Genomic DNA, 52,849 nt, shown 5'->3' with positions numbered 1-52,849 from the left:
TTTCTCGGCGGACTCGGCGCGCTTGGCGGCTTTCTCCGCGTCGGTCTGCTGCTCGGCCTCGATCGCGTCGAGCTTCGCCGCCTTCGCCTTGTGGTCCTTGGCGGCCTTCTCGGCCTTGCTCAGCTTGGCCTGAGCCTGCTCGAACAGGGCCTTGTAATCCACTTCGGCGGCCTGACCGGTCTCGGCCGGTGTGCTGGCCTGCCCGGTGTCGGGCGGGGTGGTGCCGGGCGCGGTCGTGTTGGGCTCCGGCGGGGTCTGCGAGGTGGGGGCGTTGTCGCGGGGTACGCGGGAATCAGTCACTACCTGTCCTCATGGGGATGCACTGAGTGCCGTTAGAGGCACGTATGAAAAACTCGCGGGGTGAACGCCAAGCCGACACGGACCCAGGCCGCTGTGGCCGTCTTTGGCGCGTGCTCGGTCGGAGCTCAAGTCGTCGCCGGTGCCAACGGCGGGATCACCGCTTGGCAACTCACGTGGATGCTGGCCGCCATGATCACGTTCGCAGGCGGTGCGATCGCGACCGAAAGCCTTCAAAAAAGGCTATTACTTTACTTCGGCCAACTGCACGGTTCAAGTAACTAGTGGGCTTGCAAAGCGTCCGCCAAGATCCATTGCCGATGCGTCGTACCTCCCGATCCGGGGGTTCCGAGCATGAAGGTGACGAACCCGACCCAATGGCCGGTGGTCGTCGCAATCCAGGCGGTGAGCGTTCCCGGCACCAGGCCCGTGAGGTCCAGCCCATCGGGGACAGTCCCCTTGGGAGCCCCAACCGGGAAGACGCGGCGCAGGTCGACCCACACGGGCTGACCTGGGTCAACCGTGTGCAGGTACGGCACGCCTCCGCGATCGGACATGTGTTCGATTATGCAACGCCCTCCGGTGGCGGGCTATGCGGTCTGGAGCTGCGCTGACACGTCTAACGCTGGTATGTCTACGCTGGCCAACTAGCGTTAAGACGCGCTTGCCGGTTCGCGGAACTGCACCGCCAGCGCGGGCCGCAGCCGTGATCCGGCAAGCACGCTCGGCCGCTCCTGTTCCTGACGGTCTGGCAGGTCGTCGGGATCTCGGTCCTGCGTTGGGCTGTTCTCGGTCGAAGCGTCTCGGTCGCCGTGCTGGGTGTTGACCTCGCGGTCCTCGGTCTCCATGTCGCGGATCTGCGCGTCGGAGTATCCGAGTGCACGGCGGGCGGAGCGGCGCGGCAAGAGCTTGTCCGCCGAGTACAGCTTCACCACGCCGTCGGCCTGGGCAGCGAACGTCGGCGTAGCCGGATCGACCCACTGGGTTTCGACCCGTAGCGCCTCGTCGGGCACCTTGCCATCGCGCACGTGCAGGATGCGCTGCGCCACCCGGTTCCAGCCGCTGCCGAACGAGCGCTGCCGCCGCTCGGCTCGTTTGATGTGGCGAGACTCCGACGACCGGATCCCCTCGGCGCTGGCGGGGTTCTCTGTGCTGTAGCCGAGGAAGTGCGGCGGGAGCCCGGACAGGCTGGCGACGAGACGGGCCAGGGTGTTGAGCGTGTTGTGGAAGTTGGCCAGGTCGGCTTCGGGGAACTGCCCGACCGCCACTCCGTCATCCTTCGGCGATTTCGAGGACGCCCAGAGAACGCCGGCGACGGCCTCCCATGGGGTGAGCGGGTTTCCCTTGCTGTCCACGAAATCGTCTTTGTCGAACCCGAGCGCGTACCGTCGCGGCATCGCGTGGAACTCCGCGCTCACCATCATGTCGGTGGCGATCTTGCAAGCCGCGTCCGACAGCGGCAGGACGCTCGCCAGCTCCGAGCGACCAAGCCGCGGTGGCGCGCTGCGGCGCCGCCGCGTGCGGGGCCGGTTCACCAACGGGACGACGGGCACGACGCCCATGCCGTGCCCGTCGCGGTCGGTCTCTTCCCAGACTCCACCGCCGTTGTCGGAGGAGTACCAGATGGTTTCGTTCGGCAGGTACAGCGTGGCGTAAGCCTCGGACTGGTCCCCGTCGCCGTCCTCGGAGAACTGCCGCTTCAATGCGGCCCGGACTTCGCGGGTTCGCGGGTCGATGTCAACGTGGACGTCGAGCGGGGACTCCACCGTCACCAGCGGCATCGACGGCTGGGCCTCGTTCGTGCCGATGATCGCGAAGGACCGGCCGAGCACCAGGGCGTCGATGTGGGCCTGCTCGGAGTGCAGGCCCAGTTCGTTCGCTGCCCAGATGTTCCACAGCTCCCGGTCGGCGGCTTGCTCGCCGCCGAGCCGGAACCCGGTCACGTCCAGTCGCTCATCCAGCGAGTCCACGACCAGCTCGGGCCAGTTAATCACAACCTGTCGCACGCGGGTGTCCAGGCGGCGCAGCAGCTCCGGGTGCATGTACGACAGCGACTGTTCGCCCTCGTAGTAGGCATCGAGGATTTCCAGCCCAGGAATCTGCGCGTCGTGCTGCCGGGTGATGCGGGTGATCCACTGTTCAGACGTCAGCTCGGCGAGGTTCACAGCCACGGTGACCTCCGTCCGTCGCGTTCAGCCCATGACGACCATCCGGCCGGACTTCTTCGGCTTCTGACCGCGCAGCCGCCAGCCCGAAACCGCCATGGCGGCCGTGGGTACCGCGTCGATGCGCTTGCCGGTCTTCCCGCGTTGGGGTTTGTCGGGTCGGATGAGGTCGGGTTCTCCTGGTGGATGGCGCACCTCCACCGAGTCGAAGCAGAACGCCGCCACGGGGTTGCCGTGGTGCGACCAGGAGCGGGAGCGGGTGAGCGTCATGAGTTCGGTCATGCCGTGGGTCATTCCGCGGAACGTCTGCGGTACCGGGTACATGGGCACCCGTGTGACCCGTTCCAGGCGCTGGCGGACGGGTTCGCCGCTCCACTCGTCGTAGTTGATATCGGCGACCCGCAACGCGGCGCAGTCGGCGGCGACGTCGGCCTCGATTACCTCGTAGTCGATGACCTCGCCGGGAGTGGTGGTGATCCAGCCCTGGGCGACCCACTGAGACACGCGGTGGTCAGTGTGCTCATCCAGGAACTCCACTCCGGACTCCGGCAGCCAGAACCGCCATAACGCCGAGACGTGCCCGTCGATGCCGTCCGGCACGATCAGGCACCAGGCCGTCAGGTCCAGCTTGGACGCGAGGTCCAGCCCGCCCCAGGCTGGCCGGCGAGCAACCAGCTCCCGCAACCGCGCCGGTTCGGGGAACTCGGTTCCGGTGCACGCGGTGTAGAGGTGCATGGGCATCCACCGCGTGGACTGCGACACCCACTGATTCAGCCGGTACTGCCGGAAACTGTTCTCCCGTGCCGGATCGTTGCGCGCTTCGAGCGCCTCTTCCCGTAGGGCGGCCAGCGAGAGGAAGTCGCCCAAGGCAGGGTTGGCGTAGTACCAGTTCGCTTCGTCCCACGGGTCCGCATCTTGCGGGAGGTTACGCAGGTAGACGAACCGGTGCGGCGCGCGGGACGGGTCTTCGGCGATCTTCACGCACTCGTCGTGCTCGGACTTGGCGAAGCTGGTGGGGTCGTTGCCCGCCGTCGTGGCGGCTAGCAGCAGCGGCTGCACGCGGGTGCCCATGCCGGTCCGCAGCGCGGCCCACAGGTCGCCGTTCGGCTGGGTCAGGACCTCGTCGAAGATCACGCAGGACGGGTTCGAGCCGAGGTTACCCAGCGCGTCGGCCGCGACGACTTGGTAGACCGAGTTGGTTTTCTCGTCCACGATCCGGGCGGCGTGCTCGACCACCCGCAGCCGCTTGGACAGCACCGGCGACAGCGCGACCATGCGGGCGGCGACGTTGAACACCAGCCGCGCCTGGTCCTTGTCGCGGGCGGCGCCGTAGACCTCGGCGGACTCGACCCCGTCTCCGACGAGCATGTAGAGCGCGACGAAGGCCAGCAGCTCGGACTTGCCGTTCTTGCGGGCGAGCTCGATCCAGCCGGATCGGTAGCGGCGGACGTAGGTCTGCCACTCCGGATCCCACCGGACCTCGCCGAACAGCGGGCGGACGATGTCGTCGCGCTGCCAGTCGGCGAGGATGAACGGGGTCCGTGCCCACCGGTCTTTGGTGTGCACGCAGATCTCTTCGGCGAACGCCTGCGCATGGTCGGCGCGCTGGTGGCAGAGGTGGTCGCCGCGTTGGCGGCAGGCGCGTCCGTCGAAGGACCAGCCGCACACCGGCAGCCGCGGGGGCTTCGGCGTGCTGGTCTTGGAACTGGGTTTCCGCGTTTGGGAACGGGGCTTAGGAGAGGAGGCGGCCCGCGTCGCCCGAGGTCCCGCCATCGGCGCTCACCTCGGCCTTGATCGCCTGCCGGTCCGACGGAGTCAGCCCGAACCGCGCGGCGAACGTCAGGAACGTGCGCTCAGAATCGGCCTGCACCTTCAGCGCCGGATTCGGCACCAAGCCCCCGCCACCTGGAACCAGCAGTGCGGAGCCGTTCACCAGCGCGGTAGCCACTGTGTAGCGGGCCAGCGCCTCGCAGAGCACACCGAACGCGTCGACGTCCCACGCGGTCAAGATCTTTCGGGTGATCATGCTCGGCGCGAGCCGATCCCAGATCGCCCGGCCCTTCTCCGACAGCCATTCCGGCGGGATGATCTCTACCGCTGGTGGTACCGGCTCAGCGTCGTTGATCCGATCCTTGCGATCACCGTGCAGGATGCGCAATGAGGTTGGCTTCCCTGCGGGGCCTCGCTTTCCCATGACGACCACCGCCTAAATGTTCGCTGGAACATCTGAAATGTCCGCGCGGACAGCTCGGTGCGTCAACAAACTGGTTGACGTTTCCGTTGCAGGGCCCCGTATTTATGTACAACAGTCGAACAAGATACGCTCCACCCTGCTGTCGCTCAACGCCCGTATCGCCGCTCCCGATCCTCGGTACCGGGGTCGGGACCGACCTCGGTACCGAGGAAGGACACCGGGTGAGTGACAGCAAGATAGGTGATGATGTCGGCGACGTCTCCGGGGACGATCCTCCGGAGCGTGACCCCGGCCGGGGAACGAAACCCGACCGGCGCCACGTCCTTACTGAGGTAATCCAGCTCCTGACGGCGCTGGCTGCCGCGATCCAGGAAGTTTCCAGGCTACTGGGCCGCTAGGCAGGAGGAGGCGGCGTCCGGCATCCGTGCTGGGCGTCGCCTCACTCTTTTGGTTGGCATCTAGACGCCAGATTTTCTGGCTGCAAGACCAACCGCTCGGAGCGTACCCCATGGCTCAGTAACGCTTACACAGTAACGTTACTGAGGCCGCGTTACTGGACTCTGGTTCTAGCTGGATCCGCTGGACGCCTTGCCGCGTCCCTTCGCTTTGGGGGCGGTGGTGGCCTTCTTGCGGGCGGCGCCGCGTCGCTTGGCTGCGGCGGCGGTCTGTCGCTTGCGTGGAGGCATTCAGTTCACCCCCTCTCGGTGTCGTTGGGTTCGGGCATGGTGACGCCGAGCAGTTCCGCGGTGGCGTAGCCGTCGAGGTACTTGTCCCCGATGACGACGAGACCGGCGGCGGCGAGGAAGGCGTCTTTGTCGTCCTGGCTCTTGAAGCAGACGCAGAACCAGTATTCGCTTTCGGTCGCGAGCTGCATCCGTTCCAGCTCGCGGGCGGTGCGTTCGCGGAAGCCGCGGTGCAGCGCGTCGAGCTCGGCGCGCGCGTCGTCCTCTTCGTCGCCCGTGTACTCAACGCCGGCGAGCGGGTCGGGGTCCGGCTCGGCCGTGAGCAAGGCCAGCACGTCGTCATTGGACTTCATGCCGGACACGGACGACGACATTTTGAGCTGCGCGAGCAGCGCGGCATTGGGGTCGTCAGCGGGTGAGGTCATGGCGCAGCAACTCCAGCTCGGCGAGGGGGAACCAGTCCAGGACTCGGGCGTAGTCCTCGGGTGCGTGACGGCTCAGCGGTTCGATGAACCGGTAGTCCAGGCCGTCGAACGAGCGGCCGTACCACTCGTAGTCGATCGGCAGCGGACATGCGTGCCGGGTGATCGCGGCCCGGACGTCCGCGATCTGCCAATCCCAGATGGCCGAGACCTTGCGCGTGTCCTGGCGGATCGGGCCATGGGTGGACATGGCCATGCGCCGCATCGGGCTATCGGTGGCTCGGACGCCGTCGACGTTCCACGCATCGGCGGGAAGTCCGACGTCCTGACGCAGCGTCGCGGCCACGTCCTCGTAGGTGAACTCCGTCAGCCCAGCCGCGTCGATGATCCGCCACCGCTCGGGCGGGCAGAACACGTAGTTGACCAGCCACCGGTAGAGGCTGGGGTGCGGCAGATCGTAGATCTTCTGCCCGAAGAAGTCCTCATACATCTTCAGGCTATCGGCGACGAACTGCAGGCCGGGCACGCTGTACAGGTGGTACGGCACCACGGGGATGCCGCGTTCGCGCAACGCCAGCCACGCGCTGAGCGAGTCCTTGCCTCGGGAGAATGCGAGCAGTACCGGTTTTCCCTCGGCCTCCATCTCGCCGAGGATCTGTTCCGACGACGGTAAGCCGTCGATGGTGATCACGGGCACCTCCGTAGCTCGTGGTGGGCACCGAGTGCACGAATGTGCACCAGGGCAACGGTTTCTCCGGTCTCAGCCGTCCCGGTCGCGGCGGACGATCTTGCCGACGCCGGACGCAGAGAGCCGCGCGGGCACGGCGGTGTCGCGGTAGGACTCGCCCGCCGCTACCAGCTCGATGACCAGGCGGTTTCGTTCCGCGTGCCACGCGTCCGCCTGCTCCGCGGCGCGCTCCAGCTCGTGCGCGAGGTCGGCGCGCCGCTGCTCGGCGCGAGCGATCGGGTCGGACGTAGGGGAAGGGGCGCTCAAAACCTGGCACCACCCCTCCGGGGTTCAGGGGCTTGTGCGCCGAGACCTCATCCAGGGGACCTCCCCCTGGGGTCGCAAGTGGACGGTACGCGCCCTGCCCGAGACGCGGCCGTCGATATCGCGAAACGTTCAGCGCTGGTTCCAGCCGCCGCGCGTCGTGCCGGTGAGTGCAGTGACTCGGCTGTGGCAGCGGGAACACAACCCTCTCCCATGCACCGGGTTGTCAGGGTCAAGGCCAGCAACCACAAGCTCTCTGCGGATCAGTGGCCAATGATCGGCCACTGTGGACGGTTCAGTGCATTCAGTCTCGGCATGGTGCGGACAGGTTGTGCTGTCACATCGGCAGACAGGGTCACGAGCGAGGACGCCGGGCCTGAACCGGGATCTATGAGCGCCGGAGTACCCCCGCTGCGCAGAGGTGCCGAAGGCCGCTCGGGCTCTCGATTTGCAATCGGGGCAACGGCCGCCGGTCCGGGTTGAATTTGAGCAGCCGACACCGGTACAGGGACGCCGTGGGCGATCAGGCAAGCCACGCCCCTTTTGGAACTGCCGACGAGACCATTGTCAATACCTCTAATTAGTCCAATCGGGTGAACTTTTCCGGAATTCTTGATTTAGTGTCAGATTGCCTGACACTCTCAATTTTGTTCGGCAGGGGTTCAGCAAAACCCCGAAATCGAAAGGTGGACCAATGAACGACGAAAAGCCAACACGTGAGTATGGAAGCAGATACAACGCGACCGCCAGTCTCGTAGATCTGCCCGTCTTGGCGGAAAGAATCCTCGCAGACCTGGGCGAGGAGATCTGGGCTTTGCGGCGCGAGGCGGCCGCTTCGCTGTGGGCGCGCTCCAATGGCGCCGCTTGCCGAATCGAATCGAGCCTTCACGTCGAGGAAGGTGAATTGCTGCGCCTTTACATCGCGGGCATCCCGGACTCAAAGATCTTCGCGAGCATCGGCACTGACAGGTATAGCGATTGGGCGAACTCGCTGATCTACCAGCTGTCCGAGATGCTGGAGCTGTACAACTGGCGCAACCTGCAAGACCTGTCAGATCGACGCTTCAGGGCGAGCATCGTCCTCGTCAGCGAAGACGATCACCGCGATCCCGCGTGGACAACTGGGGTTGTCCGGAAATTCTGAGTTATTCGATCTCCCGATTTGGTGCAGCAACACCGAATCGGGACCAGTGAAAGGTGAACCGTGTCTTCTCTTCTTTTGCCCAATCATGCCGAGTGGGTGCAAGCTAGGTCGTTTGGCGACCGAGTGTTCGCCACTGGCAACATTCGCCGCTTGTCAAAGTTGGCGCGCTGCATCGTGGATGACATGCAGGACGAGTATGCGGAGGCGTTTCCGCTCGTTTCTCGGCAGCGTTTCGGTGTGAATGCCTGGGTGTACGACGGCCGCTTCGTGGACTTCGAGGTGTCCGGCTTTCGTGACGCGGAGCTGGCGGAACCCGAATTCGTGATGGCCGCCCGCGAGGATTTCGCGGCTTTCGTGTCTCGTTACAACTGGACCCGCGAGGGTGTCGAGGATGACCGCCGGTTCTTCGGCGCCGAGGTCTTCCTGTGCAACGAGGCCGAGCAGGACTTCCGTCGAAAGCGCGGGAAGGTCTGGATTTACCGGTCGTGGCGGCGTCTGCTCAGTCCGCGGTTTCAGCCGTTCCTGCCCCTCGCGACCGCCTGACTCGACCACGTAACCCATCCTGATGTGACCGTGCCCCCGGTCAAACGGTGCAGCAACACCTTCCGGGGGCACGGCGCGGAACCCAGAAAGGCAAACCGAAAATGAGTTCCGACGCTCAGTATCGTAACGCAGAACGCCTACTCCAGGGCGTCACACTGATCCGGGCCGCCCGCCAGTCGTTGGCCAGAGAGACAGCAGCGGCGGTTCGCGAGGACCCGGAGCTGCGCGAGGCCCTGTACGAGTGGTTCAACAGGGACTGGCAGATGGTGCGCATCCTGTATCTGATCGCCGTGGGCTACTCCGGCACGCCCACCTTCTACCGGGCAACCACATCCACCGATCAGCGTGAAGCCAGCTTGTTCGGCATGATCGAGTTCCACTCCGGCTCAAGGGTGTACGTCCTGACCCCGCAAGGGCGCACGGCTCTCGACCGGTGGACCGAGCTCATGGAATGGCTCAAGGAACACCCGCGTTTTGCGGACCTCTGGGCGCGGGTGACCGTGATCTAAGACGCGAAGGCTGAGGCCGGCGACGGGAAGGGCAAGAAGGGTTCTGGCGCCCTCCCGTCGTCGGCCTTTCGCGTGTTCGGCGCATCGACCCATCGACGGGAGATGATGAGGGAGGATGGAACCATGAACGCGCCGTCGCAGGGCCTGACCGCCCAGGAACGCAAGGCCCGCCGGGAACGTCAGTTCGCCCGCGTCGACGGGCTCCGCCGCCAGCTCGCGGACGCGGAAGACGAACTGCGGGCCATCGTGGTCGATGATCGCCGCGCCGGAGTGCTCACGAAGGATTTGATCGCGGACACCGGCTGGTCGCACGACACGATCGCGACCATCCTCAAACGCGCCGGAGTGGTGGGCGGCAAGAACGCGCCCCGCAAGCCTCCCGCTGGCTCGTAGCCCCTGACCTGCGGGTTTCACCCATTTGGCCTAGTTACTAGTATCAGGTGGCCTGAGACTATGGAGGGGTTGGATTCACGGGTCTGGCTGGTGCAGCAACACCGGTCAGACCCCGGAGGAAAGGCAACCTGTTCATGTCTAGTGCGGTGAAGGCTGCCCCGGAGGCAGCTAGCAAGGCTTCTGAGGCCCCTGTAGCGGCTCCTGTCCTGCCCAAGGTGAAAGATGCCTGGTCGGCCCTGGCAACGGCGGTCAATGGTTCCAGGACCCCTCTGGAGCTTCTGGGCAAGGCTGGCCTGAAAGGCTGGGATGTTCGGCCGGAGCCGGTGTTTGCCTGGGTGCCCACCGGCACGTGCAGCGAGTGCGGGAAGCAGGTGGGGACGAAACACGCGGCGAAGTGTTTCCTTGGCGGGGTCGAGCCCGGCGAGGAGAGTGACGGCCTGGTGGACGCCGACGACACCACGGAGTCAGTGGAGGTCCCCGGCTGGTATGCGCTCGTGCGGAACAACCCTGAGACCGGGGGTATCGAGTCGATCGGCGCGGTGGCGCGTGAGTTCACGCCGGAGTCGTTCGAGCGCCGCGCGGGCGTCCTCGCGGAGATCGCGAAGGAGCTCAAGGCGAAGTGTTCAGCCGCAGGTCCGTTGTGGAACAACACCGGGGCATTCATGTCACTGCGGATGCCCGAGCCGATCAAGATCGGCAAGGTTGACCAATTGGAGCTGAGGATTGTATGTCTCGCCTCGCTGACTCCCGGTCGCCAGTCGGTGATCAAGTTCTCTGTTGTGCGCTCGGCCTCGAACACGGTGCAGCCCATTACGTTGCCCGAATCCCAGATGGGTGCCGCCTTCTCCGTGGGTATGGACGGCTCCCACGTCAAGGCGATCACGGGTTGGGCAGAATCCGCTCCGCAGCAGATCGCCGAGGTGGCCAACAAGCTCAAGGCCAAGCGCATGACGCTGGCCGAGTTCGAGGCTGTGTGCGAGAAGCTGTGGACGTCTCCGGCAGAGACGGCGAACACGTGGCTCAAAGAGCAGCATGAGCGCCGGAAGGCCATGCTGCGGGTGATCTTCAACGGCGATTTGGACATGTTCGCGGGCATCGGCAAGACCCGCTGGGGCGCGCTTCAAGCCATCCTCACGGTTGCACAGCACTTGCCGCACGTCGAGCTCAAGAACGACGACGACCCCGCCGAGACCGCGCGGGCACGCGCGGAGTCGACCTTGTTCGGACCGGCCGCCAAGCTGTGCGCCTCGGCGTTCGAGAAGCTGGCGGTCTGACATGCCTGAACTCGACCCGCAGACCGTGAAGCTTCCCAGGATCCCTCGTCAGTACGTCGACTCCTACGACGGGCACGACTGGCGCGAGAAGGCGACGGAGTTCGGCTGGTACGTCCCCGGCTCGTGGGGGCGTGGCGGCTGGAACCTCGGGAAGTGGCCGTATATGCAGATCGCGTTGTGGGACAGCTTCGAGACCATGGTCTACGCCTTCGTGGTGTACATCGAAGGTGATCTGGAAGTCCACGCCTACAACACGCCGATTGGGCGCGATGGGGCGGTGACCGAGATCGCGGCCCGGTGGTGGCGGGCGGGCTGGGCGGACGGGCCGGATGATGTGCCCGAGTCGGGGTACCTGCCTCACCACTACGGCCCTTATCGGCCCTAGCTGCACTGAACGGCAACAGCCCCAGGGGGCCGGATTCCCGGCCCCCTGGGGCTTTCCCGGCTCTCCAGGGCCTCTAGGCGGCCCGGAACAGCCGGAGGATTGAGGGGTTGTGCGGACAGCGGCTCACCGCGTGCGGCCTGCTCAGTGAGGGATGCCGGGGCCAGCGTCCGGTGGCCGCTGTCCGCACATGAAGAAGGCCCCGCGCCGGAGGGGGAGGGAGCGCGGGGCCTTCAAGAAAGCTGACTGCTTGATGGGTATAGCTCCGCCAAGCCCTGTCAGTATCGCCGGTTCGTGATCATCGTGTCAAGGCTATTCACAGTCCAGGGCAAGGGTTTCCGCCCGCTGGCTGGCCAGCACCTGGCCGAGATGTGCCCAATGTTCCAGTCCCCAACGCGAATCGCAGGCCGCGCACACCGTCTCCACTCGGTCAGTGTCCACAGAGAGCGCGGGGCGGCGCAGCCATTCCTGTTCGGTGTCGGACCACACGAGAACCGTTGTGTGTTGGCAGGTCGGGCACGCGTGCCCGCGCAGCCGATACGCCGGAGCGGGATTGAGCACCGACCTGCCAGCGGCCACCCACCGCTCTGCCTCCTGGGCCGCGTAGGCGAGGTAATCGACGTCCTCCAGCTGCCAGGCCCCCGCGTGCGAGGCCCACAACCTCAGCTGTCCGGTGAGGGACGGTCGCGCGCCGGTTCCGAAGAGGTCGTGTCCCAGAGCCGCCAGCGCACCCCGGAGGGTCTGGCTGATCTCGGCTACCAACGCGAGCGCGTTCAAGGAGGCGGGTGGCCGTGATCCTCGTGCAGAACCGCCCGTGCGTTCGGTGCCCGGCTGGGTCGCGGTCACCAGCTGATCGATCAGGCACGGTGCGAGAGCGCGTTCCACGGCTCCGGAGTCGCGGAGCAGGGTGTGCATGTTCGGCTGGATGAGTTGATCGATAGCGGCGTCGAAGGCCAGCCGCGCGGCCAGCGGGTTGGCTTGATGCTCCTCGGCCGTGTGAGGGGTGAGGGTGCTGGTCATCGGGTGGTCTCCTGTTCGGGGGTGCCGTTGGCGCGCTCGAGTTCGGCTTGGGCGCGGCGGAGGCGGGAGGGGTGCATCCGGTGCACGGGGTCGCGCATCTCCCGGACACCCGCACGGTTGCGCGAGAGCGGCCCGCACACCGCCCAGGCCCGTGCCTTGCAGAACGGGCAGGCCACGGATCGAGCGAGGTCGTGATCCGGGTTGCGTTTCCAGCCCATCGCCGCGTACACCGCTCGGATTCCGAGCATTCCGGCTTGCCGGTAGTAGTCGCGGCTGGTCGCGCGTGGTGAAGCCGCGGACTGAACCGGCGCGGGTTCGCCCATAGCGCGGTCGCGGGCCGCGTCGCACCGACCGGCGATCTCGGACGGTGTCGCCCGCCGCGCGGCTGGGCCGAGCGCGGCGAAGGCACGATGGCATTCGGCGAGGCTGTAGCCGGCGAGGCCGGACTCCCAAGCGGAGACGACGTCCTCCGGCGCGTGTGCGCCGGTGTGCCGGATCAGCAGGCCGCGCACGTCGCTGCGGCTCATCACCGCGTGCAGCGTGCTCACGCGATCGCCTGATCGAGTGCGGCGTCGAGGATCGCGGTCAGCTGGTCGGCGTCCGCGTGCTGCGGCTGAGCCTGCCGCACGAGCAGGCCGACCCCGTGTTGTTCGTCCTCGGCGATCGCGGCTGAGCGCAGGCTCTCGAACCGGTCCACCATCTCCGCGTCCCAAGCACGCTTTTTCGGATCGGTCGCGATACGGGCCGCACGCATCTGCTCCCCGACGAGCATCGGCAGGAAGGTCGGCGGCAGCGCCTTGCCTGACCAGGCCGCCAGGCCCGAGCCGATCACGTTGCTGCCGATGCCTTCTCGAATCAGCGGGATCACCTGCGCCACGAGCTGGGCTCGGACAGGTGCGGGCACCGACGAGCCGTAGAAGTCCACCAGCCGCTCGGCCTCGGCCCGTCGACGCCGACGCATCGAGCCCGGCGGGGCAGTGCCCGCGGAATCGCCGGGGCTGTCCTCTTGCACCGCCGGGGTCTCGGCTGCTATCCGCGTCGCGCGGGCGCCGTGCGCGTCACGCGCGGGTAACCCCACTTTCTCACTACGAGAAGCGAAAGAAGGTTCTCCAGTCTCCCGCTCCCTACTCCCTTCTCCCAGGTCCTTCACCGAAGGGTTCCCGGAAGGGTTCGCCGAACCCCGTGAGCTGGGCGTGGACCGGTCGATGTCAGGTGTGACCTCCCCGCCGGAGTCCGGTTCGGACGCTCCGTCCTGGCGCGGGGGCCGACCCGCCGGCGAGGGGCGGCCGGACGGGCGGACCGTCATGGCGGCCTTAACGACCGGTGGTAGCTCAGGCGCTCCGGCCTCCAGCTCGTTCGCCGCGATCGCCGGGGCCGGGCCGGTCACGTGCGCGGGCAACCGCCGCAGTTCGTCGGCGAGCGCGGCCCGCAGAATCGGGGACTCAATGTCGAACGCGACACGCAGCGCGCCGCGCAGCATGTTCGGCTGCTTGTACAGCTCGTCACTGCGGATAAACGACCTGACGAGGAGTTCCTCGGTGTCCTGGTCGATCACCACGAACCTGGCGGCGTCCAGCTCCGAGAGTGCCGCCCGCATCTCCGTCAGGTCCAGGTCCGCGTGCGGCCGGTTCCAGCGCTTCACCGCCAGGTCGAGAACCCCGGCGTAAGAGAGCTTCCGCTGTGAGAAAAGCTGGATATACAAGAGTTTCGCTTCGCGCGAGAGCGCGCGGAAGTCGTCCTTGTCCCAGATGTTCAGATCGAGGCGTGCGTGATCACGCGCCATGAAGAAATCCCCCTACAGGACAAAATGGGCACGGTGAACACCGCCGCGCGTCCGCGTGGCGGTGTGAAGCGGGTTGATCAGGACGCGGTGGCCTGCGCCTGTGGCTCGTGGTCGCGCAGGGCTTCGGCGTCGAAGGCGTAGACGGCTTGGAGTTTGCCGACGTTGCGGCCTGTCGAGTCGGTCGAGCGCACGTAGCGGCCGGTGTGGACCAGCAGCCCGGCGGCGCGAAGACGGTTCACGGTCGAGCCGATCAGTTGCGGCTGTACCCAGCTCGGCAGCAGCGACCGCCAGCGATTGGCGGTCGTCTCCCGGAACGGATCGGCAAGGCTGTCGCGGACGATGACGGTCACGATCGCGAGGACCTGGGCCTCATTCCGCGGTTCGGCCGTGAGCAGGGCGGCCACGGTCGCGGCCGTCTCGCCGTCGTCGGGCACACCGGCCGGGCTGGTCGCGCGGGCCTGGGCCACCATCGCCCCGGCCAGCGCGACCAAGTCACCGAACGGAACTGTCATACGCCGAGCAGGCGGAACGTGGCGACCTCCGAAATGTCGGCACATTCCTTCGCGATCTCCGGGTAGCGCTCCTTGAGCAGGTTCTGATCCAGCGCGATGCGCAGAGCATGGGTGAAGCTCACGACCGGGACGCCGTTGACCGTGCCGACCTCGGCCCCGGCCGCCACCAAGGCGGCCTTGATTACGGCCTCGTGCTCTTTACGTTCCTGAGACAGTTTCGCCTGCTTGCGCTTGATCCGGCGAAGCGAGGCGATCAGGTGAGCGAAGGCGTCGACCGGCCTTGTGGGCTGGTCGACGTGCTCGTTAGTGCAAGTGGGTGTGTCATGCTTCACGTACAGCGGTCCCCTCAAACTCGTTAACGCAGGGCGTAACACCTGCGATCAACTAAGACACGGCTTGATCAACAAAAGGTGTGTGAGTACCGGCGGGCGTTCGTAGGGGAACGAGCGCCGGAAAACTAAAGAATGTTTATGGGCGTAAACACTTTCGAGTCTTGCGTGTGTGCTGGCGAGCAGCGCGGTAACCCGACCATAGCCGGGTGAGGTGCAAGTTTGTCAACGCGATTCGCGAGATCGCCGGAAAGTGTTGACACCCGTAAACAAAAAGAGGATGCGATGACGCTTGAGGGGGTCGTCTCGATCCAGGAAGCCCTGAGTTTCCTGTACGAGAACCGACGAAGAGAAGACGGAAAACCGCACAGTGACCGGGACGTTGCTGACGCGTTGACGACTGCGGGCGTCGACGTGTCGTACTCGTCGCTGTGGCAGGTGCGAACGGGGAAGCAGCCACACCCGCGTACCAACATCGTCGTAGGGCTGGCGAGGTTTTTCGATGTGCCAGCGGGGTTCTTTCTCGATCGCGACGTCTACGACGACTGGCGGCGCAAGTTGTCCGGCGAACCCGAGATGCCGCGCCAGCGCGTGGGCTCGGGGGCGACGACGATGCTGCGCAGCTTTGCCATATCGGACCGCAGCGCGAGCCTGATCCAGGAGCTGACCGAGCACGTGCGCGGACTCGAAGCGCGGGACGGTGGGCACAGCACATGACCTGGCCCGCCATTGGGCGGGTTCTGCTGAACTGGACACGACGGGGACAGCGACGAAGTGAACGCGTCGTGACCGGCAGCGCGCCGGTCACGCAGCTCGATGACGTCCGGATGCTGGTAGGCGCTCTCGACCTGCCCGCCACCGCCACGCCTGACGAGCTCGCCGCCCGTCTGTCCACAGTGCGCCGCCGCCCCATCCAGATCCAGCCCTACCCGCCGAACGTCGTGGCCGAGGCTCGCCGGACCGGCGAGCCTTTGCCTTACGGTGTCTGGGTTTCTGGTGCCGCTACCGACTTCATCTTCTTCCGGGAAGACACCACGCACAGCCATCGGCGGCACATCATCCTGCACGAAGTCGGGCACATCGTCTGCCGTCACGTCGGGGACGACGCCGGCGAGGCTGACACCGGCGAGCCCGATCACGCCACGATCACCCGCGCGGTGAAGCGCGCCGGGGGCTTCGCTGCGGACCAGGAGCAAGCCGCCGAAACTTTCGCCTACCTGATCGAGCGCCACACCAGGCCCAACCTTTCCGCGACCGGCGAAACGCCCGCCGCGCGCTACCGCCTCCTGGAGGACTGAATGCCCATCCCCGTCGCCCAGGTCCAGCAACTCTTGACCTGGCTGGCCGTGACCGCCGCACTGCTCTACTGGATCAGATCCTGGCGGCGCTCCCGCACCCCTGGCCTGCTGGCCATGGTCAAGGCGCTCGCCGCGCTCGACGTCGCGTTGATCCTCGGCACCGACTGGGGCGTCCACGACTGGCTGTTCGGCATCCCCACACTGCCGAACTACATCGTGCATGTACTCACCTTGTCCTCGGCCTACTGGCTCCAGGTCTTCGTGCTCTACCTCGCTCACCCCGTCGACACCATCCCGGCCAAGGTCCGGATCCGGACACGCATCCTCATCGGGGCTCAGCTCGCGCTGGGCGTCCTGTACCTGCTCGGGCCGTTGCCGGGCAACCTGCCCGCCATCACCGCCGAGGCAGGCAACCACACCTTCGTCGTCGCTTACCTCGCCGTGTTCGAGCTGTACCTCGGACTGGCCATGTTCGACGTCGTCTACGTCGGCCGCCACGCGAAGGACCTTCCCCGCGGCTACCTGCGCACCGGCCTCCGCCTGCTGCGCTGGGGCGGCATCTGCGGCCTCGCGTTCGTCGCCCACAAAGCCCTGTACTCCCTCGCGGTCCACTTCAACCTCAACCCGCCGTGGGCCGAACTCGGCAACATCGGCGCCAGCCGCGTCCTCACCACCGCCGGAATCCTGCTGCTCATGGCCGGGGTCACCGTGCCCGCCGTCGTCCCGCGCCGACAGCTCCGCCGTCACTACCGCGCACTCGAACCGCTGTGGCGCGACTTGACCACCTTCGCCCCCGAGCTGCGGTACGACGCACCACCAACCCGGAGAGTGTTCGGACGGCCCGACGTCACCGATCTGGTCCGCACCCGACTGACCGAGATCAACGACGTACTGGTCGGACCGTTGCAGCCGTACCTGGACCCGGCGGTCTACTCCGCCGCGCTCCAGCCGACCGAGGTGCCCTCCAGTGGAAGCCGGGCACACGCGCAGGCCGTGACCATCGCCACGGCCCTTGTGACCGCGGAGCACGGCGCACCGGTGCACGCCGAGCACCCGGTAGCGTTCACACCGGGCGAGGCCACCGACGACTACCGCGAGGAAGCCGCGTGGCTCGCGACGGTCGCCACCGCTTACAGCACGTCCACCGCCGTCGCCAAGATCCTGAAGGAGACCAGCAGTCATGCCGCCGACCCTGTCCACTGAGACCGCCACCAGCGAGACCCGGCGGCGCGCGGCACGCATCGCCACCGAAGTCCTCGCCCCATGGGTGTGGGTCCTCGGGCTCCCACTCGCCGTCGCTTGGCAGGTCACCGGACACCGCCTCGGCGAAGCGCTGATGTGGGGACTTATCGTCGGCATCACCGGTTCACTCATCCCGATGGCCGTCATCGTGCGCGGGGCGAAACAGGGCAAGTGGGACAGCCACCACGTCACCAACCGCGCCGGACGGCTTATTCCGTTCGCCGCGTGCATCGGCTCGCTAGCGCTCGGGTTCGTCGTCCTGATCGTCGGCAGCGCGCCGCATGAGATGATCGCGCTCGCAGCCGCCGAGCTCGCGTGCCTCCTAGTCGCGCTCGCGGTCACCTTCGGCTTCAAGTTCAAGATCTCGATGCACGCCATCGTCGCGGCAGGGGCCACTGTGATGCTCATGCGCGTGTACGGCCCCTGGCTTGCCCTGCTGTTCCTCGGTGTCGCCTGGGTCTGCTGGTCCCGGGTCGAGCTAAAGGATCACAGCGTGGCCGAGGTGTCCGTCGGCACGCTCGTTGGCCTCATCGTGGGCGGTGGCGCCTTCATCACGCTCGCCTCTGCCCTGGGGTAGCACGGAGGGACGCGCTTTAGCGCCCCTCCGTCCATTCGTGACTGAGAATCGAGTAGAGGACCGAGTCACGCCACGCTCCGTTGGTGAAGACGTGGTCGCGGAGGATGCCTTCCTGCTTGAACCCGAGACGGCTCACAACCGTCTGGGAGGCATGGTTGTCCGGGCCAATCGCTGCGGTGATCCTGTGCAGATCCAAAGTCGTGAAGCCGAAGCCCAGCATCGTGGAGACGGCGTCTGATGCGAAGCCCAAGCCCCAGTGTTCCGCGGCGACGGCGTACCCGAGTTTCGCCGCTTGCACCCCAGAGAGAGCAAGACGGCAGAACCCGATCAGCCCGTCGTCGTCCGCGCGTGTCATCGCAAGGTAGTACTCGTTACGAGGTTCAGATCGCGCACGCTGGACCGCTCCGTCGACCATCGCTTGCGCAGCTTCCATGTCGCGGCTGTCGAACGAGAGGAAATGTGTCACGCGGTCGTCACCGACAATCCGATAGGCGGCGGGTCCATCGGCCTCACGGAACTCGCGAAGCCGTGTCCTTGTGCCGAGCAGTTCAACGCCCGTCCACGCCTTCTCGGCACTCTCGGTGGTCACTGGGGCAGCGCCAGTCGCTGGGAGGAAAACGCTCGCATGGAATCACCTAACTCGTTGAGGGTGCGGCCTTCGGCTTCGACGGTAGCGAGACGGCGCTGGACGTACCCGACCGCAGTAACCACGCCGTGCGTTCGCTGGCCGATAGGCAGCTCCAGAACAGCTGACATGGCGTCAGCAGCGCCCTCGAACTCGTTTCCGGTGATCCTCGCGATGGCGAGAGCGCAACGTGTTCCCGCTTCATCGCCGAACGCCCGATCGCCGGCGGGCGCGGCTTCGTAGGCGGCGATAGCTTCGAGGGCGAATCGTTCGGTCGCCTCAGCTGCTTCCTTCCCAGCCCAGGCCAGTGCTTCGGCGGCGTAGTAGAGCTGGCGGGGTCGGCTGAACGTACAGAAGCCGCCCAGCTCGTCCAGGTCGTCCCGGCGAACCAATTCGCGTGCCTCGGTGGCTCTGTCGACGGCCTGTCGGGCCTCCTCAAACTGACCCAGTGCGGCTAGCGACCTAGCTTCTCCGGACGCGAGCCACACGGCCGACGTATTCCGGCTTCGCTGAGCGAACTCGCTGCCCTGGCGCGCGTACTTGATGGAGTCGGAGTACCGACCGGCCCAATAAGCGATCAACGACTGCAAGCCCTTGACCCATGCTTTCAAACCGTCGTGCCCGGCATTGTCTGCTGCCGCAAACGCCGCCCGCGCCTGGACCATTGCGTCGTCTGACGAGCCGATATCGTGTGAAGCACGCGCCATCAGGCCGGAAGCAACACCAGCAAGAAGGTAGAGATCCCGACTTTGCTTCGGCCGCTGCTGACCTTCAAGCAGGCCAAACAGCTTGCTCTGCGTCTCGCTCATGTCACCGAGCAAGGTCTCCAGCGGCTCCTGCTGGTAGGCCACTGTTAACCGGCGAACGTCGTCGGTCAGTTGGTCCAGGGTTTCTGTTCCCACGTTCGTAACCTCCGTCCTGCTCAGGAACTCGCGCGCCCGCTTGGCGCTCATCGCGATTTCCCGTCGTTGCCAGTCGTACCGCTCGTGATCCGGCGGTAGACCGATTGGTTCTATCGGGCTTGTCTGCAGGACTAGTCCGCTACCTATCGGCGGACCAAGCAACCGAGAAGCTGTCTCGCCAAACACCTGTTCGAGCGCGACCTGCGCGTGCGCGTAGGGGTGGCGCTTGAGGTCGCCGTTGACCCACCGGTATGCCTGGCGCTCCGACATCTCGGTCCCCGTGATCTCCCTGTACCGGTCCATCAGGTCCCTGAGCGTCATGCGCTTCTGCTTCATCAGCTGATCAAGACGAGTACGTGGCAGCTCACCGCCGACCATCACACCTCCTCCGTCCCAGACGTCCCCAGGTTAGGACGAGCGCACTGTTTTGAGCGAGTTCGGCAGGTAGAAGGCAGAAGAAGTCAGAAGAAGTCAGACAACACGACATTCCGAAGTCAGAGTCCTGCCCACCAATCTGGAAGGCGTCCAACACGCTGCGTTACCAGCGGCGACAGGCGAACCGACCAGGAGCAGCACATGTCTCAGCAGCTGGATCAGACACTCAGCACCACCGAGGTTCACGCCGCTGCCGACGACGTCGCTGGTGGCCTGCGTGACCACAGACTGCACGCCGCAGGTCCGGGGCCGGAGGTCGAGCCTCCCGGGTCTGCGGCTCGGTCAGACTCGGCGAAGGCGGCTTAGGGGTGCTGACACCAATGGCTGAGGAACAGATGGAGTCGAGCGCGCCATTGGACCGGCTGCGCGACACGTGGACTCAGGCTTACAAGGAGTATCGGGAAGCGCGCCTCGTCGCGATGAATGCCCCGGAGATCGCTGACTTCGCCCTGCAGACCTCGTATACGGCCCGCCGTGTGGCGCGGGCATGGCATGAGTTGTCGCTGGTTCCGACTCTGGAGTGGTGGTGTGTGGCCGCACTTGCAGCGGCCGCAGAGGGCATGAGCGAGGTAGCCGCCCAGTGGGCCGAAAAGGCCCGCACGTTGGCCGAGGCGTCTTCCCCTGGACTAGGAGCGGCGTCGCCGTCACCTCCAGGTCGGGTAATGCGCCAGCCGTCGCCGATACGCCGGCCGCGACCTGGACGACAGGGCTCGTAAGCGCCTGAGTCGCAAAGGTGCGCCACCTACGACTAGTTCAACTATTTGATTCTTCAGGTTCTATGGAGTGGCCGGGCATGGCGGACCTAAACTGTGAAGCATGGAAGTTGGTCGACCGCGGAACTTTCCGTGCGACGTATCAATCGGTTGCGTGGTATCTGAGTGCAACGCCTAATCAGAAATACCCCTGGCTTCTTCATCGCGATACGGACACGCCGCGACTTGGAACATTCCCGGTAGAGCAGGAGATCGGCTCCGCCGACTCGGCTGGCGCCAAGCGGCAGGCGAGCATGTGGCTAGATATCACATTCAACTATCCCGCTGCGCCACTTGCATGCAAGGACGGTTGAGGGCCAGGACTTCCCGGCCACTGTCGGGAAAAGGGCCTGCATTCGAGCCTCCTTATTTGAATGCAGGGCGGAGGTTAGGTAGCGGGCTGCGCACAATCCTCGTGCGCAGCCCGCGAACCCTAAAGCTGCCAGCTTCGTTCGGGCAACCGAAGCTGGCGAGGTGCCGGAGCGCGGCCAGGTGCGTGGCACGCAGCACACGGCGCCACCCCTCGCCGCGTCGCACCCTAATTCGCGACGCGGCGAGGTGTCACAGTCAGACAAAGGAATCAACTATCGACAGGAGAAAAGGTGACCATCCAAGAGCAAGCGCAACAGTTGGCAGCACTGGCAGAACAGGTTCCCGTTGCACATGTTCAGGGCTTGATCGCCGAGCTGGCCAACCTTGGTCAGCAGGTGAGCAGCGTCCTAGGCGGCGCCTATGGCGCAGAGGAAATCCAGGGCGCAATCAATCAGGCTATTGAACAGTTCAATTCCATTGGTGCGGCAATGGAAAACGTTAAGCAAGCAATCGCCAGCAAGGCTCAGTATCACCAAGGCTCATGACTCTAGAAGCCAAGATCAACGAACTGCAAGCACTTGCCAATGCGGTTCCATACGACAAGCTAAATGAGATCGGGACGATCGTAGATCAGCTGTTTGACGCACTCGACAAGCTGATCAGTCACGATGATCCGGTATTTCTACTGTTCAAAGAAATGGACCTTATGGTTCAGTCTGGATATAGCGCCGTAAACCGGGTGGAGGCAACTCTTAAAAACGCTGCATCGTATCACGCCGGACAGTCGTCCGGCGCGGGTTCTGTTCAGAATTCAGCGTCAGTATCTGAGCCGCCGTGAACTAGTCAGGGGCCGGATGGGTCGAAGTATCCGGCCGAGGCGGCATGGTGCACAGATGCGCTCCCTCCCCGTGTTCGACCGAGGACAGGCGAGAGAACTGTTGGATATGCCGATGGTTCTTTTAATAGATATACGTCGGGCCAGGATGGGACATACTCGCCGCAGATTCAGTCGCGACTCATTGAATCCGGACTGTCTCCACAGAGTGCGGCGTTTCTCAGCAACCATGTTGAACTTAAGGTTGCGACAGACATGATCATGCAAGGGAAGACTGAAAGTGAGCTCGTCATCAATAACCAGCCCTGCCAGGCCACCGGTCCGACCAGGCCGGGCTGCGATGAAACACTCGAACGGTACCTTCCCGAGGGAACCAAGCTGACCGTTCACGGTACGACCCAACAGGGCGAACCCTTCAGCCGAATATATCGAGGGAAGCGATGACTACACCGGGGCTTGCACGTCAGGACGCATACGACGTCGCTGCGATGGCCACCGCAGACGACCTCGTGTCGATGTTGAAGGCCGTCAATGCAGAAAGAGAGAGGCCCGACGCCGGAGTGGTTTGGTGGTTGCATGTAGCCGACCAGCCAGACGGCGAGCTCATCGTCGGGGTACGGGGTGCTCACGGCGTAGCGCTCTGGTCTGAACCGTCCAGGTCCTTCCGTCCTGAAGACGGCGCGAACGTCGATCACGTCGACTACTTCACGTGGCTGGGCCATCACTACACCCAACCACCGAGGACCGAGGTGCCGGTTGAGCACGTCTACCAGGCAGTAGCAGAGTTCGTCCGCACCAAAGCGCGACCCAACTGCATCAGGTGGGTCGAGGTCCCGAGTCCGACGGCCCCCACTGCGTGAACGGACTGTAGCGGATCTCGCATGGTTCGATACCGGGGGTGACATGAGAGTGTCACCCCCGGCGATCTTGTCCGGCCAAATCGGCTGCTGACCAGCCAAAATTCGGCTTCGAGCTTTCGCTACCTCAGTTGCAACTTGACTTTGCCTACCTTGAGGGTAGGGAAGGAGGCCTTCACGGATCTGGCGGGGAGAGCAAGGGACCTTTAGTACCGCTAGCTTTCCTAGCGACGCTAGATGGCCGCCGATCGCAATATAACCCGAATGCTATGTCTCGATTGATGGGAATCCGGCGTGTCGGGACCGTGGCCGACGCTCTCACGGGGTCGAAGCGGCTCAGGAGGCCTGGCGCGCGCTGCACGTGAGGCGCTCGAGCGAAGTACATGAAGGCCCCCTTCCTGTACCTAGGCGCAAGGAAGGGGGCCTTCATGTACTGGGGAAGGTGTGAAGGTCGAGTTTCCTCGGCTGAGCCGAGGGAAGGGGGCCTTCACGCGCTCTCGTGTGACCGGTGGTGCTACTGAGGCTCGAGGTGGTATCCGAGACCCTGGGCTCAGGACGACTGGCGCTGCTCGAACAGCGTCACACCGACCGGCGGCAGCCCCACGACACTCGCCATCACCTGGCAGAACGCCTGCCCGTGCGGCCGCAGCGCGGCGTCCGTCGGCGTCCAGGACGCCCGGAGTTCCAGATCGTCGGTGCGCGCGGGCCCGGAGATGTCGCCGAAGCGGGCCGAAGACGTCTCGGTGACCGTGCCGCCCAGCGCCGTCCACTCCGCGCCGGAGCTCTCCAGCGCGTCGGTCAGCCACGACCAGCCCACGGCGGGGAGGAAGGGATCGGTCGCCAGTTCCCGGTCGAGTTCCGCGCGGACGTACATGACCAGCCGCAGGACCCCGTCCCAGCCCTCCTGGCCGTCGGGGTCGTGCAGCAGCACGAGCCGTCCCGACGCCAGCACGTCCGCCGGCCCTTCGACCTCGCAGCTCACCGCGTAGGACCACGGGGCGAGGCGCTGCGGCGGGCGCATCGTCTCCAGCCGCACCTCCGGACGGGGCCGGACCGATTGCAACGCCGCGACGGCTTCACGGAAGAGATCGGGTACTGACGTCATCGCGGTCACCAACCGACTGTAAGACGCGATCGTCCGGTTCGGGGCGCAGGCGCGCCGAGAGTAAGGCCTCCGAGCGCACATGGCACCATGAACCGTGATGTCTCCTTCAGTTGCTTCTCCCGCGCAGACCGTCCCGGCGGCCCGTCGCGCCCTGCCTGGTGCGCCGTTCCTGGCCGCCGCGCGCGGCGAACGCCCGGCTCACACCCCCGTGTGGTTCATGCGCCAGGCGGGCCGGTCGCTGCCCGAGTACCGGGCGCTGCGCGAGGGCACCTCGATGTTCGAGGCCTGCTTCGACCCCGAGATGCTCGCCGAGATCACGCTCCAGCCGATCCGCCGTCACGGCGTCGACGCGGCCATCCTCTTCAGTGACATCGTCGTCCCGCTCAAGGCGGCGGGTCTCGACATCGACATCGTCGCGGGCACCGGCCCGGTCGTCGCCGAGCCGATCCGCGACGCCGCGGGCGTGCGCGCGCTGCCGGTGCTGGAGCCGGAGCAGGTGGAGCGGGTCGCCGAAGGGGTCCGGCTGCTGGTCGGGTCGCTGGGCGAGACGCCGCTGATCGGGTTCGCGGGCGCGCCGTTCACCCTGGCCTCGTACCTCATCGAGGGCGGGCCGAGCCGCAACCACGAGCACACCAAGGCGCTCATGCACTCCGAGCCCGAGCTGTGGCACGACCTGGCCGGGCGTCTCGCCGATATGGCGATCACCTTCCTGTCCGCGCAGCTCGACGCCGGGGCCGACGCGATCCAGCTGTTCGACTCGTGGGCGGGCGCGCTCTCGGAGCGGGACTACCGCGAGTTCGTCCTGCCGCATTCGGCGAAGGTCCTGTCCGCGGTCGCGCGCTACGGCGTGCCCCGGATCCACTTCGGCGTCGGCACCGGCGAGCTGCTGGTGGCCATGCGCGACGCGGGCGCCGACGTGGTCGGCGTCGACTGGCGCATCCCGCTCGACGAAGCCGTCCGGCGGCTCGGCGGCGGTGTCGTCCAGGGCAACCTCGACCCGGCGCTGCTGCACGCGTCCTGGCCGGTCATCGAGGCCGAGGTCCGGCGCATCCACGCCGAGGGCCGTGCGGCCGACGGCCACATCTTCAACCTCGGCCACGGCGTGCTGCCGGGCGTCGACCCGGACGTTCTGACGCGCGTGGTCGGGCTGGTGCACGAGCTCCAGCCGTGAGCACGATCGCCGTCGTCGGTGGCGGCATCTCGGGACTGACCGCGGCGTACCGGCTGCGGACGCTGCTCGGGGAGGACGCCAGGATCGTCGTCTTCGAGGCGACGGACTCGCTCGGCGGGAAGCTCCGCACGGTCGAACTCGCCGGACAGCGCTACGACGTCGGCGCGGAGGCCTTCCTCGCCCGTCGTCCCGAGGCGGTCGCCCTGGTCCGCGAGGTCGGGCTCGGCGAAAGCCTCGTCCACCCCACCAAGGCCCGCGCCAAGATCCACGCCGGTGGTTCCGTGCTCGGCCTGCCGCCGGGCACGGTCATGGGCGTTCCCGCCTCGGCCGACGCGGTCGCGGGAGTGCTGTCGGAGAAGGGGCGCGCCCTGGTCGAGGCCGAGGCTTCGCTGTCTCCGCTGAAACTGCCCGCGGGGGACGTGCCGCTCGGCGAGCTGCTGCGCGAGCGGTTCGGCGACGAACTCGTGGACCGGCTCGTCGACCCGCTGCTCGGCGGGGTCTACGCCGGGGGAGCGGACGGGCTCGGGCTGCGCGCGACCATGCCCGGTCTCGCGTCCGCGATCGATCGCGGAGCGACTTCGCTCACCGAAGGCGCCGCCTCGCTCATCCCCGCCTCGCCGAGTACGGCGCCGGTCTTCGGCACCCTGCTGGGCGGCCTCGGGACGCTGATCGCCCGGCTCGCGGAGCTGTCCCGCGCCGAGATCCGGACCGGGACCACGGTGACGGCGCTCGAGCGCACACCCACCGGCTGGAAGGTCGGCGACCTCGACGCCGACTCCGTTCTCCTCGCCGTCCCGGCGCCATCGGCGCGACGGCTGCTCGATGGTGTGGCGGAAGTGGCCTCGACGGTGTTCGCCAAGATCGAACTCGCGTCGATGGCGGTGGTCGCGCTCGCGCTTCCGCCGGGGACCGCGTTGCCGGAGTCGTCCGGCGTGCTGATCGGCGCGGGGGAACGGGACGCGGCCGGGAAGCCGTTCGCCGCCAAGGCGTTCACCTTCTCCTCCCGCAAGTGGGCGCAGTACGGCGAAGGCCCGGTGCTGGTGCGAGGCTCGGTCGGCCGCTTCGGCGAACCGGGGGCGCTGCACGCCGACGACGACGAACTCGTCCGCGTGGTCCGCGACGACCTGGCCCGGCTGACCGGGATCACCGCCGAGCCGATCGACACCCTGGTGACCCGCTGGGGCGGCGGGCTCCCGCAGTACGGCATCGGGCACCTCATCCGTGTCGAGCGGATCGAACGTGCCGTCGCCGCCGTCCCGGGTCTCGCCGTGGCGGGTGCGACGCTGCACGGCGTCGGGCTCCCGGCGTGCATCGCCACCGCCGATGCCGCCGCCCGCCGCATCGCCGGGATCACACCGACCCACGAGGGCTCCTGAGCACCGGCAGTGCCAAGATGGCGGTATGGCGCGGCTGAACTACAACGAGCTCAATGACACCATCCGCTACACCGCCTGGTCGGTCTTCCGGGCCGAGCAGGGCAAGCTCGGCGAGGACCGCGAGAAGGCGACCGCGGAGACCACCGAATACCTCGACGCGCTGGAGGCCAAGGGCGTCGTCGTCCGCGGTGTCTACGACCTCTCCGGGCTGCGAGCCGACGCCGACTACATGATCTGGTGGCACGCCGAGGAGATCGAGCAGGTCCAGGCGGCCTACAGCGGCTTCCGGCACACCCCGCTCGGCCGCGCGTCGGCGCCGGTGTGGAGCCAGGTCGCGCTGCACCGCCCGGCGGAGTTCAACAAGAGCCACATCCCGGCGTTCCTCGCCGGTGAAGAGGCCCGCAAGTTCATCTGCGTCTACCCGTTCGTGCGTTCCTACGAGTGGTACCTGCTGCCGGACGACGAGCGCCGCAAGATGCTCGCCGACCACGGCAAGGAGGCCCGCGACTACCCGGACGTCCGCGCCAACACCGTCGCGTCGTTCGCGCTGGGCGACTACGAGTGGATCCTGGCCTTCGAGGCCGACGAGCTGCACCGCATCGTCGACCTGATGCGTCATCTGCGCGGCACCGAGGCCCGGCTCCACGTGCGCGAGGAGATCCCGTTCTACACCGGGACGAAGGTCGAACCGGCCGAGCTGATCGCGCTCCTGCCCTAGTGAAGACCTCCGTGGACACCCGCGTCTGGACCACGCTCACCGGCGACACCCTCGCCGAAGACGCCGTCGAGATCACCGGCCCCGAGTCGGTGCTGCCCGGGACCTTCCGGGTCGAGGAGGCGGCGACGACGAGTATCGCCGCGGCGACGCTGGCCGCCGGGGAACTGTTGCGGCTCCGGGGGATCGATCCGGGCAAGGTGTCGGTCGACACCCGGCACGCCGCCGCGTCGTTCCACAGCGAGCAGTACATCCGGGTCGACGGCGAGCCGGTGCCGTTCAGCGCGCCGCTGTCCGGCGACTACCGCGCGAACGACGGCTGGGTGCGGCTGCACTGCAACTACCCGCGTCACGTCTCCGCGGTGTGCTGGGGTCTGGGCGTGCCCGCGACCCGGGCTGCGTTCGAGAAGGTCGTCGCGGCCAAGTCGAAGTACGAGGTCGAGTCGGCGGTCGTCGGCGCCGGCGGTGCCGCCGCCGTGCTGCGCTCGCGCGAGGAGTGGCTGGCGCACAAGCAAGGACAGGCGTCGTCGGCGTTGCCGGTCGCCGAGATCCGGCCGCTCGGGACGTCGGAACCCGTGCGGTTGTTCGAGTCCGACCGGCCGCTGGGCGGGGTGCGGATCCTGGACCTGACCCACGTCATCGCCGGACCGGTGGCGGGCCGCGTGCTCGCCGCGCACGGGGCGACCGTCATGCACATCGGGTCGGCCCAGCTGCCGACCGTGCCGCCGCTGGCCGTCGACACCGGGATGGGCAAGCTCTCGGCGTACGTCGACCTGGAGACCGAAGCCGGGCGCTCGCGGCTGCGCAAGCTGATCGCCCGCGCGGACGTCGTCCTGCAGGGTTTCCGGCCGGGGTCGTTGGTGGCCAAGGGTTTCTCGCCGGAAACGATCGCCGAGCTCCGGCCGGGCATCGTGGTCGCGGACCTGTCCGCCTACGGCTGGGAAGGGCCGTGGGCGCGCAGGCGCGGGTTCGACAGCCTGGTGCAGATGACGTCGGGGATCGCCGACGAGGGCGGCAAGGCCGCCGGGCTCGACGGCCCGGGACCGCTCCCGGTGCAGGCGCTCGACCACGCGACCGGCTGGCTCACCGCGGCGGCGATCATGACCGCCGTCCGCCGGGCGGTCACCGAAGGCGGCAGCCAGCACGTCCGGACCTCGCTCGCCGGGACCGGGGAGTGGCTGAACTCCTTGGGGCGCAAGGAAGCCGGGCCCTCCGGTTTCGATGGCGGCGAATGGCTCGAAGACGTCGACGGCCAGCTCGGCCGGGTCACGCGGGTCAAGATGGCGGGCACCCTGCCGGGCTCGAATCCACAGTGGACGGAAGCGACGCACGTGGCGGGAAGTGACCGCCCGGTCTGGTGACCGACCCGCATTCAGCCGCCTAAAGACGTGTCTCTCAGACCGAGGTGCGTTTGAGAGACACGGCCTAAATGCGGCGTAGCAGGCGCGCGAGCCGGCCCCGGGGCTTCGGGACCTCGCCGCGCTCCACCAGCCACGCGCCGAAAGCGTCCGCGTAGGCCCGTGCGCGGATCGCGTCGGTCTTCGGGCGGTTCGTCGCGTACTCGCGGAACAGTGCGGCGAACCGGTCGCCGAGGGCCTCGGCGAGATCGGGGCGGAGGTACGCGGCCAGCCTGCTTTGCTTGTTCCGCAAGACATTCGCCTCGATGCGGAGCCTCTCCGCGTCGAAACCCGCCGGGGCGTCGCCTCCCGCGAGAAGCGCCTTGAGCAGCTCGGCCTGCTGGGCGGCGAGCCGCTCCCGGGGCGGCGTCACGGCGAGACCGCTTCCCGCAACGCGGCCAGCTCGGCCGCCAGTTCGGTGTCGGACGGGTAGTCGTCGTCGCGTTCCAGCAGGACACCCGGCGGCTCGGTGCGGCGCCGCAGTTCGCGCAGCAGGTCCAGCACCTCCGGCACCACCGGATGGGCGTGCGTGTCGTGGTAGACGCCGTCGCGTTCGACGCCGCCGGCCATATGCGTGTACGCCAGCCGTTCCCACGGGATCTCGTCGAGGAACCGTTCGGGATCGGTGCCGAGGTTGCGGGCGTTGGCGTACAGGTTGGCGACGTCGATGATCAGCAGGCAGCCCGTCCGGTCGGTGAGCTCCCGCAGGAACTCCGACTCGGTGAACTCCGCGTCCGGCCATTCCAGCACCGCCGCGATGTTCTCCAGCGCGAACGGGACCTCCACGATGGACTGCGCCAGTTTCACGTTGTCCACCAGGACGTCGAGCGCTTCCCGCGTGCGGGGGAGCGGCATCAGATGCCCCGAGTCGAGCCCGCCCGCGCGCACGAAGCAGACGTGGTCGCTGGCCATCGGCGCGCCGAGCTCGCGGGTGACCTCCGCGAGATGCTCGACGCGGGCGGTGTCCAGCGGCTCCGCCCCGCCCAGCGACAGCGACACCGCGTGCGGCAGGACCGGCATTCCCTTGTCGCGCAGCGCGAGCAGGGTTTCGGGAAGATGCCCGGCGTGCAGGTTCTCGGCGACGACCTCGACCCAGTCGACGCCCGGCAGCCGCGCGATCGACAGATCCAGCTCGTGCCGCCAGCCGATGCCGATCCCGAGCGTGCCCGGCCCGTCAGCCGCCATAGCCGCCTCCACCACAACCGCCGCCGCCGCTGCTTCCGCTGCTGCACGAGCTTCCGCCGCTACTGCACGAGGAGCCGCCGCCGGACGAACCGCCACCGAAACCACCGGAGACCGGAGGCGGGATCAGGGCCGCGCTCAGTTCGTCGTCCGGGTAGGAGGCGAGGCCGCCGAACGCGACCGCCGCGGCGGCGCCGCCCAGCAGCCCGACACCGGCCGCTCCGGCGTACCCCGGCCCGTTGGGGATACCGCGTTTGCGTTCCCGTCCGTGGGCGGACCTGGCCCGGTGGAGGATCCGGCCGCCCTCGCTGGTCGGACGCGGGCCCGGCCGCTTGTTCTTGAGCGCGCGGGAGATCACCGTCGCGAACACGGCCGAGATCAGCAGCGGGATGAGGTAACCGACGGGACGGTCACCGGCGATCCCGGCGATCAGGCGGACGACGCCGAGCACGAGTACCGCGAGGTACAGGAAGTACACGACCTGCCGGATCCGCGGCGTCCGGTCCGCGACGACGAGCCCCCGCGTCTCCAGCCCCTTGGCGAGCGCCTGCATCGGGCCCGACATCCGCAACCGGTCGCGGATGCCGCGGGTCGTGGCGTTGTACCCCGGCCGCGCGCCCTTGGCGACGGCCTTTTCGATCGGGTCGGCGGGCTCGGGGCCGGTGAGCTGGAGCTGCTTCGAACTGCTGACCCGCAGGGTCCCGCGGTCGACCAGGGCCGCGATGGCCGTGTCGACCACCCGGTCCGGGCCGCCGGCGAGATAGGCGAGCTCGTACACGGTCGGCTCCGGTCCGCTCACGGTGCCGCGGGGCGCCTTGGCGCCCAGCTTGACCGCGATCGTCCACACGAGACCGACGACCACCGGGAACACGATGAGGGCGCCATAGATCGCCAGGAACGTCGGTCCGGGGATGCCCCAGGTGTCTTCCATCGCACGGGCCTTTCGCGAGCAGGTGCACTTACCGTAGTCGGACGTTCTTCCGCCCGGTCGTGGTTCCGTGATTCGCCGGGCGTCAGAAGCCGCCGCTGCCTCCGGAGACGCTGTAGTCGGTCCCGTCGCCCCAGGCGAAGATGCGGGTGTCCTTGCCCGGACGCCCGCCGTAGCGGCTCAGGATGGCGGCGACCTCGCGATCGGGATACGCGGCGAAGCCGCCGATGGCCACCGCGCCCGCCGCACCCGAGACGAGGCTTCGATCCGTCTCCGCCTCGGCCAGCACCGCGCGGCCCGCGGTGGTCGTCCTGCCCGCGTAGTCGGTCCGGCCGAGCAGGAGGCTGACGATCAGCAGGGCCAGCGCGACGACGAGAAGCGCGATCAGGACCACGGTGCCGCCGGTGACGATCCAGCGGACCGTCCCGGCCACCAGCAGGACGGCATAGACGACGGCGGTGATCCTCCACGTGAGCCGGCGTCGCCCTTCCGCGACGACCAGGCCGCGGCCGCCCAGCTCGGCCCACAGCGCCCGCATCGCCGGGCCGCGGCTCATCGTCGTCCGCAGTTCGTGGCCGGGGAACGACGACAGGTGACCGGCGAGCTCCCGTCCCAGCGGGTCGACCGGGACCAGGGGTGTGCGGTAGAGCCTGCCCGAACGGCCGAGCCGGGCCTGTTCGCGTTCGAGCATCGAGGCGACCACCGTTTCGGTGACCCGCGCGGTACCGCCCGCCAAGGCCGCCACGTGCCGCACGCTCGGCAGCCTGCCGCCGTCGTGGAAGCCGCGCCGGAGCCAGCGGACGTGAAGCGCCGCGACCAGGGCGGGGATGGCGATCGCCGGCGTGTAGAGCCACAGGAAGTCAGCCACCGCAACCACCTCCACCGCAGGAAGAACCGCTCGCGCAGTTGCTTACCCCGCTCGACGACCCCGCCGATCCCTTGGCGGTGGCATCGCCCGCCCTGACCAGCATGTCCGCCATGACCGGATCGGGATACGCGGCCAAGCCGCCGAGCGCCACCGCGCCCGCCACTCCGGGGAGCAGAGCAGGATTCCGCCGGGCCGCGCCGAGGACGCGCAGTCCCGCCGCGGTCGGCAGGACGGTGCGGCTCGGACGCAGGAGAAGGACGGTCCCGGCGACGGCCGCGACCACTACGACGAGAAGCCCCGCCAGTATCGCGGCCAGGCGACCCAGCGGCATGGCGTTGGCGAACCTCGCCACCCCGAGCGCGAGCAGGGGGAGGTAGAGGATCAAGGCCGCCAGCCACCCGGCGCGACGGCGGCGTTCGTCCACCTGCAGGCCGCTCAGCTGAAGTTCGTTGCGCACTTCCTGAACGGCGGCGCTCCGGCTCAGCAGCTTCTTCAACCGGTAGAGCCCACCGGCTCCCGCTCGCGGAACGAGTTCGGTGGCGGCGCGCGTGAGCGGATCTCCCGACGCGGTCCGGAGGACGGTGACCCGCCCTCCGCTGTCCAGCCGTATCCGCTCACCGGCGACCATGGTGGCCACCGCGACGTCGGCGACCCGCTCGGTGCCACCGGCCAGCGCGGCGAGGTGGTACGGGCCCGGCGGCGTCCCTTCGTCGGCGGCACGGTGCCGGAGCGACCATGTCCACAGCCCCGCGAAGAGCAAGGGCAGAACGACGAGGCCGCCGTACAGCCACACGAAATCCGGGCCCGAGATCCCCCAGGGTTCAGCCACCGCAACCACCTCCGCCTCCGCCACCGCCACCACCGCAGGAAGAACCTCCGCCGCAGGAGGAGGATGATCCACCACCGCACGACGATCCGACGGCGTACGACGCACCTGCGCCGCAGGTGCTCGCCGTGCGGGCGAACACGCCGGTCTTGCTCAGCGCGCCCACGACGACCTGGTCGGGGAAGGCGCCCAACCCGTGGAGGGCCACCCGCCCGGCCGTGGTGCGGCCGAGATCGCGATCCCAGTCGCCGTAGTGGAGTGCCAGGTCGCCCGCGGCCGTCGCCCGGCCCGAGCGCTCCGGCAGTTGCCGCCACACGGCCAGGCCGATCGCGCCCGCCACGACGATCACCAGGACGACGAGGGCGCCGATCGGACGCTTCAGCGGTACGGCGTTCACCAGCCTCGCGATCCCCACCGCGAACACGGCCACGTACGCGGCGATCGCGTACTGCCAGCCCCTCCGGCGGCGGTGCTCGTGAACGAACAGGCCCCGCCGCTCCAGATCGGCGCGCAGTTCCCGGACGACGTCGTGCCGGGCCATCCTGAAGCGCAGCTCGCGCAGGCCGATTCCGTTGCCGGGTACCAACGAGACGACCGCGCGCTCGAACGGATCGGCCGGGACCGGCCGGATCGGGTGGAGGTTTCCCCTGCTGTCGGGCCGCAGGAGGTTCCGTTCGAGCAGCCCTGCGACGACGGTGTCGGTGACCCGCTCCACGCCGCCCGCCAGCGCGGCCAGGTGATGGAGGCCCGGCGCCGTCCTGGCCCCGGTGTCACGACGCAGCCACAGTTCGTGCACCACGGCGAACGCGATCGGCACCACGGCACAGACTCCGTAGAGCCAGGCGAAAGCCGGTCCGGTGATTCCCCAGGGTTCGTTCATGAAAACACCGCCCTCCCCGACGCTGTCCTGTCCAAGGTGAACGCGTCGAGGAGGGCGGTGGTTCGCTTCCTTCGGTTACGACTCGGGAACGAGCTTCAACGAGATCGAGTTGATGCAGTACCGCTGATCCGTCGGCGTGGCGTAACCCTCGCCTTCGAAGACGTGCCCGAGGTGGCTGTGGCACGACTTGCACAGCACCTCGATGCGGCGCATCCCCATGGTGGTGTCCTCGCGGAGGAGGACGGCGTCGCTGTCGGCCGGGTCGTAGAACGACGGCCAGCCGCAATGGCTTTCGAACTTCGTGTCGCTGCGGAACAGTTCGGCACCACAGGCTCGGCACTGGTAGACGCCGGTGGTCTTCTCATCGGTGTACTCACCGGTGAAGGGACGCTCGGTGCCCGCCTGGCGAAGGACGGCGTACTCGTCGGGGCTGAGCTGCTCCCGCCATTCCTGCTCGGACTTGACCACGCGCGGCGTGGCTCCGACAACGGGTTTCATGCCTTTCACCGGTTCCACGTTACCCCGCGAGCCACGCGATGGCCCGGCCGATGATGTCCCATGCGGTGACCATCACGCCGAGCACGATGAGGACCACGACGAGTGCCGAAACCCACCAGCGCAGGCCGCCGACGCGGTTGCTGGAGTCGGCGAAATCGGAGACACCGTCGAGGCAGGCCTCCACGGTGAAGTTCGGGCCGCAGCGTTCGATGCGGTCCAGATGCTCGGCGAAGGCACGGGCTTCGGGATCGTACGGGTCGAGGCCTACCAGGTCCTCCTGGAAGCGAGGATTCTGGCCAGGTCCGAAAGGTCCGCTATCGGCCATGGAGCAACAGTAAGCCACGAGCGGCGATTGGCCTACCACCAGCGAGGCGGGTCTCACCACCGCCACGCTGCGTCAGTTGCCGAGTACTCGCGTGTCGGCGTCGATGAAGTACTGCCCGCCGACCTGGACCACGCGCAGCGCCGGGCGTGGTCCCTTGTTGAGCGTGATGTTCATGTCGATCGAGCCGTCGGGGTTGCCGCCGCCCTTGTCCGCCCGGGCGGTGTCGGCGCTGGTGACCTTGTGGGTGCTCCAGTACTCGGCGAAAGCCTGCTCCGAACCGTAGACCTCTTTCGCGGCGTCGGTGAGCATGTTCCAGCTCGCGGACGTCCCGATCCTGCCCGTGTCGAAGAAGTCGAGGACGAAACCACCCACGCTCGAGTAGCTCGTGATCTTTTCGCTGGGGGTCTTCCCCAGGCCCGCCGGCGCGGGTCGCGACGAGGACGGCGCACTCGACTTGGGCGCCGAGGAGCTGGTCTGCGGGTTCGCCCCGGCGTTGTTACCACCCTGGTTGTCGGTGCCGTTGCCCGAATTCAGGACCAGGAACACGATCACGGCGATCACCACGACGGCGGCACCGGCGCCCGCGAACAGGACGGCCTTGCGCTTGGCGTCGGCGGGCTTGGCCGGGGACGGCCGCATCGGGGCGGCCGCGGACGGCGGCGGGCTCATCGCGGCGACCGGACGCGGCGGCGTGTTCGGCGGGGCGGACGGCGAGCGCATCGGGATGAAGGCGGCCGTCGGCGAGTGGGTCTTGGTGGGCTGCGGCGGAGCCGCCGCGGCGGACTGGGCAGGCTTGTCGGTCCGCTGCCACGGTGGCCGGTCTCCGCCGGGAAGGCCGTGTCCCGGGGTGTCGGGCACGGCCGGCTGTCTGCCGCCGCCCGCCCCGAAGAGCCGGGGCGACGCCGCCGTGCCCGCGGCGGATTCGTTCGCCGCCAGCGCGGCGAGGCGTTCCCTGGCCTCGGCCATGCTGGGCCGCTCGGTCGGCTCGGTGCGCAGGAGACTCATCAGCAGCGCCGTCGCCGGGCCCGCCTGCTGCGGCGGGTTGATCTGGCCGTTCGCGGCGGCGTACAGCAGCGCCAGCTGGTTCGAGCTGTTCCCGTACGGGGTCTGGCCCTCGATCGCCTGGTAGAGCGTCGCGCCGAGCGCGAAGACGTCGGAACTGGGCACCGGGTCCGAGCCCCGCGCCAGCTCGGGCGCGAGGTACGCCGGGGTGCCGCCGATCAGCCCGGTCTGGGTGAGCGTCATGTCGCCGGCGGCGCGGGAAATACCGAAGTCGGTGATCTTCGCGGTGCCGGATTCGTCGATCAGGATGTTGCCCGGCTTGACGTCGCGGTGCACGATCCCGGCGCGGTGCGCGGCGACCAGCGCCGACGCGACCTGCTCGCCGATCTTCGCGACGCGCCCCAGTGGCAGCGTGCCTTCCTCGGCGATGATCGCCGAGAGGCTCGGGCCGTTCAGGTACTCCATCACCAGGCACGGGTCGCCGCCGTGCTCGGCGATGTCGAACACCACGATCGCGTTCGGGTGCTGGAAACGGGCCGCGTTCTTCGCCTCGCGCATGGCGCGCTGCCGCATGTTGTCGCGTTCGGCCTCGGAGACACCCGGCTGCGGGAGGATCTGCTTGACCGCCACCGAGCGCTCGAGGCGGACATCGATGGCACGCCAGACCACCCCCATGGCACCGCTACCAATTTGCTCGACCAGGCGATAGTGCCCAGCGATCAGCTGACCGGTGTCGATGGCGACTGCTCCTGACACATTCTCCGGGTGATGGTGGCGCTACGCGGCCTGACAGGTCCCGCGCACCCGATCGAGTGTAGCGGGCGGCGGTTTCGGCTCCCCGTCAGCTCGCCGGTGCGGAGGCTGGCATTTCTTCTTCCTCGCTCGGATCGGGCACCGGCAGGGCTTTGCGCCGGAAGACCTTCACCAGTCCGATGGCCCCCGCCGCGGCGAACACGGCGTAACAGATCAGCAGGGCGGGCGGTGTTTCCCCGGTCAGCGCGTCGCCGAGGACGACGACCGCCACCGTCCCCGGGAGACTGCCGAGCGCGGTCCCGATCAGATACGGGGCGAAACGGACCGATGACACTCCGCACAGGTAACTGAACGGAGCGAACGGCACCATCGGGATCAGCCGTAAGGAGGTGATCGCCAGGACACCGCCGTCCGAAAGCCGCTCGTTGACCGCGCGGACCTTCGCCCGATGCAGGTGCCGGGTGACCAGATCGCGGCCGAGTGCCCTCGAAAGAGTGAACGAGAGCGCGGACGCGACCGTGGTCGCCAGGATGCCGACGACGATGCCCGTCGTCGCGCCGAGCAGCAGCCCGCCCGCCAGGTTGAACACGGTGCGCGGGATCGGCGCCACGGTGAGCACCGAATAGGCCAGGAAGAAGACCAGGGGAGTGGCGGGGCCGGTCTCGGCCGCCCAGGCCCGCAGCCCGGCCGGACTCGGGATCGGCAGCAGGACCGCGGCCGCCACGAAGAGGGCGAGCACGGTGAGCGCGAGGATTAATTTGGTACGGCCGGACACCGCCTCAACCGTACCGTGTCCGCTGTGATCGACACCGAGGCGCTGCGGACGCAGCCCGAACTCACCGGCGAGGACGTCGTGCTCACGCAGCTCGACGAAACCTACTTCGACACCGCGTGGAAGGCCCTGCAGGAGCCCGAAACCATCCGGCTGACCGGGACGCACACCCGGTTCACCCCCGAGCAGATCCGGACCTGGCTCGCCGGGCGGACCGGCCTCGACGACCGCGCGGACTACGCGATCGTGCGCAAGGAGGATCGCGCGCACGTCGGCGATCTCGCGCTCACCGACGTCGACAAGGACAACCGCTCCGCGTCGTTCCGCATCGCGCTGAACGGGCCGGAGTTCTTCGGCAAGGGCTATGGCACCGAGGCGACCGGGCTGTTGCTGGACTACGCGTTCGGCGCCGTCGGCCTGCATCGCGTCTCGCTGGAGGTCTTCGACTACAACCCGCGGGCCCAGCGCGCCTACGAGAAGGCCGGGTTCGTCCGCGAGGGCCTTCAGCGACAGGCGCTGTGGTGGGACGGCGAGTGGCATGACGTCGTCACGATGGCAATCCTGCAGACCGATCCCCGGCCCTGATCGGCGATACGGTGTCCGCATGCCCAAGAACGGTGAGCCGATCGAGGTCGAGGTAGGCGAGCGCAAGGTCCGCGTGTCCAGCCCGGACAAGATGTACTTCCCGGCCAGGGGGATCACGAAGCGCCAGGTCGTGGAGCACTACGTCGCCGTCGGGGAGCCGTTGCTGCGTGCGATCGGGGAGCGGCCGACGACGCTGAAGCGGTACGTCGACGGCGTCGAGGGCGAGTGGTTCTACGCCAAGCGTGTGCCGAAAGGCGCGCCGGAGTGGGTGGAGACCTCGAAGATCACCTTCCCGTCCGGCCGGACGGCCGAGGAGGTCTGCCCGACCGAGCCCGCCGTGTTCGCCTGGGCGGCGAACCTGGGCACCTTCGACTTCCACCCGTGGCCGGTGCGGCGGCCCGACGTCGACCACCCCGACGAACTCCGTATCGACGTGGACCCGCCGGACGAGGCGGGCTTCGCCGACGCGGTCGAGGTCGCGGGCGTGGTGCGCGAGGTGCTCGACTCGGCGGGGCTGACCGGTTACCCGAAGACCTCGGGCGGCCGCGGCGTGCACGTCCTGGTGCGGATCCGGCCGGAGTGGGACTTCATCGACGTCCGGCACGCGGTGATCGCGCTGGGCCGCGAGGTCGAGCGCCGGATCCCGGACAAGGCGACCATCGCGTGGTGGAAGGAAGAACGCGGCGGCCGGGTCTTCATCGACTACAACCAGGCGGCCCGCGACCGCACGGTGGCGTCGTCCTGGTCGGTCCGCGGTACCCCGCGGGCGACGGTGTCGATGCCGCTGACCTGGGATCTGCTGACCGAAGTGGACCCGGACGACTTCGACGTCCTCACCGCCGGCGCGTTCTACGCCGAGAGCGGCGACCTCCACGCGCCGATGGACGAGCAGGCGTTCGGCATCGAGACACTGCTGGAGTGGTACGCGCGGGACGAGCGCGACCACGGCCTCGGCGAGATGCCGTATCCGCCGGACTACCCGAAGATGCCCGGCGAGCCGAAACGCGTCCAGCCGAGCAAGGCGCGGGACGACACTTAGCGAGGGGTGGTCGTGAGTGGCGTTTCGGGTTAGAACCCGAAACGCCACTCACGACCACCTGGACAGGGCGGCCACCCGTGGTCAGCCGGCCGCCGGCCTGGGGAGCGGTGCGAGCCCGTCGGCGAACCGGTCCGCGAGGGACGCGACGGACGTGCGCCCCGACGTGACCGGCGGCGCCGTTATGGTCACTGTCGGCGCGGGCGCAGCCTGAGCCGTGACGGTCACCGTCGCCGGGGCCCGCGGGCGCCGCGCCGGGCGGCCGCCACCATACCGGCGCTTTCGCCCAAGGGGAGCGCGACGGCGAGGCCCGCCACGAAGCGAAACGCATTTCGTGACGACGTGTGCGTTCTGGGTGACCATTTCGTCCCGGCGGTCGTTCTTTCCTTCGTTCTTGCTCGCGGAGTGATTGCGCTTTCGTGTCGATCTAGAAACCAGTCACAGTTGGGCGGTGGATCGATACGAGACTGTGTGACGCACGGGACCCGGCCGTAACGTCGGGCTTCCTGCCAGCGACATTTCCCACCGAACACTAGGCTGGGGGAGGACGAAGGAGTATCCGTGGACGACCTGATCGCCTTTCTCGCCGCGCGTGTGGGGCAACGCCAGGCGTTGATCATGCAGGCGGTCAAGAAAACCGAGATCAACGAATCGCTCACCCGCGGTGAGACCAAGGTCGTCATCGAAAAGAAGATCCGTTCGCTCAACGACCTCGAACTCGACACGGTCAATCAGATGATCAACGAGATCGAGGCGACCCGGCGGCTCCTGCAGGCGCACCGCACCACGGTCTCGGAGAAGGTCCCCGGATTCCCCTTGTACGGCAACGAGTACTGGTGCGAGACCTGCCATGTGCCCGCCGACGAGGCCGGGACGAACTGGTGCCTGACCCTGCGGCTGCTGGCCCTGCCGCACGCCGACCACCCGGACTACAGCGAGCGCTGGCGTCCCTGAGCGGGGAATGCCCGCCGGGCCCGGGTGCGTTGACCCGGAGGTGATCACGCTTTCGGTACTGGACCGGTCCCCGACCCGCCGCGGCGGCGACGCGCCCCGCGCCCTGCGGGACACGGTCGCCTTCGCGCGGGACATCGAAGCGCTGGGCTATCACCGGTTCTGGGTGTCGGAACATCACAGCGTGCCCGGTGTCGCCGGTTCGGCGCCCACGGTGCTGGCGGCCGCCGTCGCCTCGGCGACCGAACGGATCCGGGTCGGCACCGGCGGCGTGATGCTGCCGAACCACCGGCCGCTCGTGGTCGCGGAACAGTTCGGCGTGCTCGAATCCCTTTTCCCCGGCCGGATCGACATGGGGCTGGGCCGGTCGGTCGGGTTCACCGGCGGGGTCCGGCAGGCGCTCGGGCACGAGAAGGACGACGCCGATCGCTTCGGCGACCAGGTTCGCGAACTGCTGGGCTTCCTCGCGGGCGACCAGACGACATATCCGGGTGTGCACGCCATTCCCGCGGAAGGCCTGCGCGTGCCCGCGTTCCTCCTGGCGACCGGTGCCGGGGCGCGCTTGGCCGCGGAACTGGGGCTGCCGCTGGTGATCGCGCCGATCCGTGGTGTGGAGCCGATGCTCGAAGCCATCGAGGGATATCGCTCCGGATTCCGCCCTTCCACGCAGGCTTCGCGGCCGTATGTCGTGGTGTCGACGGCGATCGCGGTCGCCGAGACGGCCGAACGGGCCCGGCGGCTGCTGATCCCGGAAGCGTGGTCGACCGTCTACTCGCGGACGCACGGGGTCTTCCCGCCGTTGTCGCCGGTGGACGAGATCCTCGCCGGGCCGCTGTCGGACCGAGACCGGGAACGGCTGGACCGGGCGCTCGACGGTCAGCTCGCCGGCACCCCGGACGAGGTGGGCGACCGGCTGGCCGATCTCGTCGCCAAGACCGGCGCGGACGAGATCCTGGTGACCACCAGTACTTTCGACCAGGCGGAGCGGCTGGATTCCTATCGCGCGCTGGCCGAGGTCGCCGGCCTTCGCAGCCTGGCGGCCGTGTCCTGACCCTGCCCTGCCCGCATCCAGAGGACTAAATGCGGGAGGGGAAATCCTAGAGGCGCAACAAGAGCTGGGTGAGGATGCGTTGCGCGGGGTCGTCCAGGTCGATGCCGGACACCTCGCCGGCGCGGCGGACCCGGTAGCGGACCGTGTTCGGGTGGATGTTCAGCTCGCGCGCCGCCTTCCGGACGTCACCGAAGGCGTCGAGGTACGCGAGCACGGCGGGCACCAGGATGCCGCCGTGTTCGGCGTCGTGCGCGACCAGTTCGGCCAGCCGCGGATCGCGGATCCTCGGCTGCTCGCCGAGGAACGCGAGCACCTCCGAGAGCAGGACCTCGGCACGGACGTCGGCCAGCGAGGCGACGTCCGCGGTCCCGTGCCCGCGCGCCATCGTCGCCAGCACGCGGTCCGCGTCGCCGCGCGAGGCGGCCGCGTCGGAGAGGCTGGGGACCACCCCGCCCAGCGCCGCGCGCACCCGGACGTCGAGATGCCGTTGGGCGGTACCGGCGATTTCCTTGGCCAGCGTCAAGATCCGCGGTTCGGCGTGCTCGGGGAGGTCGGGCAGCAGCGCGTAGACCCGGCCGCCGATCACGCTCACCAGCGCGCTCCGCCGGTACGCGGCCGTGTGCACGGTGATCAGGTGCACCAGCTCCGCGCGCCGGAGCTGCCGGTCGGTCGCGGCCCGGTCGCGGGGGAGCGAGAACGCCAGCACCATGGCCGGTTTCCCGGGATCCGCGCCGATGTCGTCGGCGACGGACTCGGCGTCGAGGCGGCCGTCGAGCAGCCCGGCCAGCAGATCCTCGCGCAGCCGGAGCTCCGGGCTGGGCAGCGTCCGGTGCCGGATCAGCTGCGGCGCGAGCGCGCGGCTGGCACCGAGCAAGGCGACCTCCGCGCTTTCGGTGAGCGGATGCGCGCCCTCCTGCACCCAGATCGTGCCCAGCGGCTGCGATCCGGCGTGGATCCCGGCCGCGATCCGCCGCCGGATGCCGAGATCGGGCCGCTCGTCGATGCGGACGATGCCCTCCCCGGCGCGAAGCCGCTGGTAGACGCCCCATTCGCGCAGCATCGCGAGGTAGCGTTCCGGACCTTCGCGGCCGAGGATCGAGAGCCTGCGGAGCTCGTCCACCTCGTCGCCCGCCCGCGAATAGGCCAGCACGCGGCTCGCGGTGTCCTCGATGCTGACCAGGCCGCCGGTCAGCGTCGCGATGGTCTGCGCGAGCGAGAACAGGTCGCCCAGCACCTCGCCGTGATCCGCTTCGCCACCCGCGCGAGCCGCGTCGACGACGCCCCTGGCCAGCGCTTCGACCTGCTCCCAGCGCGCCTCGTGGCCGACCTCGATCAGCGCGACCCCCGCGTCGGTCGCGACGTTCACGACGGCCATGCCGTTCTTCACCGCGACGGCGGCCGCGCCGGACCTCGCCGCCGCCCGGATCGCGCCCGCGGCCGACCGCCCACGGGCCCCGATCACCAGAACGAGATCACCCGGATGGGCGTCGGGCGGATCCTCCGGATCGTGGATGACGACGTCCTCCACGCCGACACCGAGCCCGCCCGGGGCCGCGAGCACCCTGACCAGCGGTTCCCCGAGCGTGGCGAGGACATGCCGCAGGGAAGCTCCGGGGGTCGTCTGAGTAGTCGTCTTGATCACCGATTAAGCCGATCGGACAAGATGGTCACCCTGATTCTAGCCAGTCGGACAATCCTTCAGCGGGCCGTCAGGTCTACCGTTCGGGATGAGACCTCTACCCGGCGAAGTGCAGTCAGGAGCAGTCAGTGGACGCCGTGACCCAGACCCCCGCCCCGAAGAACGAGCCGGTGCTGAACTACGCACCGGGCAGCGCTGAGCGCGCTGAACTCGAGGGCGCGCTCAAGTTGCTGGGCAACGCCGACCCCATCGACATCACCGCGACGATCGGTGGTGTGCAGCGCAAGGGCGGCGGCGAGAAGATCGAGGTCGTCCAGCCGCACAACCACAAGGCCGTGCTGGGCGTCATCCACAGCGCGACCGCGCAGGACACCCACGACGCGATCGCCGCCGCCAAGGCCGCCGCCCCCGGCTGGCGCGCGCTGTCCTTCGACGACCGCGCCGCGATCATCCTGCGTGCCGCCGACCTGCTGGCCGGCCCGTGGCGCGCCAAGCTGAACGCCGCCACCATGCTCGGCCAGTCGAAGACCGCCTTCCAGGCCGAGATCGACTCCGCCTGCGAGCTGATCGACTTCTGGCGCTTCAACGTCGCCTTCGGCCGTCAGATCCTCGCCGAGCAGCCGGTCAGCTCGCCCGGTATCTGGAACCGCATGGAGCACCGCCCGCTCGAGGGCTTCGTGTACGCCATCACCCCGTTCAACTTCACCGCGATCTCCGGCAACCTGCCGACCGCGCCCGCGCTGATGGGCAACGTCGTGCTGTGGAAGCCGTCGCCGACGCAGAGCTACGCCGCGCACATGCTGATGCGGCTGCTCGAAGAGGCGGGCATGCCGCCGGGCGTCATCAACCTGCTTCCGGGTGACGGCAAGGCCGTCTCCGAGGTCGCCCTGACCCACCGCGACCTGGCCGGGATCCACTTCACCGGTTCCACCGCGACCTTCCAGCACCTGTGGGCCACCGTCGGTGCCAACATCTCCGGCTACCGCACGTACCCGCGCCTGGTCGGCGAGACCGGCGGCAAGGACTTCGTGCTCGCGCACGCCTCCGCCGACGTCGACGTCCTGCGCACCGCGCTGATCCGCGGCGCCTTCGAGTACCAGGGCCAGAAGTGCTCGGCCGCGTCCCGCGCCTACGTCCCGCGTTCGCTCTGGGCGAGCCTGAAGGACGAGCTGGTCTCCGAGACCGAGGCCATCACCTACGGCGACGTCACCGACCTGGACAACTTCGGTGGCGCCGTGATCGACCGCCGCGCCTTCGACAAGCACGCCGCCGTGCTGAAGAGCGCGGCAGAGGACCCCGAGATCGAGGTCATCGCCGGCGGCACCGCCGACGACAGCGTCGGCTACTTCGTGCGCCCGACGATCCTGGTTTCGGACAACCCGGAGCACGAGATCTTCCGGACCGAGTACTTCGGCCCGATCCTCGCGCTGCACGTCTACGACGACAGCACCGACGCGGGCTTCGACGACGTCCTGAAGCTGGTCGACGAGACCGCCGACTACGCGCTCACCGGCGCGGTCATCGCGAACGACCGCACGGCCGTCGCGAAGGCGTCCGAGGCGCTGCGCTTCGCCGCCGGCAACTTCTACGTCAACGACAAGCCGACCGGCGCGGTCGTCGGCCAGCAGCCCTTCGGCGGTGCCCGCGCGTCCGGCACCAACGACAAGGCCGGTTCGGTGTTCAACCTGCTCCGCTGGACGAGCCCGCGCTCGGTCAAGGAGACCTTCGTTCCGCCCACCAGCGTCCGTTACCCCCACCAGGGCTGAGTTCTCCAGGAGTCCGTGATGTTGCGTGCCCCGTTGCTCGCCGCCGCTCGATCCCAGCGGATGCGCAAGCTGGTCGAGGTCGTCCCCGCCACCCGATCGGTGGTCAGCCGGTTCGTCGCCGGCGCGAAGACGCCCGACGCCGCCCGGGTGGTCCGCGAACTGGCCGACCAGGGCCTCCGGGTCACCCTCGACCACCTCGGCGAGGACACCACCGATGCCGAGCAGGCCGCGACCACGGTCCGCGCCTACGAGGAACTGCTGACCGCGCTGGCGGCCGACGGCCTCGCGTTCGGCGCGGACGTCTCGGTGAAGCTGTCCGCCGTCGGGCAGTTCCTCCCCGTCGACGGCGAGAAGGTCGCGCTGGAGAACGCCCGCAAGATCTGCGCGGCGGCCGAAGCGGTCGGTGCCACGGTGACCCTCGACATGGAGGACCACACCACCACCGACTCGACGCTGGGCATCCTCAAGGAGCTGCGCACCGAGTACCCGTGGGTCGGCGCGGTGCTGCAGGCCTACCTGCGGCGCACCGAGCAGGACTGCCGCGACCTGGCGGCCGAGGGTTCCCGCGTCCGGCTGTGCAAGGGCGCGTACGCCGAACCCGAGGAGGTCGCGTTCCAGGACAAGTCCGAAGTGGACAGGTCCTATGTGCGCTGCCTGAAGATCCTCATGCAGGGCAAGGGTTATCCGATGGTCGCCTCGCACGACCCGCGGATGATCGCGATCGCCGAGAAGCTCGCCGCCGACGCGGGCCGCAAGGCGGACGACCACGAATTCCAGATGCTGTACGGGATCCGTCCCGAGGAGCAGCGCCGGATCGCGGGCGACGGCAAGACGATGCGCGTCTACGTCCCCTACGGCGACGAATGGTACGGCTATTTCATGCGCAGGCTGGCGGAACGCCCGGCGAACCTGGCGTTCTTCCTGCGTGGACTCGCCACCCGGGGCTGACCCGCTCCCCGGTGGCGTCGGTCCGCTGAAAGACAAAGGGGCCCTCCCCCGGCGAAACCCGCCGGGGAGGGCCCCTTCTCCATGCTCGTCAGGCCTCCTTGGCGGCCTCTTCCTTGAGCTTGTCCATGTCGATGTCGCGCGCCTGCTGGATGAGGTCTTCCAGCGTCTTCTCCGGGAGCGCGCCCGGCTGCGCGTAGATGACCGTCTTGTCGCGGATCACCGCGAGGGTGGGGATCGAACGCACGTCGAAGGCCGCGGCCAGCTGCTGCTCGGCCTCGGTGTCGACGCTCGCGAAGACGATGTCGTCGTGGTTGCCCGACACCTTCTCGTAGGTCGGCGCGAACTGGCGGCACGGCATGCACCAGCCCGCCCAGAAGTCGATGATCACGAAGTCGTTCTCCGACACGACCTGATCGAAGTTGGCGGCGGTCAGCTCCACAGTGCTCATGCCCGGCGTAACGAATCGGGCGGGACGCGCATTCCCGTGAGTGCGCGTAGCGTCTCGGATGGAGCAACCCACGTTTCGCAGGAGGCGCAGATGGCCGACGGGGACATCCTCAGCCGGATCGACGAGCTGGTCAGCGAGGAGCACGAGCTCCGTTCGCGGGCGATCGGCACCGGGCTGAGCTCGGACGACCGGTCCCGGCTCGCGAGTGTGGAACAGCAGCTGGACCAGTGCTGGGACCTGCTGCGGCAGCGGCGGGCGCGAGTGGAGTTCGACGACGACCCGGACCAGGCCACGGCACGGCCGATCTCCGAGGTGGAGTCTTACCGGCAGTAGCGGGTACTGGGTCTCGTGAGTGGTAAGGACGGTTCTAACCGTCCTTACCACTCACGAGACCCAACGCGGCTCAGGCCGGGCAGAGGGTCCCGTCGACGGGCACCTTCCCGTCGATCAGGAAGGCCCGCGTCGCGTCCGTGACACACGGCGAGAGGCTCAGCGCGCCGTGCCCGGCACCCTGCCAGGTGATCGTGACCGCGCTCGGCATCTGGTCGGCCGCCCGTCCGGTGCCCTGCTCCGGCGTGACCGGGTCGGTCGCGGTGCCCGCGACCAGCATCGGCGGGGCGCCCGGCGCTCCCGCGGGCGGAAGCGGTTCCCGCCGCACTGGCCACGGGCTGCACCAGGCCAGCTGCTGCGCGGCGAAGACACCGAACTGCGGGTACTTGTCGCGCAGGGTCGTGGTCGCGCGCGTGAGTTCCTCGGCCGAGAGCCGGGTCGCGCTGTCGTTGCATTTGGTCGCGAGCGTGCCGTCCAGCCGCGACGGCCGTGCCTTGGTGTCCTTCAGCACCGGCTCGGCGAACGCGGCCAGCGGCGTGATGTCGCCGTTCTGCGCGGTCTTGAGCGCCTCGGCGAGTTCCACCCAGCGTGAGCGCTGCGCGAGCCCGGAGTAGATGGCGTACAGCGCGATCCCCGGGGTGATCTCCTCGCCGTCGGTGGTCGTCGCGGACGCCGACCGGAGCCGGTCCGCGACGGCGGTCACGGCCGAGCGGGCGTCGCCGATCGGGCAACCCCTCGCGATGCAGTCGGCGCCGAACGCGTCGAGGGTCGCCTGCGCGCTCGCGGCGACGGCTTCCTGCGTGGCGGCCGCGTCGGGGGCGGGGTCGGGCAGCCCGTCGAGCATCACCCGGCCGACCTGGGCCGGGAACCGCACGGCGTATTCGGCGAGGACCTTCGAGCCGTCGCCGCGGCCCAGCGCGTGCAGCTTGTCCAGCCCCAGTTGCTCCCGGAGTTCTTCGAGGTCGCCCGCCGCCCGCCAGCTGTCCATCGCGACCTGCGCGTCGTCCAGTTCGATGGCGCACTGCTGCCCGGCCCGGCGCGCCGCGTCGACGACACCTTCGAGGTCGGCGGCGGCCGGATCGGCGCCGAGCAGGTCGGTGCGGATCTCCGCCGGGATGCACTGCACCGGCATGGACGTCCCCGTCCCGCGCCGGTCGACGCCGATCAGCGAGAACTTCCGCAGGAACTCGGGCGGCAGCGTCGCGGCCAGCCGCGCGGCGTACAGCGATCCCGGCTCCCCGTCGACGTCGTTGACCACGACGAGCGGGATCGGCCCGCCCTCGGTTTTGACCACCGAAAGCCGCGAGAGCCCGCGACCGGGCAGGTCCGGCGCGTCGAGCGTCGTGGGCACCCTGGCGCAGGAGAACTTCAGCGTGTCCGGCACGGACGGCTGCCCCAGCCGCTGGCGGGTCGCTTCGTCGCAGTCTTCCCATTTGATCGACGGCGATCGCGGTTCGGCGAGCGGCGGCAGCGGGACCTGCTGCGCCGTCGTCTGGCCGCCCGGATCCGGTTTGCCGTCGTTGTCGATCACCGCCGGCCTCACCGACGGCCCGGCCGTGCAGCCCGCGAGCACGGCCGTCACCACGGTGGTCGTCAGGAACAGCCGTGGCGTGCGGCGGGCGGTGCTCACGGGCTGGTCCTCACTTCCAAGGCATGACAAAGCTCGGAACAGAGCTTCGCAGGTCGGATGTCAGGCCGCAGTTAGGAGGTGCGGTCTGGCACGCTGATCGAGTTGGTAACGGCACGCACGCGTCTTTTCGCCGGAGGCTCGGATCCTCGATGGCGGGCGCTCAGGACACGGTCAGCGGGTGCGTTTCACCTCGCCGCGGAACACCGCGTCCAGGTCGTAGCGGGCGACCTCCTCGAGCTGGGCGTAGGTGCAGGAGGACGGCTCGCGATCGGGACGCCAGCGTTTGAACTGCGCGGTGTGCCGGAACCGCGACGGATATCCGGCCTCCGTGTGCTCGTAGCCGACCTCGACCACCTTTTCCAGCTTCAACGGCACCCATGGGGCTTCCTTGGACTTCCATCGGGTGATTCCGCCGGGGATCCGCTGGTTCTCCCGCACGTTGTCACCCAGCCAGGGGTGATCGGCGCCGTCGGTGATCAGCGGGGCCAGCTCCTCGGCCAGCTCACGCCGCCGGGTGACCGGGAACGACCCGACGACGCCGGGGTGGTGCAGCACGCCGTCCTCGTCGTAGAGCCCGAGCAGGAACGAGCCGACCAGCTCGCCCGGTTGGCCGTCGACGTGCCAGCGCAGTCCGGCGAGCACGCAGTCGGCGGTGCGGGAGTGCTTGTACTTCAGCAGCACCCGTTTGCCGGGCGTGTACGGCTCGTCGAGCGGTTTGCCGATGACACCGTCGAGCCCCGCGCCCTCGAACAGTTCGAACCAGTGCCGCGCGATCGCCGGATCCGCGGTGGCCGGGGTCAGGTGGACGCCGTCGGAGGCCAGTTGCTCCAGCCGTTCCCGCCGCTTCGACGTCGGTTCGTCCAGAAAGGACTCGTCGCCCAGCGCCAGCAGATCGAAGGCGACGAACTCCGCCGGCGTCTGTTCCGCCAGCAGCTTGACGCGGCTTTCGGCGGGGTGGACCCGGTCGGTGAGCGCGTCGAAGTCCAGCTTTCCGCCCCGGGCGACCACCAGTTCGCCGTCGAGCACGATCCGCCCGGGCAACGCCGCCTTCAGCCGCTCGACGACCTCGGGGAAGTACCGGTTGAGCGGCTTCTCCGACCGCGACTGCAAGGTCAGCTCGTCGCCGTCGCGGAACACCAGGCAGCGGTACCCGTCCCATTTCGGCTCGAACAGCAGCCCGCCGGAATCGGGGATCGCCTTCGCCGGTTTGGCGAGCATCGGTTTGATCGGCGGCGTCAAGGGAAGCGACATGACGGCCATTCTCGCCGCACGGGCGCGGTCAGCGCACCCGTTGCGGTGCCGTCGTGTCGAGCTCGATCCGGACGGCGGTCGGCAGGACGTCCACCCCGAGCGACTCCCGCGCGCGGGCCAGCACGGTGTGGTCGAGCTGCTCCCAGACCCGTTTCAGGTCGGTGCCCTCGACGAGCCACAGCGTGATCCGCAGCGCGGGGTTCTCCTTGTCGCCGACCGCGCGGACCCGGGCGCGCCCGACCCCGTCGACCGTTTCGGCGTCGGCGCGGACGGCCTCGGAGATGGCCGAGGAGGTCACCACGAGGTCGTCGCCGAGATCGAGGTCCGGACGGCCTTCCGGGCGCAGCGACCGGAAGAACCACCACAGTCCCAGCCACAGCAGGAGGACGCCGAGCACGATGGCGCCGATCCGGGAGGCGAGCGCGTGCCGCGACAGCCAGTCGAGGGCGATCGGGTCCACGAGCGGCCGGTCGGCCCGGTGCGTGCCGAGCCAGCCCGCGCCGACCACGACCACCGCCGCCCCGCCGAGCAGCGCGAGGAGTCCGATGAGGACGGTCAGGGTCCGTTCCGTGCCGGTGGACCGGCCGAGTGCCTTGGCGGAGACCGAACGGGTCATCGGCGGTCCTTCGGGGAGTCGACGACGACCGACACCTTCGGCCGCCGCACCAGCGGGACGTCGTCGAGCAGGCCGGAGACCGTCTCCAGCAGCCGCGGCCGCAGCTCGCCTTCGGTTTCCAGCCTGCTCGTCGCGCGGACACGGACCTTCTTCGCGGTGGCCGTGACCTTCGCGCCCGCGACGTTGTCCTGCGCGCGCACGGTCACCCCGACGAGCCTCGCCAGTGAACGCGGCGACGTGGTCACGCTGACCTCGTTCGCCGGATCGGTCAGCCGGATGGCGCGCCGCCCGGCCGAGGCCGCCGCGATGATCAGCAGCAGTCCCACGACCGCGACGGCGATCGCGAGATACCGGACCGTGGAAGCGTTCCACGACTCCTCCGCGAGCCTGTCGCGCCAGTCGTCCCACGGCAGGAACAGCGGGCCCCGGCCGGGCCGCCACCAGCCCCAGCCGACCTCCAGCGCCAGCAGGACCCCGGCGGCGGCCAGCGCCAGCCCGATCAGGGCCGACAGCAGGCGGACGATCAAACGCATGCGGGTGCTCCTTCTAGCGGACTCGGGGCGCGATGTCGGGCAGGAGCGCGGAGACCTTCACCGAGATGTCCCGGACCTGGTACGACGTGATCCGCTCGACCTCCTCGGTGACCCTGGCGCGCAGGTCGCCGACGATCCGCCGCACCGGCGCCGGATAGTGCAGCGCCACGTCGAGCACGAGGTCGACGTCGTTGCCCTCGCCGCCGACCTTCGCGCTCGTGCCGTGTGTCCCGAGCCCGAGCCCGGCGATCCGCCGCTCGGCGCGCGTGGTCCCGTCGACCTGGTCCGCCGCGTGCTGCGCGATCTTGCGGACCACGGACGGCGAGATGGTGAGGGTGCCGCGATCCTCAGGTTCGGGCGGGACGGTCATTTGTCGCGGCCCCGGCCGAACAGGTCGCCGAGGTCGAGTTCGCCGTCGAGCACGCGGCCGAGGACGAGGCCGATGACACCGACGGCCAGCGTCACCAGGAACGCGGTGAAGCCCTGGGTCGCGGCGAGGCCGAGGATGAGGCCGGCGAGCAGGCCGGTCTGGGTCCCGTTCATCACTCGACCCGCGAGGACTCGGTCTCGCCGCCGTTCTCGTCGGGCAGGTGGATGTCGTTGACCGCGATGTTGACCTCGATCACCTCGAGGCCGGTGATCTGCTCGACCTGGCCGATCACGTTGCGGCGCACCGCGCGGGCGACGTCGACGATGCGGGCGCCGTACTCGACGACCACGTCGAGGTCGATGGCGGCCTGCTTCTCGCCGACCTCGACCGAGACGCCGGACGTGGTGACCGTGCCGGAACCGGGGATGCGCTCGCGGATCGCGCCGAAGGCCCGGGACACCCCGCCGCCCAGCGCGTGGATCCCGGTCACCTCGCGGGTGGCGAGACCGGCCACCTTCTGCACCACCACCGACGAGATCGTGGTCTTGCCGGCGGCTCCTTCCTCGTTGAGGGACGACCCCGTCACCGGGGTGTCGGGCTTGCTCGCGCTCGGCTGCGCCATGAAGTTCGCTCCTTCTCGCACCGGTGCCGCGCGACCTGCGCGCGCGGCGGTCCCTACGCTCTCACCGACCAGGACACGCGCGCATGCCGAGCCGTCACGCGATGTCCCCCGGATGGGGTAATCAGTTCCGGGATCAGTCCGGATGGACGTCGACGACGTGGACGTTGATCGCGGGCGGGGCGGAGCCGAGCTGCCCGGTCAGGGCCGCGCTGACCCGGTGGCGCAACAGGTCCGCGACGGCCGCTTCGACGCCGAACCGGATCGTCACCAGCACCTGGAGCACGTCCTCTTCGAGCGCGACGGCGGCGACGTGCACTCCGCCGAGCTCGCGGCCGATCTCGGCGGCGAGGCTCCTGGTCATCAGCACCAGCGCCCGTTCCGACACCTGGGTCTTGCCGCCGGAGGAGGGCAGGTCGAGCGGTGCGGTGGTATGCCTGCCGCGGGCGCCGCCGACCGAGCGGAGCACCCGCTCGACCAGTCCCGGCGGCGTCGGCACCGGACGGCTCGCGGCGGCGCGCACCTGCTGCCACCGGGGGTCGTCGCGCGGATCCTCGCTCATCACCGTTCCCCGGGTCGGAAGTTGTCGCCGAGTTTCGCCAGCAGCGCCACCCTCGCGCGGTGCAGGCGGGCACGCAGAGCGGGCACGCTGACTTCGAGCACCTCGGCCACCTCGTCGTAGGTCAACCCTTCGAATTCTCGCAGAATCAGCGGGATCCGCTGGCCGACGTCCAGTTCGGCGATCGCGCGCAGCACCCTGCCGACCTGCTCGGCGCTCTCCACGTGACCCTCCGGACCAGGCACGACACCCGCGTCGCCCTCGTCGAGGGGCACGGTCGGTTTCCGGCGCCGGACCACGCCGAGCGCGCCGTTCGTCGTCACCCGGTAGAGCCAGGTCGACACCGCCGCTTCGAACCGGAAGGCGGGCAGCGCGCGCCACGCGGAGAGCCAGGCCTCCTGGACGACGTCCTCGGCCTCGGACGAGCTGCCGGTGATCCGCAGGGCGACCCGGTACATCCGGGCCGTATGCCGCCGGACCAGGGTGTCGAAGGCACCGTGGTCCCCGGCGGCGGCCCTGGCCACCAGTTCCTCGTCCGGAACCGGGGCCGCCTCGCTCACCCGCCCTCCCGGCGGCGGTAGCGCAGCATGGTGAAGCCGTCTTCGACGAGCACGGACGCGAGGTCCATCCGACGCGGTTCCGGGGCCGGGTGGCCGCGGGCGATCCGGCTCTCGCCCGCTCCCGCGAGCAGCGGGGCGACGGTGAGGCACAGCTGGTCGACGAGGTCGGCGGCGATCAGGTCGGCGAAGAGCGCCGGCCCGCCTTCGCAGTCGACCCGGCGCAGCCCGCGTTCGCCCAGCAGCGCGAGCGCGCGGTGGAGGTCGACGTCGTCGGTCCCCGCGACGACCACTTCGGCGCCCGCGCGCTCCAACTCGGCGCGCGGCGCCTTCCCGGTGGTGATGACGATCGGCGGGACCTTGGTGTCGGTGAACAACGGGCCCTCGGGATCGAGTTCACCGGATCGGGTCACCACCGCGATCGGCGGGACCTCGGAAAGGCCGAGCGCGGCCCGGCGGGCGGCGCGTTCGGGAGAGACGCGCGCGCCGCGGTAGCCCTCGGCGCGCGCCGTGCCCGCGCCGACCAGGATCACGTCGGCGAGCAGCCGTCCCATGAGGAAGATCCGCTTGTCGGCGGGGTGGGAAAGCCCCTCGGACAGCTCGTCGACCGCCGCCGCGCCGTCGGCGGAGCTGACGAAGTTGACCTGGACCCAGGGACGGTTCACGTTTTCGGGGTACCCGTAGAGCCGTTCGAGGTCGGCGTCGGAGACGGGCTCCGCCGGTGTCGTTGGCCACAAAAGCTGCACACCGCCATCCCAGCACGCGCCCGACGACACCGCTGAGCGGGGGATACGCCCGGTCAGGGAGGGTGAACCCGCCACGCCGGTGCCGTTACGCTCGGCGAATGCCCGCCCGCCTGATCGATCGCCGTCCGGAGCTGTCCGCCGACGAGCTGATCACCGCGCTCGTCCCGCCGCCGAGGTTCGACGCGGTCCGGTTCTCCACGTACGTGCCCAACCCGGACGAGCCGAGCCAGGCCGAGGCCGTCGTCACCTGTGGTGCCTTCGCGAAGCGCGTGGCGGAGGCGTCGAACCGCAAGCCGAAGTCGAAGCTGCGCGCGTTCTTCGGCGGCGGGGAGGACGCGCCGTCCGGGCCGATGGGGCTCTATCTCGACGGCGGTTTCGGCGTCGGGAAGACACACCTGCTCGCCTCGACCTGGCACGAGACGCCGTCGCCCAAGGCGTACGGGACGTTCGTGGAGCTGACCCACCTCGTCGGCGCCCTGGGGTTCGCCGAGGCGGTGCGGCGGCTGTCGGAGCACCGGTTCCTGGCGATCGACGAGTTCGAGCTCGACGACCCGGGCGACACCATGCTCGTCACGCGGCTGCTGCAGGAGCTGATCTCGGCGGGGGTGTTCGTGGCGGCGACGTCCAACACGCTGCCGGACAAACTCGGCGAGGGCCGGTTCGCCGCCGCGGACTTCCTGCGCGAGATCCAGTCGCTGTCCGCCCGGTTCGGCGTCTGCCGCGTCGACGGCCCGGACTACCGCCACCGCGGCCTGCCGGACGCCCCGCCGCCCGCGAGCCCCGAGGCGCTGGAAGCCTCCGCCGCCGCGCATCCCGAGTCCACTGTGGACGATTTCGACGCGTTGTGCGAACACCTGGCGGGCCTGCATCCTTCGCGCTACGGCAGGCTTCTCGACGGCGTGACGCGGGTGCACCTGCGCGACATCCACCCGGTGCCGGA

65 protein-coding genes (2 of these 65 only partly in view) are annotated in these 52,849 nt (G+C 68.7%); 28 read left to right on the top strand and 37 right to left on the bottom strand.

Annotated features, from left to right (window positions below; all coding sequences use genetic code 11):
• Window positions 1-300: the 5' end (the start) of a hypothetical protein gene (locus NQK81_RS09100; protein WP_257487843.1), read on the bottom strand. The gene continues 372 nt to the left of window position 1, outside the view; 300 of the gene's 672 nt are visible here — the first part of the coding sequence; the start codon lies at window positions 298-300; the stop codon falls past the left edge of the window.
• Window positions 301-360: 60 nt separating this feature from the next.
• Between NQK81_RS09100 and NQK81_RS09095 the strand changes: the two genes are divergently transcribed.
• Window positions 361-582, top strand: a complete 222-nt coding sequence (locus tag NQK81_RS09095; RefSeq protein WP_257487842.1) for a hypothetical protein — start codon at window positions 361-363, stop codon at window positions 580-582.
• A gap of 368 nt (window positions 583-950) precedes the next feature.
• On the opposite strand, the gene NQK81_RS09090 is transcribed toward NQK81_RS09095, so the two are convergent.
• From NQK81_RS09090 to NQK81_RS09080, 3 genes are read right to left on the bottom strand one after another with little or no spacing between them, the layout of a single operon-like run.
• Entirely contained in the window at window positions 951-2,468 is a 1,518-nt protein-coding gene (locus NQK81_RS09090; RefSeq protein ID WP_257487841.1) for a phage portal protein, read from the bottom strand.
• A gap of 21 nt (window positions 2,469-2,489) precedes the next feature.
• Window positions 2,490-4,235: a terminase large subunit gene (locus tag NQK81_RS09085; RefSeq protein ID WP_257487840.1), complete on the bottom strand. Its 1,746-nt coding sequence runs from the start codon at window positions 4,233-4,235 to the stop codon at window positions 2,490-2,492.
• Window positions 4,195-4,620: a phage terminase small subunit P27 family gene (locus NQK81_RS09080; RefSeq protein ID WP_257487839.1), complete on the bottom strand. Its 426-nt coding sequence runs from the start codon at window positions 4,618-4,620 to the stop codon at window positions 4,195-4,197. Before NQK81_RS09080 ends, NQK81_RS09085 begins: the two co-directional genes overlap by 41 nt.
• Before the next feature lie 257 nt (window positions 4,621-4,877).
• Between NQK81_RS09080 and NQK81_RS09075 the strand changes: the two genes are divergently transcribed.
• Window positions 4,878-5,054 carry a hypothetical protein gene (locus NQK81_RS09075; RefSeq protein WP_257487838.1) on the top strand — a complete coding sequence of 59 codons (177 nt, stop codon included), beginning with the start codon at window positions 4,878-4,880 and terminating at the stop codon, window positions 5,052-5,054.
• Between the two features lie 293 nt (window positions 5,055-5,347).
• Here the strand turns inward: NQK81_RS09075 and NQK81_RS09070 are convergent, their stop codons facing one another.
• From NQK81_RS09070 to NQK81_RS09060, 3 genes are all read right to left on the bottom strand, one after another.
• Window positions 5,348-5,764 (bottom strand): hypothetical protein, encoded by a 417-nt coding sequence (locus NQK81_RS09070; protein WP_257487837.1) that lies wholly within the window; start codon window positions 5,762-5,764, stop codon window positions 5,348-5,350.
• Entirely contained in the window at window positions 5,748-6,452 is a 705-nt protein-coding gene (locus NQK81_RS09065; RefSeq protein WP_257487836.1) for an adenine nucleotide alpha hydrolase family protein, read from the bottom strand. Before NQK81_RS09065 ends, NQK81_RS09070 begins: the two co-directional genes overlap by 17 nt.
• Before the next feature lie 69 nt (window positions 6,453-6,521).
• Window positions 6,522-6,755 (bottom strand): hypothetical protein, encoded by a 234-nt coding sequence (locus tag NQK81_RS09060; RefSeq protein WP_034317562.1) that lies wholly within the window; start codon window positions 6,753-6,755, stop codon window positions 6,522-6,524.
• Between the two features lie 691 nt (window positions 6,756-7,446).
• Between NQK81_RS09060 and NQK81_RS09055 the strand changes: the two genes are divergently transcribed.
• The 6 genes from NQK81_RS09055 (at window position 7,447) to NQK81_RS09030 (ending at window position 11,000) form a co-directional block, all read left to right on the top strand.
• Window positions 7,447-7,896, top strand: a complete 450-nt coding sequence (locus NQK81_RS09055; protein WP_192742106.1) for a hypothetical protein — start codon at window positions 7,447-7,449, stop codon at window positions 7,894-7,896.
• A 60-nt stretch (window positions 7,897-7,956) separates the two neighbouring features.
• Entirely contained in the window at window positions 7,957-8,439 is a 483-nt protein-coding gene (locus NQK81_RS09050; RefSeq protein ID WP_257487835.1) for a hypothetical protein, read from the top strand.
• A 101-nt stretch (window positions 8,440-8,540) separates the two neighbouring features.
• Entirely contained in the window at window positions 8,541-8,948 is a 408-nt protein-coding gene (locus NQK81_RS09045) for a hypothetical protein (protein WP_257487834.1), read from the top strand.
• A gap of 123 nt (window positions 8,949-9,071) precedes the next feature.
• Window positions 9,072-9,341: a hypothetical protein gene (locus tag NQK81_RS09040; protein WP_192742109.1), complete on the top strand. Its 270-nt coding sequence runs from the start codon at window positions 9,072-9,074 to the stop codon at window positions 9,339-9,341.
• Window positions 9,342-9,556: 215 nt separating this feature from the next.
• Complete coding sequence (locus NQK81_RS09035) at window positions 9,557-10,615, top strand: DUF932 domain-containing protein (protein ID WP_192742110.1); 1,059 nt, start codon at window positions 9,557-9,559, stop codon at window positions 10,613-10,615.
• A gap of 1 nt (window position 10,616) precedes the next feature.
• Complete coding sequence (locus tag NQK81_RS09030; protein WP_257487833.1) at window positions 10,617-11,000, top strand: single stranded DNA-binding domain-containing protein; 384 nt, start codon at window positions 10,617-10,619, stop codon at window positions 10,998-11,000.
• A 309-nt stretch (window positions 11,001-11,309) separates the two neighbouring features.
• Here the strand turns inward: NQK81_RS09030 and NQK81_RS09025 are convergent, their stop codons facing one another.
• The 5 genes from NQK81_RS09025 to NQK81_RS09005 all read right to left on the bottom strand — a co-directional run bounded on the left by NQK81_RS09025 (window position 11,310) and on the right by NQK81_RS09005 (window position 14,644).
• Window positions 11,310-12,017 carry a DUF7341 domain-containing protein gene (locus tag NQK81_RS09025; protein ID WP_257487832.1) on the bottom strand — a complete coding sequence of 236 codons (708 nt, stop codon included), beginning with the start codon at window positions 12,015-12,017 and terminating at the stop codon, window positions 11,310-11,312.
• Window positions 12,014-12,565 (bottom strand): hypothetical protein, encoded by a 552-nt coding sequence (locus tag NQK81_RS09020; RefSeq protein WP_257487831.1) that lies wholly within the window; start codon window positions 12,563-12,565, stop codon window positions 12,014-12,016. The genes NQK81_RS09025 and NQK81_RS09020 overlap by 4 nt, the downstream gene beginning before the upstream one ends.
• On the bottom strand, window positions 12,562-13,800 hold the full coding sequence (locus NQK81_RS09015; RefSeq protein WP_257487830.1) for a hypothetical protein: 1,239 nt from the start codon (window positions 13,798-13,800) through the stop codon (window positions 12,562-12,564). The genes NQK81_RS09020 and NQK81_RS09015 overlap by 4 nt, the downstream gene beginning before the upstream one ends.
• A 77-nt stretch (window positions 13,801-13,877) precedes the next feature.
• Window positions 13,878-14,312: a hypothetical protein gene (locus tag NQK81_RS09010; protein WP_257487829.1), complete on the bottom strand. Its 435-nt coding sequence runs from the start codon at window positions 14,310-14,312 to the stop codon at window positions 13,878-13,880.
• Complete coding sequence (locus NQK81_RS09005) at window positions 14,309-14,644, bottom strand: hypothetical protein (RefSeq protein WP_257487828.1); 336 nt, start codon at window positions 14,642-14,644, stop codon at window positions 14,309-14,311. Before NQK81_RS09005 ends, NQK81_RS09010 begins: the two co-directional genes overlap by 4 nt.
• A 282-nt stretch (window positions 14,645-14,926) precedes the next feature.
• On the opposite strand from NQK81_RS09005, the gene NQK81_RS09000 reads away from it, so the two are divergent.
• From NQK81_RS09000 to NQK81_RS08985, 4 genes are all read left to right on the top strand, one after another.
• Window positions 14,927-15,358, top strand: a complete 432-nt coding sequence (locus NQK81_RS09000; protein ID WP_257487827.1) for a hypothetical protein — start codon at window positions 14,927-14,929, stop codon at window positions 15,356-15,358.
• 68 nt (window positions 15,359-15,426) lie between these two features.
• Window positions 15,427-15,939 (top strand): hypothetical protein, encoded by a 513-nt coding sequence (locus NQK81_RS08995; RefSeq protein WP_257487826.1) that lies wholly within the window; start codon window positions 15,427-15,429, stop codon window positions 15,937-15,939.
• A complete protein-coding gene (locus tag NQK81_RS08990) occupies window positions 15,940-17,142 on the top strand; it encodes an MAB_1171c family putative transporter (protein ID WP_257487825.1) in 1,203 nt (400 codons plus the stop codon). It begins immediately after the preceding gene.
• Window positions 17,120-17,758 carry a phosphatase PAP2 family protein gene (locus NQK81_RS08985; protein ID WP_257487824.1) on the top strand — a complete coding sequence of 213 codons (639 nt, stop codon included), beginning with the start codon at window positions 17,120-17,122 and terminating at the stop codon, window positions 17,756-17,758. The genes NQK81_RS08990 and NQK81_RS08985 overlap by 23 nt, the downstream gene beginning before the upstream one ends.
• Before the next feature lie 16 nt (window positions 17,759-17,774).
• Here the strand turns inward: NQK81_RS08985 and NQK81_RS08980 are convergent, their stop codons facing one another.
• Entirely contained in the window at window positions 17,775-18,347 is a 573-nt protein-coding gene (locus NQK81_RS08980) for a GNAT family N-acetyltransferase (RefSeq protein ID WP_257487823.1), read from the bottom strand.
• Window positions 18,344-19,663, bottom strand: a complete 1,320-nt coding sequence (locus NQK81_RS08975) for a helix-turn-helix domain-containing protein (RefSeq protein WP_257487822.1) — start codon at window positions 19,661-19,663, stop codon at window positions 18,344-18,346. The genes NQK81_RS08980 and NQK81_RS08975 overlap by 4 nt, the downstream gene beginning before the upstream one ends.
• Before the next feature lie 1,411 nt (window positions 19,664-21,074).
• Between NQK81_RS08975 and NQK81_RS08970 the strand changes: the two genes are divergently transcribed.
• The 4 genes from NQK81_RS08970 to NQK81_RS45350 all read left to right on the top strand — a co-directional run bounded on the left by NQK81_RS08970 (window position 21,075) and on the right by NQK81_RS45350 (window position 22,479).
• Window positions 21,075-21,329, top strand: coding sequence for a hypothetical protein (locus tag NQK81_RS08970; protein ID WP_257487821.1), 255 nt, complete (start codon window positions 21,075-21,077; stop codon window positions 21,327-21,329).
• The gene (locus NQK81_RS08965) at window positions 21,326-21,622 is read left to right on the top strand and encodes a hypothetical protein (RefSeq protein WP_257487820.1); all 297 of its coding nucleotides are present in this window, start codon (window positions 21,326-21,328) and stop codon (window positions 21,620-21,622) included. Before NQK81_RS08970 ends, NQK81_RS08965 begins: the two co-directional genes overlap by 4 nt.
• 165 nt (window positions 21,623-21,787) lie before the next feature.
• The gene (locus NQK81_RS45355) at window positions 21,788-22,063 is read left to right on the top strand and encodes a DddA-like double-stranded DNA deaminase toxin (RefSeq protein WP_371878892.1); all 276 of its coding nucleotides are present in this window, start codon (window positions 21,788-21,790) and stop codon (window positions 22,061-22,063) included.
• Window positions 22,060-22,479 carry an Imm1 family immunity protein gene (locus NQK81_RS45350; RefSeq protein WP_371878860.1) on the top strand — a complete coding sequence of 140 codons (420 nt, stop codon included), beginning with the start codon at window positions 22,060-22,062 and terminating at the stop codon, window positions 22,477-22,479. The genes NQK81_RS45355 and NQK81_RS45350 overlap by 4 nt, the downstream gene beginning before the upstream one ends.
• A 547-nt stretch (window positions 22,480-23,026) precedes the next feature.
• Here the strand turns inward: NQK81_RS45350 and NQK81_RS08960 are convergent.
• Window positions 23,027-23,590 carry a DUF3000 domain-containing protein gene (locus tag NQK81_RS08960; protein ID WP_185927011.1) on the bottom strand — a complete coding sequence of 188 codons (564 nt, stop codon included), beginning with the start codon at window positions 23,588-23,590 and terminating at the stop codon, window positions 23,027-23,029.
• 88 nt (window positions 23,591-23,678) lie between these two features.
• Between NQK81_RS08960 and hemE the strand changes: the two genes are divergently transcribed.
• Genes hemE through NQK81_RS08940 form a run of 4 tightly spaced genes read left to right on the top strand, consistent with a single transcriptional unit; the run spans window position 23,679 to window position 28,204 of the window.
• On the top strand, window positions 23,679-24,752 hold the full coding sequence (gene hemE / locus NQK81_RS08955; protein ID WP_257487819.1) for a uroporphyrinogen decarboxylase: 1,074 nt from the start codon (window positions 23,679-23,681) through the stop codon (window positions 24,750-24,752).
• Window positions 24,749-26,128: a protoporphyrinogen oxidase gene (hemG, locus tag NQK81_RS08950; RefSeq protein ID WP_257487818.1), complete on the top strand. Its 1,380-nt coding sequence runs from the start codon at window positions 24,749-24,751 to the stop codon at window positions 26,126-26,128. Before hemE ends, hemG begins: the two co-directional genes overlap by 4 nt.
• A gap of 25 nt (window positions 26,129-26,153) precedes the next feature.
• Entirely contained in the window at window positions 26,154-26,846 is a 693-nt protein-coding gene (gene hemQ, locus NQK81_RS08945) for a hydrogen peroxide-dependent heme synthase (protein WP_192745353.1), read from the top strand.
• A gap of 11 nt (window positions 26,847-26,857) precedes the next feature.
• Window positions 26,858-28,204 carry a CoA transferase gene (locus NQK81_RS08940; protein WP_257487817.1) on the top strand — a complete coding sequence of 449 codons (1,347 nt, stop codon included), beginning with the start codon at window positions 26,858-26,860 and terminating at the stop codon, window positions 28,202-28,204.
• A gap of 64 nt (window positions 28,205-28,268) precedes the next feature.
• On the opposite strand, the gene NQK81_RS08935 is transcribed toward NQK81_RS08940, so the two are convergent.
• From NQK81_RS08935 to NQK81_RS08890, 10 genes are all read right to left on the bottom strand, one after another.
• Window positions 28,269-28,613 carry an SCO6045 C-terminal-like domain-containing protein gene (locus NQK81_RS08935; RefSeq protein ID WP_257487816.1) on the bottom strand — a complete coding sequence of 115 codons (345 nt, stop codon included), beginning with the start codon at window positions 28,611-28,613 and terminating at the stop codon, window positions 28,269-28,271.
• Complete coding sequence (locus NQK81_RS08930; RefSeq protein ID WP_126731586.1) at window positions 28,610-29,425, bottom strand: MbnB/TglH/ChrH family RiPP precursor modification enzyme; 816 nt, start codon at window positions 29,423-29,425, stop codon at window positions 28,610-28,612. The genes NQK81_RS08935 and NQK81_RS08930 overlap by 4 nt, the downstream gene beginning before the upstream one ends.
• Entirely contained in the window at window positions 29,415-30,353 is a 939-nt protein-coding gene (locus tag NQK81_RS08925; RefSeq protein ID WP_257487815.1) for a TIGR04222 domain-containing membrane protein, read from the bottom strand. The genes NQK81_RS08930 and NQK81_RS08925 overlap by 11 nt, the downstream gene beginning before the upstream one ends.
• An 82-nt stretch (window positions 30,354-30,435) precedes the next feature.
• The gene (locus tag NQK81_RS08920) at window positions 30,436-31,218 is read right to left on the bottom strand and encodes a TIGR04222 domain-containing membrane protein (RefSeq protein ID WP_257487814.1); all 783 of its coding nucleotides are present in this window, start codon (window positions 31,216-31,218) and stop codon (window positions 30,436-30,438) included.
• The gene (locus NQK81_RS08915) at window positions 31,211-32,047 is read right to left on the bottom strand and encodes a TIGR04222 domain-containing membrane protein (protein ID WP_257487813.1); all 837 of its coding nucleotides are present in this window, start codon (window positions 32,045-32,047) and stop codon (window positions 31,211-31,213) included. The genes NQK81_RS08920 and NQK81_RS08915 overlap by 8 nt, the downstream gene beginning before the upstream one ends.
• Entirely contained in the window at window positions 32,040-32,924 is an 885-nt protein-coding gene (locus tag NQK81_RS08910; RefSeq protein ID WP_257487812.1) for a TIGR04222 domain-containing membrane protein, read from the bottom strand. Before NQK81_RS08910 ends, NQK81_RS08915 begins: the two co-directional genes overlap by 8 nt.
• Before the next feature lie 75 nt (window positions 32,925-32,999).
• Window positions 33,000-33,422 carry a peptide-methionine (R)-S-oxide reductase MsrB gene (gene msrB, locus NQK81_RS08905; RefSeq protein ID WP_037304420.1) on the bottom strand — a complete coding sequence of 141 codons (423 nt, stop codon included), beginning with the start codon at window positions 33,420-33,422 and terminating at the stop codon, window positions 33,000-33,002.
• Between the two features lie 19 nt (window positions 33,423-33,441).
• The gene (locus NQK81_RS08900; RefSeq protein ID WP_126731594.1) at window positions 33,442-33,747 is read right to left on the bottom strand and encodes a hypothetical protein; all 306 of its coding nucleotides are present in this window, start codon (window positions 33,745-33,747) and stop codon (window positions 33,442-33,444) included.
• Window positions 33,748-33,819: 72 nt separating this feature from the next.
• Window positions 33,820-35,424, bottom strand: coding sequence for a serine/threonine-protein kinase (locus NQK81_RS08895; RefSeq protein ID WP_257489724.1), 1,605 nt, complete (start codon window positions 35,422-35,424; stop codon window positions 33,820-33,822).
• A 166-nt stretch (window positions 35,425-35,590) separates the two neighbouring features.
• Complete coding sequence (locus tag NQK81_RS08890; protein ID WP_257487811.1) at window positions 35,591-36,277, bottom strand: TVP38/TMEM64 family protein; 687 nt, start codon at window positions 36,275-36,277, stop codon at window positions 35,591-35,593.
• Window positions 36,278-36,301: 24 nt separating this feature from the next.
• Between NQK81_RS08890 and NQK81_RS08885 the strand changes: the two genes are divergently transcribed.
• The 4 genes from NQK81_RS08885 (at window position 36,302) to NQK81_RS08870 (ending at window position 39,897) form a co-directional block, all read left to right on the top strand.
• The gene (locus tag NQK81_RS08885) at window positions 36,302-36,859 is read left to right on the top strand and encodes a GNAT family N-acetyltransferase (protein WP_257487810.1); all 558 of its coding nucleotides are present in this window, start codon (window positions 36,302-36,304) and stop codon (window positions 36,857-36,859) included.
• 19 nt (window positions 36,860-36,878) lie between these two features.
• Complete coding sequence (locus tag NQK81_RS08880) at window positions 36,879-37,898, top strand: DNA polymerase domain-containing protein (protein WP_257487809.1); 1,020 nt, start codon at window positions 36,879-36,881, stop codon at window positions 37,896-37,898.
• Between the two features lie 558 nt (window positions 37,899-38,456).
• Entirely contained in the window at window positions 38,457-38,849 is a 393-nt protein-coding gene (locus tag NQK81_RS08875; protein WP_034318123.1) for a DUF6221 family protein, read from the top strand.
• A 7-nt stretch (window positions 38,850-38,856) separates the two neighbouring features.
• Window positions 38,857-39,897, top strand: coding sequence for an LLM class flavin-dependent oxidoreductase (locus NQK81_RS08870; protein ID WP_257487808.1), 1,041 nt, complete (start codon window positions 38,857-38,859; stop codon window positions 39,895-39,897).
• 46 nt (window positions 39,898-39,943) lie between these two features.
• On the opposite strand, the gene NQK81_RS08865 is transcribed toward NQK81_RS08870, so the two are convergent.
• Complete coding sequence (locus NQK81_RS08865) at window positions 39,944-41,536, bottom strand: PucR family transcriptional regulator (RefSeq protein ID WP_371878891.1); 1,593 nt, start codon at window positions 41,534-41,536, stop codon at window positions 39,944-39,946.
• A gap of 128 nt (window positions 41,537-41,664) precedes the next feature.
• Here NQK81_RS08865 and pruA point away from each other — a divergent pair, with 128 nt between their 5' ends.
• Both pruA and NQK81_RS08855 read left to right on the top strand, forming a co-directional pair.
• Entirely contained in the window at window positions 41,665-43,302 is a 1,638-nt protein-coding gene (gene pruA, locus NQK81_RS08860; protein ID WP_257487806.1) for an L-glutamate gamma-semialdehyde dehydrogenase, read from the top strand.
• A gap of 18 nt (window positions 43,303-43,320) precedes the next feature.
• Complete coding sequence (locus tag NQK81_RS08855; protein ID WP_192745339.1) at window positions 43,321-44,250, top strand: proline dehydrogenase family protein; 930 nt, start codon at window positions 43,321-43,323, stop codon at window positions 44,248-44,250.
• An 88-nt stretch (window positions 44,251-44,338) separates the two neighbouring features.
• Here NQK81_RS08855 and NQK81_RS08850 read toward each other — a convergent pair whose 3' ends face one another.
• Entirely contained in the window at window positions 44,339-44,698 is a 360-nt protein-coding gene (locus tag NQK81_RS08850) for a thioredoxin family protein (RefSeq protein WP_126731607.1), read from the bottom strand.
• Between the two features lie 90 nt (window positions 44,699-44,788).
• On the opposite strand from NQK81_RS08850, the gene NQK81_RS08845 reads away from it, so the two are divergent.
• Window positions 44,789-45,031 carry a DUF2630 family protein gene (locus tag NQK81_RS08845; RefSeq protein WP_192745337.1) on the top strand — a complete coding sequence of 81 codons (243 nt, stop codon included), beginning with the start codon at window positions 44,789-44,791 and terminating at the stop codon, window positions 45,029-45,031.
• Between the two features lie 70 nt (window positions 45,032-45,101).
• Here the strand turns inward: NQK81_RS08845 and NQK81_RS08840 are convergent, their stop codons facing one another.
• From NQK81_RS08840 to NQK81_RS08795, 10 genes are all read right to left on the bottom strand, one after another.
• The gene (locus NQK81_RS08840) at window positions 45,102-46,658 is read right to left on the bottom strand and encodes an alpha/beta hydrolase (RefSeq protein ID WP_257487805.1); all 1,557 of its coding nucleotides are present in this window, start codon (window positions 46,656-46,658) and stop codon (window positions 45,102-45,104) included.
• Window positions 46,659-46,829: 171 nt separating this feature from the next.
• Window positions 46,830-47,909 carry an ATP-dependent DNA ligase gene (locus tag NQK81_RS08835; RefSeq protein WP_257487804.1) on the bottom strand — a complete coding sequence of 360 codons (1,080 nt, stop codon included), beginning with the start codon at window positions 47,907-47,909 and terminating at the stop codon, window positions 46,830-46,832.
• Window positions 47,910-47,937: 28 nt separating this feature from the next.
• Window positions 47,938-48,525 carry an alkaline shock response membrane anchor protein AmaP gene (locus tag NQK81_RS08830; protein ID WP_257487803.1) on the bottom strand — a complete coding sequence of 196 codons (588 nt, stop codon included), beginning with the start codon at window positions 48,523-48,525 and terminating at the stop codon, window positions 47,938-47,940.
• Window positions 48,522-49,058 carry a DUF6286 domain-containing protein gene (locus NQK81_RS08825; RefSeq protein WP_257487802.1) on the bottom strand — a complete coding sequence of 179 codons (537 nt, stop codon included), beginning with the start codon at window positions 49,056-49,058 and terminating at the stop codon, window positions 48,522-48,524. Before NQK81_RS08825 ends, NQK81_RS08830 begins: the two co-directional genes overlap by 4 nt.
• A 13-nt stretch (window positions 49,059-49,071) precedes the next feature.
• The gene (locus NQK81_RS08820; protein WP_192745332.1) at window positions 49,072-49,428 is read right to left on the bottom strand and encodes an Asp23/Gls24 family envelope stress response protein; all 357 of its coding nucleotides are present in this window, start codon (window positions 49,426-49,428) and stop codon (window positions 49,072-49,074) included.
• Window positions 49,425-49,601 (bottom strand): hypothetical protein, encoded by a 177-nt coding sequence (locus NQK81_RS08815; protein WP_005157087.1) that lies wholly within the window; start codon window positions 49,599-49,601, stop codon window positions 49,425-49,427. Before NQK81_RS08815 ends, NQK81_RS08820 begins: the two co-directional genes overlap by 4 nt.
• Window positions 49,601-50,050 (bottom strand): Asp23/Gls24 family envelope stress response protein, encoded by a 450-nt coding sequence (locus NQK81_RS08810; RefSeq protein ID WP_126731619.1) that lies wholly within the window; start codon window positions 50,048-50,050, stop codon window positions 49,601-49,603. The genes NQK81_RS08815 and NQK81_RS08810 overlap by 1 nt, the downstream gene beginning before the upstream one ends.
• 133 nt (window positions 50,051-50,183) lie before the next feature.
• Window positions 50,184-50,609: a hypothetical protein gene (locus NQK81_RS08805; RefSeq protein WP_126731621.1), complete on the bottom strand. Its 426-nt coding sequence runs from the start codon at window positions 50,607-50,609 to the stop codon at window positions 50,184-50,186.
• Entirely contained in the window at window positions 50,609-51,166 is a 558-nt protein-coding gene (locus NQK81_RS08800; protein ID WP_257487801.1) for an RNA polymerase sigma factor, read from the bottom strand. The genes NQK81_RS08805 and NQK81_RS08800 overlap by 1 nt, the downstream gene beginning before the upstream one ends.
• Window positions 51,163-51,909, bottom strand: a complete 747-nt coding sequence (locus tag NQK81_RS08795) for a pyrimidine reductase family protein (RefSeq protein ID WP_126731624.1) — start codon at window positions 51,907-51,909, stop codon at window positions 51,163-51,165. Before NQK81_RS08795 ends, NQK81_RS08800 begins: the two co-directional genes overlap by 4 nt.
• Window positions 51,910-52,007: 98 nt before the next feature.
• On the opposite strand from NQK81_RS08795, the gene zapE reads away from it, so the two are divergent.
• On the top strand, window positions 52,008-52,849 hold the 5' portion of the coding sequence (gene zapE, locus NQK81_RS08790) for a cell division protein ZapE (RefSeq protein WP_126731625.1). The gene runs 193 nt beyond the window's last position; the window shows 842 of its 1,035 coding nt (coding positions 1-842); it begins with the start codon at window positions 52,008-52,010; its stop codon lies off the right edge, out of view.

Source organism: Amycolatopsis roodepoortensis (assembly GCF_024628825.1).
GTDB classification, from domain to species: domain Bacteria; phylum Actinomycetota; class Actinomycetes; order Mycobacteriales; family Pseudonocardiaceae; genus Amycolatopsis; species Amycolatopsis roodepoortensis.
This window is presented reverse-complemented; position numbering and strand designations above follow the sequence as displayed.

Excerpts from the sequence above, each read along its gene's own strand:
- NQK81_RS09045 (WP_257487834.1), top strand. The coding sequence starts at position 8,541 with ATGAGTTCCGACGCTCAGTATCGTAACGCAGAACGCCTACTCCAGGGC.
- NQK81_RS08815 (WP_005157087.1), bottom strand. The coding sequence starts at position 49,601 with ATGAACGGGACCCAGACCGGCCTGCTCGCCGGCCTCATCCTCGGCCTC.
- NQK81_RS09040 (WP_192742109.1), top strand. The coding sequence starts at position 9,072 with ATGAACGCGCCGTCGCAGGGCCTGACCGCCCAGGAACGCAAGGCCCGC.
- NQK81_RS08845 (WP_192745337.1), top strand. The coding sequence starts at position 44,789 with ATGGCCGACGGGGACATCCTCAGCCGGATCGACGAGCTGGTCAGCGAG.
- NQK81_RS08895 (WP_257489724.1), bottom strand. The coding sequence starts at position 35,424 with ATGGGGGTGGTCTGGCGTGCCATCGATGTCCGCCTCGAGCGCTCGGTG.
- NQK81_RS08910 (WP_257487812.1), bottom strand. The coding sequence starts at position 32,924 with ATGAACGAACCCTGGGGAATCACCGGACCGGCTTTCGCCTGGCTCTAC.
- hemQ (WP_192745353.1), top strand. The coding sequence starts at position 26,154 with ATGGCGCGGCTGAACTACAACGAGCTCAATGACACCATCCGCTACACC.
- NQK81_RS08990 (WP_257487825.1), top strand. The coding sequence starts at position 15,940 with ATGCCCATCCCCGTCGCCCAGGTCCAGCAACTCTTGACCTGGCTGGCC.
- NQK81_RS08985 (WP_257487824.1), top strand. The coding sequence starts at position 17,120 with ATGCCGCCGACCCTGTCCACTGAGACCGCCACCAGCGAGACCCGGCGG.
- hemE (WP_257487819.1), top strand. The coding sequence starts at position 23,679 with ATGTCTCCTTCAGTTGCTTCTCCCGCGCAGACCGTCCCGGCGGCCCGT.
- NQK81_RS08810 (WP_126731619.1), bottom strand. The coding sequence starts at position 50,050 with ATGGCGCAGCCGAGCGCGAGCAAGCCCGACACCCCGGTGACGGGGTCG.
- NQK81_RS08965 (WP_257487820.1), top strand. The coding sequence starts at position 21,326 with ATGACTCTAGAAGCCAAGATCAACGAACTGCAAGCACTTGCCAATGCG.
- NQK81_RS08805 (WP_126731621.1), bottom strand. The coding sequence starts at position 50,609 with ATGAGCGAGGATCCGCGCGACGACCCCCGGTGGCAGCAGGTGCGCGCC.
- NQK81_RS08825 (WP_257487802.1), bottom strand. The coding sequence starts at position 49,058 with ATGCGTTTGATCGTCCGCCTGCTGTCGGCCCTGATCGGGCTGGCGCTG.
- NQK81_RS09030 (WP_257487833.1), top strand. The coding sequence starts at position 10,617 with ATGCCTGAACTCGACCCGCAGACCGTGAAGCTTCCCAGGATCCCTCGT.
- NQK81_RS08925 (WP_257487815.1), bottom strand. The coding sequence starts at position 30,353 with ATGGAAGACACCTGGGGCATCCCCGGACCGACGTTCCTGGCGATCTAT.
- NQK81_RS09015 (WP_257487830.1), bottom strand. The coding sequence starts at position 13,800 with ATGGCGCGTGATCACGCACGCCTCGATCTGAACATCTGGGACAAGGAC.
- NQK81_RS09055 (WP_192742106.1), top strand. The coding sequence starts at position 7,447 with ATGAACGACGAAAAGCCAACACGTGAGTATGGAAGCAGATACAACGCG.
- NQK81_RS08820 (WP_192745332.1), bottom strand. The coding sequence starts at position 49,428 with ATGACCGTCCCGCCCGAACCTGAGGATCGCGGCACCCTCACCATCTCG.
- NQK81_RS09000 (WP_257487827.1), top strand. The coding sequence starts at position 14,927 with ATGACGCTTGAGGGGGTCGTCTCGATCCAGGAAGCCCTGAGTTTCCTG.
- NQK81_RS08855 (WP_192745339.1), top strand. The coding sequence starts at position 43,321 with ATGTTGCGTGCCCCGTTGCTCGCCGCCGCTCGATCCCAGCGGATGCGC.
- NQK81_RS08850 (WP_126731607.1), bottom strand. The coding sequence starts at position 44,698 with ATGAGCACTGTGGAGCTGACCGCCGCCAACTTCGATCAGGTCGTGTCG.
- NQK81_RS08880 (WP_257487809.1), top strand. The coding sequence starts at position 36,879 with ATGCCCAAGAACGGTGAGCCGATCGAGGTCGAGGTAGGCGAGCGCAAG.
- NQK81_RS09085 (WP_257487840.1), bottom strand. The coding sequence starts at position 4,235 with ATGGCGGGACCTCGGGCGACGCGGGCCGCCTCCTCTCCTAAGCCCCGT.
- NQK81_RS08975 (WP_257487822.1), bottom strand. The coding sequence starts at position 19,663 with ATGGTCGGCGGTGAGCTGCCACGTACTCGTCTTGATCAGCTGATGAAG.
- NQK81_RS08930 (WP_126731586.1), bottom strand. The coding sequence starts at position 29,425 with ATGGCGGCTGACGGGCCGGGCACGCTCGGGATCGGCATCGGCTGGCGG.
- NQK81_RS08835 (WP_257487804.1), bottom strand. The coding sequence starts at position 47,909 with ATGTCGCTTCCCTTGACGCCGCCGATCAAACCGATGCTCGCCAAACCG.
- NQK81_RS09070 (WP_257487837.1), bottom strand. The coding sequence starts at position 5,764 with ATGACCTCACCCGCTGACGACCCCAATGCCGCGCTGCTCGCGCAGCTC.
- NQK81_RS45350 (WP_371878860.1), top strand. The coding sequence starts at position 22,060 with ATGACTACACCGGGGCTTGCACGTCAGGACGCATACGACGTCGCTGCG.
- NQK81_RS08830 (WP_257487803.1), bottom strand. The coding sequence starts at position 48,525 with ATGACCCGTTCGGTCTCCGCCAAGGCACTCGGCCGGTCCACCGGCACG.
- NQK81_RS08870 (WP_257487808.1), top strand. The coding sequence starts at position 38,857 with ATGCCCGCCGGGCCCGGGTGCGTTGACCCGGAGGTGATCACGCTTTCG.
- NQK81_RS09010 (WP_257487829.1), bottom strand. The coding sequence starts at position 14,312 with ATGACAGTTCCGTTCGGTGACTTGGTCGCGCTGGCCGGGGCGATGGTG.
- NQK81_RS09025 (WP_257487832.1), bottom strand. The coding sequence starts at position 12,017 with ATGACCAGCACCCTCACCCCTCACACGGCCGAGGAGCATCAAGCCAAC.
- msrB (WP_037304420.1), bottom strand. The coding sequence starts at position 33,422 with ATGAAACCCGTTGTCGGAGCCACGCCGCGCGTGGTCAAGTCCGAGCAG.
- NQK81_RS08900 (WP_126731594.1), bottom strand. The coding sequence starts at position 33,747 with ATGGCCGATAGCGGACCTTTCGGACCTGGCCAGAATCCTCGCTTCCAG.